The sequence below is a fragment of the Marinobacter sp. NFXS11 genome, assembly GCF_040148675.1.
GTDB lineage: Bacteria > Pseudomonadota > Gammaproteobacteria > Pseudomonadales > Oleiphilaceae > Marinobacter.
Genome location: NZ_JAGDDV010000003.1, coordinates 1 through 57,271, shown reverse-complemented (window position 1 = coordinate 57,271; position 57,271 = coordinate 1). Strand labels below are relative to the sequence as shown.

The 57,271-nt window shown below is 57.4% G+C and carries 49 protein-coding genes and 1 tRNA gene; 20 read left to right on the top strand and 30 right to left on the bottom strand.

What is annotated here, in order from left to right:
- Nucleotides 1-128 precede the first annotated feature (128 nt).
- A complete protein-coding gene (locus tag J3362_RS19825; protein ID WP_502882443.1) occupies nt 129-671 on the top strand; it encodes a fibronectin type III domain-containing protein in 543 nt (180 codons plus the stop codon).
- 31 nt (nt 672-702) lie between these two features.
- Here J3362_RS19825 and J3362_RS15960 read toward each other — a convergent pair whose 3' ends face one another.
- From J3362_RS15960 to J3362_RS15945, 4 genes are all read right to left on the bottom strand, one after another.
- Nucleotides 703-3,270 (bottom strand): CHASE2 domain-containing protein, encoded by a 2,568-nt coding sequence (locus J3362_RS15960; protein ID WP_349521050.1) that lies wholly within the window; start codon nt 3,268-3,270, stop codon nt 703-705.
- A gap of 33 nt (nt 3,271-3,303) precedes the next feature.
- A complete protein-coding gene (locus tag J3362_RS15955) occupies nt 3,304-4,941 on the bottom strand; it encodes a FecR family protein (protein WP_349521049.1) in 1,638 nt (545 codons plus the stop codon).
- Nucleotides 4,934-5,668: a response regulator transcription factor gene (locus tag J3362_RS15950; protein ID WP_349521047.1), complete on the bottom strand. Its 735-nt coding sequence runs from the start codon at nt 5,666-5,668 to the stop codon at nt 4,934-4,936. The genes J3362_RS15955 and J3362_RS15950 overlap by 8 nt, the downstream gene beginning before the upstream one ends.
- A gap of 111 nt (nt 5,669-5,779) precedes the next feature.
- Nucleotides 5,780-7,963: a DNA topoisomerase III gene (locus J3362_RS15945; RefSeq protein WP_349521046.1), complete on the bottom strand. Its 2,184-nt coding sequence runs from the start codon at nt 7,961-7,963 to the stop codon at nt 5,780-5,782.
- 277 nt (nt 7,964-8,240) lie between these two features.
- Between J3362_RS15945 and J3362_RS15940 the strand changes: the two genes are divergently transcribed.
- Nucleotides 8,241-8,597: a BolA family protein gene (locus tag J3362_RS15940; RefSeq protein ID WP_349521044.1), complete on the top strand. Its 357-nt coding sequence runs from the start codon at nt 8,241-8,243 to the stop codon at nt 8,595-8,597.
- Entirely contained in the window at nt 8,594-9,217 is a 624-nt protein-coding gene (locus J3362_RS15935) for an L-threonylcarbamoyladenylate synthase (RefSeq protein WP_008171409.1), read from the top strand. The genes J3362_RS15940 and J3362_RS15935 overlap by 4 nt, the downstream gene beginning before the upstream one ends.
- Before the next feature lie 21 nt (nt 9,218-9,238).
- On the opposite strand, the gene J3362_RS15930 is transcribed toward J3362_RS15935, so the two are convergent.
- Nucleotides 9,239-9,904: a hypothetical protein gene (locus J3362_RS15930; protein WP_349521043.1), complete on the bottom strand. Its 666-nt coding sequence runs from the start codon at nt 9,902-9,904 to the stop codon at nt 9,239-9,241.
- Nucleotides 9,905-10,188: 284 nt separating this feature from the next.
- On the opposite strand from J3362_RS15930, the gene J3362_RS15925 reads away from it, so the two are divergent.
- Nucleotides 10,189-11,814 carry a methyl-accepting chemotaxis protein gene (locus J3362_RS15925; RefSeq protein WP_349521041.1) on the top strand — a complete coding sequence of 542 codons (1,626 nt, stop codon included), beginning with the start codon at nt 10,189-10,191 and terminating at the stop codon, nt 11,812-11,814.
- Between the two features lie 27 nt (nt 11,815-11,841).
- On the opposite strand, the gene J3362_RS15920 is transcribed toward J3362_RS15925, so the two are convergent.
- The 4 genes from J3362_RS15920 to J3362_RS15905 form a co-directional block, all read right to left on the bottom strand.
- A complete protein-coding gene (locus J3362_RS15920) occupies nt 11,842-12,489 on the bottom strand; it encodes an MBL fold metallo-hydrolase (RefSeq protein WP_349521039.1) in 648 nt (215 codons plus the stop codon).
- A 36-nt stretch (nt 12,490-12,525) separates the two neighbouring features.
- Nucleotides 12,526-13,104, bottom strand: coding sequence for a Tll0287-like domain-containing protein (locus J3362_RS15915; RefSeq protein WP_349521037.1), 579 nt, complete (start codon nt 13,102-13,104; stop codon nt 12,526-12,528).
- Nucleotides 13,105-13,201: 97 nt separating this feature from the next.
- The gene (locus tag J3362_RS15910) at nt 13,202-13,876 is read right to left on the bottom strand and encodes a spermidine synthase (RefSeq protein WP_349521036.1); all 675 of its coding nucleotides are present in this window, start codon (nt 13,874-13,876) and stop codon (nt 13,202-13,204) included.
- An 89-nt stretch (nt 13,877-13,965) separates the two neighbouring features.
- Nucleotides 13,966-14,042 (bottom strand) — tRNA-Arg (locus J3362_RS15905).
- 87 nt (nt 14,043-14,129) lie between these two features.
- On the opposite strand from J3362_RS15905, the gene J3362_RS15900 reads away from it, so the two are divergent.
- Together J3362_RS15900 and J3362_RS15895 are read left to right on the top strand one after the other, a co-directional pair.
- Nucleotides 14,130-14,837 (top strand): TIGR04283 family arsenosugar biosynthesis glycosyltransferase, encoded by a 708-nt coding sequence (locus J3362_RS15900; protein WP_349521035.1) that lies wholly within the window; start codon nt 14,130-14,132, stop codon nt 14,835-14,837.
- Nucleotides 14,824-15,459, top strand: a complete 636-nt coding sequence (locus tag J3362_RS15895; protein ID WP_349521033.1) for a TIGR04282 family arsenosugar biosynthesis glycosyltransferase — start codon at nt 14,824-14,826, stop codon at nt 15,457-15,459. Before J3362_RS15900 ends, J3362_RS15895 begins: the two co-directional genes overlap by 14 nt.
- A gap of 2 nt (nt 15,460-15,461) precedes the next feature.
- On the opposite strand, the gene J3362_RS15890 is transcribed toward J3362_RS15895, so the two are convergent.
- Nucleotides 15,462-18,284, bottom strand: a complete 2,823-nt coding sequence (locus tag J3362_RS15890) for an insulinase family protein (RefSeq protein ID WP_349521032.1) — start codon at nt 18,282-18,284, stop codon at nt 15,462-15,464.
- A gap of 64 nt (nt 18,285-18,348) precedes the next feature.
- Nucleotides 18,349-18,648 (bottom strand): hypothetical protein, encoded by a 300-nt coding sequence (locus J3362_RS15885; RefSeq protein ID WP_349521030.1) that lies wholly within the window; start codon nt 18,646-18,648, stop codon nt 18,349-18,351.
- Nucleotides 18,649-19,033: 385 nt separating this feature from the next.
- Between J3362_RS15885 and J3362_RS15880 the strand changes: the two genes are divergently transcribed.
- The gene (locus J3362_RS15880) at nt 19,034-21,019 is read left to right on the top strand and encodes an SDR family oxidoreductase (RefSeq protein WP_349521729.1); all 1,986 of its coding nucleotides are present in this window, start codon (nt 19,034-19,036) and stop codon (nt 21,017-21,019) included.
- Nucleotides 21,020-21,176: 157 nt separating this feature from the next.
- A complete protein-coding gene (locus J3362_RS15875; RefSeq protein ID WP_349521028.1) occupies nt 21,177-23,423 on the top strand; it encodes a methyl-accepting chemotaxis protein in 2,247 nt (748 codons plus the stop codon).
- A 74-nt stretch (nt 23,424-23,497) separates the two neighbouring features.
- Here J3362_RS15875 and rnt read toward each other — a convergent pair whose 3' ends face one another.
- Nucleotides 23,498-24,154 (bottom strand): ribonuclease T, encoded by a 657-nt coding sequence (gene rnt, locus J3362_RS15870; protein ID WP_349521027.1) that lies wholly within the window; start codon nt 24,152-24,154, stop codon nt 23,498-23,500.
- Nucleotides 24,155-24,198: 44 nt separating this feature from the next.
- Complete coding sequence (gene pyrC / locus J3362_RS15865; protein ID WP_349521025.1) at nt 24,199-25,230, bottom strand: dihydroorotase; 1,032 nt, start codon at nt 25,228-25,230, stop codon at nt 24,199-24,201.
- Nucleotides 25,231-25,413: 183 nt separating this feature from the next.
- Between pyrC and J3362_RS15860 the strand changes: the two genes are divergently transcribed.
- Nucleotides 25,414-26,331, top strand: a complete 918-nt coding sequence (locus J3362_RS15860; protein WP_349521728.1) for a flagellar protein MotY — start codon at nt 25,414-25,416, stop codon at nt 26,329-26,331.
- A 6-nt stretch (nt 26,332-26,337) separates the two neighbouring features.
- Here the strand turns inward: J3362_RS15860 and J3362_RS15855 are convergent, their stop codons facing one another.
- Entirely contained in the window at nt 26,338-27,264 is a 927-nt protein-coding gene (locus J3362_RS15855; RefSeq protein ID WP_349521023.1) for a histone deacetylase family protein, read from the bottom strand.
- 209 nt (nt 27,265-27,473) lie between these two features.
- Between J3362_RS15855 and J3362_RS15850 the strand changes: the two genes are divergently transcribed.
- Nucleotides 27,474-30,218, top strand: a complete 2,745-nt coding sequence (locus J3362_RS15850; protein WP_349521022.1) for a bifunctional acetate--CoA ligase family protein/GNAT family N-acetyltransferase — start codon at nt 27,474-27,476, stop codon at nt 30,216-30,218.
- Nucleotides 30,219-30,274: 56 nt separating this feature from the next.
- Here the strand turns inward: J3362_RS15850 and rdgC are convergent, their stop codons facing one another.
- From rdgC to J3362_RS15810, 8 genes are read right to left on the bottom strand one after another with little or no spacing between them, the layout of a single operon-like run.
- Nucleotides 30,275-31,201 (bottom strand): recombination-associated protein RdgC, encoded by a 927-nt coding sequence (gene rdgC / locus J3362_RS15845; RefSeq protein ID WP_349521021.1) that lies wholly within the window; start codon nt 31,199-31,201, stop codon nt 30,275-30,277.
- Between the two features lie 19 nt (nt 31,202-31,220).
- Nucleotides 31,221-31,421, bottom strand: coding sequence for a DUF2788 domain-containing protein (locus J3362_RS15840; protein WP_064227465.1), 201 nt, complete (start codon nt 31,419-31,421; stop codon nt 31,221-31,223).
- A gap of 24 nt (nt 31,422-31,445) precedes the next feature.
- Nucleotides 31,446-32,216, bottom strand: a complete 771-nt coding sequence (gene yaaA / locus J3362_RS15835; protein WP_008171447.1) for a peroxide stress protein YaaA — start codon at nt 32,214-32,216, stop codon at nt 31,446-31,448.
- Nucleotides 32,217-32,228: 12 nt separating this feature from the next.
- Complete coding sequence (locus tag J3362_RS15830) at nt 32,229-32,462, bottom strand: glutaredoxin family protein (RefSeq protein ID WP_349521019.1); 234 nt, start codon at nt 32,460-32,462, stop codon at nt 32,229-32,231.
- Nucleotides 32,462-33,211: a YciK family oxidoreductase gene (locus J3362_RS15825; RefSeq protein WP_349521017.1), complete on the bottom strand. Its 750-nt coding sequence runs from the start codon at nt 33,209-33,211 to the stop codon at nt 32,462-32,464. The genes J3362_RS15830 and J3362_RS15825 overlap by 1 nt, the downstream gene beginning before the upstream one ends.
- Nucleotides 33,212-33,268: 57 nt before the next feature.
- Nucleotides 33,269-33,955, bottom strand: a complete 687-nt coding sequence (gene gph, locus J3362_RS15820; protein WP_349521015.1) for a phosphoglycolate phosphatase — start codon at nt 33,953-33,955, stop codon at nt 33,269-33,271.
- Nucleotides 33,930-34,646, bottom strand: coding sequence for a bifunctional 2-polyprenyl-6-hydroxyphenol methylase/3-demethylubiquinol 3-O-methyltransferase UbiG (gene ubiG / locus J3362_RS15815; protein ID WP_349521013.1), 717 nt, complete (start codon nt 34,644-34,646; stop codon nt 33,930-33,932). The genes gph and ubiG overlap by 26 nt, the downstream gene beginning before the upstream one ends.
- A 35-nt stretch (nt 34,647-34,681) precedes the next feature.
- Nucleotides 34,682-36,019, bottom strand: a complete 1,338-nt coding sequence (locus tag J3362_RS15810; protein WP_349521012.1) for a TRZ/ATZ family hydrolase — start codon at nt 36,017-36,019, stop codon at nt 34,682-34,684.
- Nucleotides 36,020-36,131: 112 nt separating this feature from the next.
- On the opposite strand from J3362_RS15810, the gene mtnA reads away from it, so the two are divergent.
- Nucleotides 36,132-37,196 (top strand): S-methyl-5-thioribose-1-phosphate isomerase, encoded by a 1,065-nt coding sequence (mtnA, locus tag J3362_RS15805; protein ID WP_349521010.1) that lies wholly within the window; start codon nt 36,132-36,134, stop codon nt 37,194-37,196.
- On the opposite strand, the gene J3362_RS15800 is transcribed toward mtnA, so the two are convergent.
- The 4 genes from J3362_RS15800 to J3362_RS15785 all read right to left on the bottom strand — a co-directional run bounded on the left by J3362_RS15800 (nt 37,185) and on the right by J3362_RS15785 (nt 43,823).
- Nucleotides 37,185-37,985, bottom strand: coding sequence for a helix-turn-helix domain-containing protein (locus tag J3362_RS15800; protein ID WP_349521009.1), 801 nt, complete (start codon nt 37,983-37,985; stop codon nt 37,185-37,187). The genes mtnA and J3362_RS15800 overlap by 12 nt on opposite strands.
- Before the next feature lie 19 nt (nt 37,986-38,004).
- Nucleotides 38,005-40,188, bottom strand: coding sequence for a carboxy terminal-processing peptidase (locus J3362_RS15795; RefSeq protein ID WP_349521007.1), 2,184 nt, complete (start codon nt 40,186-40,188; stop codon nt 38,005-38,007).
- A 246-nt stretch (nt 40,189-40,434) separates the two neighbouring features.
- Nucleotides 40,435-42,585 carry a 3-hydroxyacyl-CoA dehydrogenase NAD-binding domain-containing protein gene (locus tag J3362_RS15790; RefSeq protein ID WP_349521005.1) on the bottom strand — a complete coding sequence of 717 codons (2,151 nt, stop codon included), beginning with the start codon at nt 42,583-42,585 and terminating at the stop codon, nt 40,435-40,437.
- Between the two features lie 29 nt (nt 42,586-42,614).
- Nucleotides 42,615-43,823, bottom strand: a complete 1,209-nt coding sequence (locus J3362_RS15785) for an acetyl-CoA C-acetyltransferase (RefSeq protein WP_349521003.1) — start codon at nt 43,821-43,823, stop codon at nt 42,615-42,617.
- Between the two features lie 188 nt (nt 43,824-44,011).
- Here J3362_RS15785 and J3362_RS15780 point away from each other — a divergent pair, with 188 nt between their 5' ends.
- Nucleotides 44,012-44,275 carry a late competence development ComFB family protein gene (locus J3362_RS15780; protein WP_014576682.1) on the top strand — a complete coding sequence of 88 codons (264 nt, stop codon included), beginning with the start codon at nt 44,012-44,014 and terminating at the stop codon, nt 44,273-44,275.
- A 13-nt stretch (nt 44,276-44,288) separates the two neighbouring features.
- On the opposite strand, the gene J3362_RS15775 is transcribed toward J3362_RS15780, so the two are convergent.
- Complete coding sequence (locus J3362_RS15775; protein WP_349521002.1) at nt 44,289-46,754, bottom strand: DUF349 domain-containing protein; 2,466 nt, start codon at nt 46,752-46,754, stop codon at nt 44,289-44,291.
- A gap of 178 nt (nt 46,755-46,932) precedes the next feature.
- On the opposite strand from J3362_RS15775, the gene J3362_RS15770 reads away from it, so the two are divergent.
- A complete protein-coding gene (locus J3362_RS15770; protein WP_349521001.1) occupies nt 46,933-47,403 on the top strand; it encodes a regulatory protein RecX in 471 nt (156 codons plus the stop codon).
- Between the two features lie 19 nt (nt 47,404-47,422).
- Here the strand turns inward: J3362_RS15770 and mltF are convergent, their stop codons facing one another.
- Complete coding sequence (mltF, locus tag J3362_RS15765) at nt 47,423-48,943, bottom strand: membrane-bound lytic murein transglycosylase MltF (RefSeq protein WP_349521000.1); 1,521 nt, start codon at nt 48,941-48,943, stop codon at nt 47,423-47,425.
- Between the two features lie 275 nt (nt 48,944-49,218).
- On the opposite strand from mltF, the gene purL reads away from it, so the two are divergent.
- The 3 genes from purL to J3362_RS15750 all read left to right on the top strand — a co-directional run bounded on the left by purL (nt 49,219) and on the right by J3362_RS15750 (nt 53,852).
- Nucleotides 49,219-53,124 (top strand): phosphoribosylformylglycinamidine synthase, encoded by a 3,906-nt coding sequence (gene purL / locus J3362_RS15760; protein WP_349520999.1) that lies wholly within the window; start codon nt 49,219-49,221, stop codon nt 53,122-53,124.
- A 41-nt stretch (nt 53,125-53,165) separates the two neighbouring features.
- On the top strand, nt 53,166-53,363 hold the full coding sequence (locus tag J3362_RS15755; RefSeq protein ID WP_349520998.1) for a hypothetical protein: 198 nt from the start codon (nt 53,166-53,168) through the stop codon (nt 53,361-53,363).
- A 177-nt stretch (nt 53,364-53,540) separates the two neighbouring features.
- Nucleotides 53,541-53,852, top strand: a complete 312-nt coding sequence (locus J3362_RS15750; protein ID WP_349520996.1) for a YqfO family protein — start codon at nt 53,541-53,543, stop codon at nt 53,850-53,852.
- Between the two features lie 9 nt (nt 53,853-53,861).
- Here the strand turns inward: J3362_RS15750 and J3362_RS15745 are convergent, their stop codons facing one another.
- Complete coding sequence (locus J3362_RS15745; RefSeq protein ID WP_008171471.1) at nt 53,862-54,413, bottom strand: NUDIX hydrolase; 552 nt, start codon at nt 54,411-54,413, stop codon at nt 53,862-53,864.
- Nucleotides 54,414-54,510: 97 nt separating this feature from the next.
- Here J3362_RS15745 and J3362_RS15740 point away from each other — a divergent pair, with 97 nt between their 5' ends.
- The 4 genes from J3362_RS15740 to purT are packed head-to-tail and all read left to right on the top strand — an operon-like array spanning nt 54,511 to nt 57,028.
- Entirely contained in the window at nt 54,511-55,098 is a 588-nt protein-coding gene (locus J3362_RS15740; protein ID WP_349520993.1) for an NUDIX hydrolase, read from the top strand.
- A 2-nt stretch (nt 55,099-55,100) separates the two neighbouring features.
- On the top strand, nt 55,101-55,634 hold the full coding sequence (locus J3362_RS15735) for a gamma carbonic anhydrase family protein (RefSeq protein ID WP_349520991.1): 534 nt from the start codon (nt 55,101-55,103) through the stop codon (nt 55,632-55,634).
- Nucleotides 55,631-55,819: a DUF1289 domain-containing protein gene (locus tag J3362_RS15730; protein ID WP_349520989.1), complete on the top strand. Its 189-nt coding sequence runs from the start codon at nt 55,631-55,633 to the stop codon at nt 55,817-55,819. Before J3362_RS15735 ends, J3362_RS15730 begins: the two co-directional genes overlap by 4 nt.
- Nucleotides 55,820-55,837: 18 nt before the next feature.
- Nucleotides 55,838-57,028 (top strand): formate-dependent phosphoribosylglycinamide formyltransferase, encoded by a 1,191-nt coding sequence (purT, locus tag J3362_RS15725; protein ID WP_349520987.1) that lies wholly within the window; start codon nt 55,838-55,840, stop codon nt 57,026-57,028.
- A 33-nt stretch (nt 57,029-57,061) separates the two neighbouring features.
- On the opposite strand, the gene J3362_RS15720 is transcribed toward purT, so the two are convergent.
- A partial coding sequence (locus J3362_RS15720) for a hypothetical protein (RefSeq protein ID WP_349520985.1) occupies nt 57,062-57,271 on the bottom strand: 210 nt, incomplete at its 5' end.

The following is a 57,271-nucleotide window of genomic DNA, read 5'->3' as shown; positions in this document are numbered from 1 at the left end:
CCAGACTTTTTTGTAAAGTTGTGTATGGAGCATGATTCCGGTGAGCAAAAATTTGCCCGCCTGATCAATTACTTCCCCGCTTTATTACCAATCCCTGACGGGAAATTGACATTTTCGTAATTAGGAAAATGACCACCGTCACACCGATAATCGTCCTCGTTTTATACAATTTAACAAAGTCGACGATTTATTGGTGCCTAATGCATATGAAACGCGTCATCAAAGTGTCACAGGCATGGATCGCCGCGTTTATTTTTGGAGCACTTCTCACAGGCTGTGGGGGTGGATCATCGGGTAACGCTAGCGTCGGGTCGCCAGGCGATTCAGGAGGTTCCGCTGGCTCAGGCAGTCAAGTTGATTCCGGGGGCACAGGCGGTCAAGAGCCGTCTCCCGAGCGTTCCGCAGTATTGAGCTGGAGTGCTCCCCTGACTCGCGTCAACGGCGAGAGTATCCCGATGGGTGAGCTCGACCGATATGTGATCCGTTACGGCCAGGATGCCGGCGAGCTGAGCGAAGAGGTCGTCGTAACGAATGCTCAGGCCGAAGCGGAAATGTCTTACGAAGTAAGTGGTCTGGATGCAGGGACTTGGTATTTCACCATCCAGGTTCAGGATACCAACGGGCTGATCAGTGAACCCTCCGATGTTGTAAGCAAATCCATCCGTTCTTGATGGGATCACCCCGGGCCTGGAGTATGAAGTCTCAGGCCATCGGGTCGGCAATCGGTAGTTTGAGGGTAAACGCAGAACCCTCGCCTGGTTGCGACGACACCGAAATTTCTCCCCTATGCTTTTCAACAACCGTCTTGACGAAGGATAGTCCGAGCCCCGTACCACGGACTCCGGCGAGCTCAGTGCTTTTTTGACGCCGGTAACGGTCAAACAGGTGCGGTAGTTCCTCCGGATCGATACCAGTACCTTCATCGGCAATCGTCAAACAGGCCTGATGGCCAGCGCGGAAGACCTGAATGCTGACGTCTGATCCACCCGGGCTGTATTGAACAGCATTGGTCAGCAGATTGATAACGGCGCGCTCCAGAAGCTCTGCATTGCCTTTCAGCCACAGGTCCTCGGTACCCTGTAACTGGAGCTGTATCTTTTTCTCTACAGCCTGCTCGCTGACGCTGTCACGGGCGTTTTCTACGATGGCCAGGAATTCGCACTCGTAGAAACGGGTTTCTGTTAACTGTTCTGCCCGGGCCAGCTGAACGAATTCCTCGGCCAGGTGATAGCTTCTGCGGGCCAGTTTTCCCAGCTGTTCCAGTTGTTCCTGTTCAATGTGGCTGGGGTCCCGTTTCAATTGTTCAATCAGAGCAAGCTGGGAAACCAGCGGAGAACGCACGTCATGGGAAATAAAGTCGATAGCCTCGCGGTGCTGTCGCTGCTGCTCCCGCAATTCCGAAATATCCGAAATATTGGCGATGATGCCTTGCTGGTCGCTGTCCGGCAGCGAAAACGGTGCAAAATGGATCAGGAAATCCTTGTCGCGAATCCTGAGGTCTACGGTGCGGCTCTGTAATAGGGTCAGGGTGTCTGAAACGGTTTCATGCCAAGGTGGCGTCTCCCGCGGATCATGTCCCTCCAGCAGTCTTACGAGGGGAAGGCCGGCCAGGCTCGGCATGGGCTCGCGAAACCACTCTTCTATGTGACCGTTGGCAAAACGGATAACCCCCAGTTCGTCCGTCACGATGATACCGTCGGGCATGCGCTCAAAACTTCGTCGGATGAACTGCTGCATATGGTTCAACCGGTCCGTGGCAATGCGGACCCGCTCGATTCGTGCAGAAATGTTTTCACTGGGTCTGGCGACAGAATCTGCCGGTACCGGTTGCTCAAGATGCAGCCTGCGCAGATAGCGCTGGATGGCCTCGCGCCCGAGATCATTAGGCAACAGCAGCCCCAGGTGATAGCGAGTGCCGGCTCGCAATAGCGGAATCCAGCTGCGATTGCTGTCATGGAACCAGTGACCCGGAGTCAGGCCATCCGGAATATCGCTCCGTGAGAGTCCACGTGCGGAGAGGATGTCGTTCTCCTCCATCAAAAGCCATCCTGTGGGACGGAACAGGGCCTGGAAGTGCTCCAGAAGTTGTGTCGGGTTTCTTCCAGAGGGTGCGGGCAGGGCGACCTGGGGGCTTCGGGCCAGTTCGTCCAGTTGCCGGTTCAAAAAGCGGTTGGTCATAGCCAGTCGAAGGCCGCTGGATACAGGAAAGGCCAATAGTGGGACCAGCAATGCGTTTGCGAGAGGTATCCACCATCGCATCGTAAGCAGCATGAACAGATAGATTCCGACCAGCCCCACCAGAACCGTCGTACAGGCAAGAAGGGTTCGTGCCGGGCGCATGGGTGGCAGGGCGAGGGCGAGTATCAGGATGGTTGTCATCGCCAACAGGGCAGACGCCCACTCCGGCGCCGGTCTAATCAACAATCCCTTCATGTATGCCGACAATACGTTGGCGTGGAACTCAACGCCAGACATCGGACGGCTCAGCCCCGAGAAGGGCGTGGGCAGTATGTCGCCAAAACCGGCGGCTGTGGCGCCCACAAAGACCGTTTTGCCACTGAAGTGTTCAGGTGCGGCCGGCTGAGTGAGTACCTGAGAGAAAGAATACGACTGCAGAGAGCCGGCTCCACCGATCAGGGGCACGGCACGGTATTGATCCCGAATATTGACATAGGGAGGCGTATCCCCGGCCTCTGGACCTTGTGGTCCAACACCGCTTGCGGCCAGCGCAAGGCTTGGCCAGAGCTGGTTCCCAAGGCCATTAAACAGATAAAGACCTCTGGCAACGCCGTCGCTGTCCAGTTCCACGTGAGCATGGCCCAGACCGGCGGCCGCTGAAGAGAGCTTCGCAACCGGCAATTGTTCGCTTAACAGGTACTCGGAGGTGGGCGGCGACAGATAGACTGGCAGGATGACGTTGCCATGGCTTCGCATCTGTTCCGCCAGTTGCTGGTCGTCTGGCGACGGTTCGGCGAACAGGATATCGAAAACAACGGTTTTTGCGCCTGCCTCATTGAGCTTGGCAATGAGCTCTGCGTGCAGGTTACGGGGCCAGGGCCAGCGGCCCAGGCGATTCAGACTGAGCTCGTCGATCGTCACCAGAACCACCTCGTCTGAGGCTTCCAGAGGATTCGAGGTGATGATCTGGTCGTATAGCCAGTAATCCAGGCGTTGAGGAAGTTCGGTTGTCTGGATAAGTAGGAGCAGTGCCAGCAGTATCAGGCCCAGAGTCCAGGGGGTCGTTTTAATTGGCAGCCAATCCCGGTTCATGAGCCCTGCTGTGTGTTTCGGTCGATCAACGGATTATTCCAGGTACAGTTCCCTCCCTGGTCCCCAACGGCTTTGCAGAGGACCATCAGAAAGAGCTTTCAGGCGCACAAAATAACGCCTTCCGGGAATAAGACGCAAGGCTGCCGTGGTATCAGGGAGTGTTGCTTCCTTGATGATATTGTTGAAGCCTGGCTCCTCCGAGAGTTGCAATCGGTATTCTGCCGCCGTGTCTACCTTCTCCCAGAACACCCTTACCTGGCTGTCGATGTAGTTCACGCTGATAATCCGAACCGGAGGCAGGCTGCCATTAACCACCATCTCCCGCGGCTGCGTTGTAGCGACTGAATTGCCGCCTGCTTCGGTCACCACGCGCCAGTAATATTTGCCAGGCCCAAGCGGGCGTGAGGGCAAGGCAGCCGTTTCGGGTGCCCACTCGCTGGTGGCGATCAGGTTCCGGAAATCCTGGTCCTCGGCTATTTCTACGCGAGCCACTTCATTTTCGCCGTTAAGCTGCCAGCGAAACTCGGGCATATCGTCGTTGACGGTGCCACCATCCTCCGGAGAAACCAGACTGGCGGTCCTGGCCTGAAGATCGACTTCCAGCGGGACAACGCGGGGCATTCCCGCCGTGCCGCGAGTATCGAGTGCCGCGAGGTGAACCTCATAGCTGCCATTATCCAGTTGCCCGATATCAAAGCTGTTGCCTGTCAGTTTTCGGCTTTCTACCCAGCGACCTGTGTCGCTTTCGAAGATGTCCACCCGGTGCATGGGGGCGCGACTTTCCTGCCAGGTCATGGTGGTGGGCAGTTGGGTCAGTCTCGGTGGCAGTGGATTGAGCGCCGGCGCTGGCGGCAGGCGACGAATGCTCAGGCCGTCGTTGTCTGTGGTGGACAGGCTGGCACCGAAACCCGCAGGAATGCGGCGGGTTTTGCCAGGCGCGCCGAAGTCTACGTTGCCCTCGGTTACCTGCAGGTGAGTGCCCTCCGCGGATGCCTGGAGTGCAAATGCGGTTCCGCGCACGGCTGCAACAGCCGATGGCGTTTCAATCTCGAATCGGGCGCCACCTTCCATCACCGGCTTGACCCGGGTGTGGATCTCCCCCCTGTCGAGTCGGAGTCTGGTATCGACCATGCCGGCTTTACCGTATTGGGTCAGGCGATTGAAAATGAGCCGCGAATTCGGAGAAATCCTCACCTCCGAGCCGTCCGCCAGTTCAATGGTGGCGGTCCCGGACGCAGACAGAATTTCATCACCAACGCGGATGAGGGTGTCTTCGCTCAGGGGTGTTTTCCGACCGGTATTTCCGGAAATCAGCTGCACGGTTCCGGTGACTGAGGTCGCCCGCGCCGGCTGAGGTTGGCGCTTTAGCCAGGCAAGGGGAATTCGCACACTGTCGCCGGCACCCAGAATTGCGCCGTTGCCAATATTGTTGTATTGCAGAAGGCGACTCGCGGGATAATTGGAGGCGAGCAGGTCGTTAGACACTTCCGAAAAACTTTCTCCCGGCCGCAACGTGTAGATCCACTCGGGCATCGGGTTGGCCGGCGAAACGTCGGAATGCCCGGCTGAACCGCGTGTTACGGACAGTTCCGCAGCTGAGGGCGCTGCCCAGACAAGCAGCGAAAGAATCAGAAGCAGTGCCGGTAATCGCGGAGCCGGGCTGTCAGTCATTGGCTGCCCTGGCGGGTTCGTCGACGTCAAAGGCCTGGTCCTGGGCCTTCATGGCCTCCAGGCGGTATCCCCGCTGGTAAATCGTCTTGATGCGGAAGCCGTTTTCCGGGTTCAGGCCGAGACGACGGCGGAGGCGGCTCATGTGGGTGTCTACAGTGCGGGTATTAATGTCCCTCGCCAGACCCCAGACGCGCTCAAGCAGCATTTCCCGAGTCAGTAAGCGGCCCTGGTTCTGGAAAAGGAACAGGGTCAGGTCGAAATCCTTATCGGTCAGGGTCAGTTCCTCGCCGTGCAGTGCAATGACTCGTTGCTGGGTGTTGATTTCGAACGGCCCATAGCGAAGCACTTCCTTCTCGCTGTCGGGGTTGGAGCGTCTTGCCAGGGCGTTGATACGCGCGACCAGTTCCGCTGCCCGGGCGGGTTTTGCCAGGTAATCGTCAGCGCCGGCGTCCAGCGCGCGAACAATGTCTGCCTCGCTGTCCCGCTGGGTAAGGAAAACCACTGGAATTGGCCAGTTCAGCTGGGCTCGAACGCTCTCGAGAACATCTATGCCGGTCATGTCTGGAATCTGCCAGTCCAGAATAAAGAGGTCGTAGCTGCGATGCAGCGCCGCGCTCAAGAAATTTTGGCCGGTAGGGAAGCTGTCGCAGTGATGCCCGCGCTCAGACAGAATTGACTGGATGTGCTGTGCCTGTTCGGTTTCATCTTCAAGCAAAGCAATACGCATTAAGCCTCTCCCGGAGTGTTGCTCTCTTGCCTGTTATGGAGCAGAGCTTTCGACGGACTACTCTGCTATATCAAACAATTATCACAAAATGTGGATCTGCGTTCAGTATCGTTATGTAGACTTGCGTAAACGGACTGCAGGCTTTCCGTTGTCGTCGTCCAGTGTTTGTCGGCAGCCGGGGAAATTACTACAGCCCCAGAACCAGCCTTTTTTGCCTTTTCGCCGCACCAGGGGCGAGAAACAGTGGGGGCATGGAATGGGTTTCTGGCCAGTACCATCCTGAGGCGTAGCTTCTTCCAGCGGTCGGGTGCCCCGGCAATCCGGATAGCGGGTGCAGGCAAAAAAGCGGCCGAATTTGCCCTCTCGCTCCAGCATCGGGGCGCGACATTTGGGGCAGTGGGGCTGTGCCTCTTGCGAGGTCGTGCCGATACTCTCCGAATCGACGGTTGGACGGCCCTGGGGCCTGTCCAGAAAGCCGCGGATCTCCTCTTTGAGGGTATCCAGAAACTTCCTGGGATCACCCTCGCCACGGCGAATGCTCTCCAGATTGGCTTCCCAGACGGCCGTGCGATCCGGTTTGCTGACCGATTCGGGCAGAGCACTGATCAACGCCTTGGCTTTGTCGGTGGCGCGGATATGTCGACTGTCGCGGTAAAGATAATCCCGTTTGAACAGGGTGTCGATAATGGCCGCCCGGGTCGCCTCGGTGCCCAGTCCATCGGTTTCACGCAGGGTTTTTCGCAGCTCGGTATCGGTTACAAATCGGGCAATGTTGGTCATTGCCGAGAGCAGGGTCGCGTCGGTGAAATGCTGGGGCGGCTGGGTTTTGCGCTCGCTAAGGCTACTATCGTCGCAGAATACCGGTTCGCCTTTTTCCAGTCTGGGAAGGGGTGCCTTCTCCGGTTCCTTGCGACCTTCTCGCAGTTTCAGCTCCAGCGTTTTCCAGCCGGGCACCAGGATGGCGGTTTCCGTCGCGCGGAATTCGTGCTCTGACACTCGTACCGTTAGCTTACCCTCTCTGTGCACGGCATCGGGCGCGAACTGCATCAGATAATAACGGCTTATCAGTCCGTAGATTTTTTCTTCCGCGTCACTGAGTTTGCCGTTCGGCGTCGGGCGGCTGGTTGGAATAATAGCGTGGTGGGCGTCGACCTGTTTGTCGTTCCAGGCGGTAGTCCTGCGGCCAAGGTCTGCGCCGTTGAAGGCTTCCTCCAGATCCGGTGCCACTCGGGCAATGGCCCTTACCACCTGTTCCCGCTGGCTGTAATGGCCTTCGGGTAAGTACCGACAGTCGGATCGCGGGTAGGTGATGAGCTGGTGGCGCTCGTAAAGATTCTGGGCGGTATCCAATACTTCTTTGGCGCCCATCCGGAACAGCCGGCCTGCTTCAATCTGCAGTGCTGACAGGGAAAAAGGCAGTGGCGGAGCTTCCGGCCGATCCCGAAACCGGGACTCAGTGATGGTGCCGGGTCGGTTTCGAACGCTTTCGGCAATCTGTTCAGCGACTTCCCGGTTCAGCAGGCGGTTCTCTTCATCCAGGTAATCCTGAAACTGCTCGTTGGGCTGCCAGCGGGCGGTGAAGGTGTGCTGGTCGGCCTCTTCTTCCTGGGCCTTGAACCGGGCTTCAATGCGGTAATAGGGCTTGGGCTGGAAGTGTTCGATGGTGTTGTCCCGCTCAACCACAAGGCCGAGCACCGGGGTTTGTACCCGGCCAACTGAATAGACGCCTTGCTCCCCCTGCTGCTGGTAGCTGAGGGTATAGAATCGGGTCAGGTTGATGCCATACAGCCAGTCCGCCCGTTGCCTAGCCAATGCCGAATGGGACAGCCGACGGAATTCCCGGTTGTCCCTCGGGCTTTGGATGGCCCGGGCCACCGCCGCTGGCGTCAGGTCGTTGACCAGAATGCGTTGCACTGGTGCGCTGGCGGCGAAATAGCGGATAACCTCGTCCACCAGCAACTGGCCTTCACGGTCCGGGTCGCCGGCATGAATAATGGTCTGGGCCTGACGGATCAGGGATTCCAGCACCTTGAGCTGTTGCCGCACGCTGTCCTTGGGCATGACTTCCCATTTTTCGGGAAACATGGGCAGGTCTTCCTGGCGCCATTTTTTCCACGCCGGGTTGTAACGTGCGGGCTCTGCCGGTTCGAGAAGGTGGCCGATGCACCAGCTTACGGTGGCAGCGTTTTCGCCATTGCCACAGCGTATCCAGCCCTGGCCTTTCTGGTGAGGGCCGGGGAGGGCAGCGGCGATGGCGCGGCCGAGGCTTGGTTTTTCGGCGATGTACAGGTGCATGGGATTTGGGTGTTTTGGAATCGGGATGGGAATGTGGCGCTTTGGCTTTATGGTGTCAAGGCTCTCGGGTGTGTCCTGTATGTGTAGTAGACTGGGTGTGTTGGTGGAGGCGGCTGTGAAGATGGCTTTCCCAAAAGACGCCGTGAACCCATCCATGGGGGCTTGGTGTTGCCATCCTTGGCAACACACACTTTTGGGAAAGCCATCTCCACACCCGCTTCTGACCGTTCGCCATTCGCCCTCTTCCATCAGGGTTGAGCAGTAGGAGTCTCGAAACATGAAAATCCAAAACGCAATTGAAACGAAACTGAACGACGCCTTCGAGGCGCGTGTGCTTCAGGTGGAGAACGAGAGCCACAAGCACAGTGTGCCGCCTAATTCTGAAACTCATTTCAAGGTGACCCTGGTGTCGCCGGAATTTGAGGGACAGATGAGGGTGCGGAGGCATCAGGCGATTTACAAGGTGCTCGCCGAAGAGCTGGCGGGGCCGGTTCATGCGCTGGCGTTGCATCTATACTCACCGGAAGAGTGGGAGGCCACTGGTCAGTCGGCGCCGGAGTCTCCGAATTGTATGGGCGGGTCTAAGAAAGACCCGGCGATGGCGACGCGGACCGCACAGGGAGAGGGTTCATGAGTCAGTTTTTCCAGATTCATCCGGAGACACCGCAGAAGCGTCTGATCAATCAGGCGGTGGATATTCTTCGTCGTGGCGGGGTGATCGTGTATCCCACGGATTCAGCCTATGCCATTGGCTGTCACCTGGGTGACAAGCAGGCAGCGGATCGGATCAAGCGGATTCGCCGTCTGGATGACAAGCATAACTTCACCCTGGTGTGCCGGGATCTTTCGGACATCGGGGTCTATGCCAAGGTGGATAACACGCAGTATCGGTTGCTGAAGAATTTCACGCCCGGGCCCTACACTTTCATTCTGGATGCCACCAGTGAAGTGCCCCGGCGGCTGCTTCATCCCAAGCGCCGGTCAGTGGGCGTCCGTGTGCCGGACAATGCCATTGTTCAGGAGCTGTTGGGCGAGCTTGGTGAGCCAATCATGAGTAGCACCCTGATTCTGCCGGGCGAAACCGATCCGATGACAGACCCCTATGAAATCCGGGAAACCCTGGAGCATGAGCTGGATCTGATTATCGACGGGGGATTCTGCGGTATGGAAGCGACCACGGTCGTGGACTTTACCGGCGAGGCTCCGGTGGTTACCCGTGTTGGTAAGGGAGATCCGGCGCCTTTCGAGGTCTGATCATCCTGATCCGTCTTTCCGTTATGCCCGGGCGTTCAGATTAAAGGCGTACGCCCGGCTATTCCCCGCAGCTTCGATTTGCTCGGCACTCACTGAGCGGCGCATGGTGTCGTAACGGTGCACAAGGTCCTGCAGGCCGTTAAATTGCTGGTTCTCGCTGATCAGTGTGTCCAATAGCGGGTTATTCACCCCGTACGCCTGATTCAGCTTGAGCGCATTGTCCATGAAATGCAGCGTTGGCTCGTTAACGCTGAGGCGATTGAACGCTTCCTTGAAGTTTTTGTTTACGTTCAGGTCTTTTTCAATCTGGATGCGTGTGTTGTCTGCGATTTTCCCTTCCACCGCAACGCTGCCATTCTCCGTTTTGCTCACGTTCAATGCGGTTGCCGGGTGCAGGTTGTATTCGGCAAGTTTGTGCCGCAGGGTTTCCCGTACAAAGGCAAGATCCTGCCCCACGGTCTGTTTGTAGTCAGCCATGACCAGCCTTCGGGCTTTCAGGCGGGCGAGGTCGGCCTGACTGCTATCCGAGGGCGTAAAGCGGTCATCGCCAGGTGTCGGCTCGGTTTCCATGGCCTTTGCCTGTGCTTTGCCAGGCGCGGCTTCCGGCGCTGTTGAGGGCGTCTGGCGCCTTTCCATGGCCTGCTGGAACTGGGTGCTCGCCCGGATCAGAGAGGTCAGTAGGGACATGGATGGGTTTCCTCCTTCGGTCAACCGGAGTGCGGTTTCCGAACAGTCAGCGTTGGGAATCACGAATGCTTGTCATCATGCTCTGCAGCTTTCAGGCCAACTCGATGAAGTCCCGGGCTGAGGGCTCCCTCCTTCCTTCATGTGTAAACGACTTTTCCCGGATCTGATCTGGGTCAGGAAATAATTGACGCATATCTATAAAGTTTGGCGACAGTTAGTTGTCATCACGAAACGTCAAAACAACGTCCTGGCCGCATGCCGCGCGGTCTCTGTGTCGGGTTACCATGAAAAAACAGTATTCTATCCGCTTTCTCTTACTTGCCGCTCTGGCGGCTGCCTTCTCCCTGGTGCTCGTGTTTACCGTAATCTACAGTGCAGACTCGCAGCGTGATCATCTTGAAGAGTTCAGCCACAAATACGTGGATGGACTGGCAAAATCCTATTTCGATGGGCTGAATACCATGATGGTCACCGGCACCATCGGTAACCGGGATGTCCTCCGGAAAAAGGTGATGGCGTCTGAAGACGTGCTGGACGTGCGGGTGATTCGCAGTGACCATTTGAACCGGATCTTCGGCAACGGCAACGCGTCGGAACAGAAGCGGGAACCACTGGATAAGAAAGCGCTTACCGGTGAGCGGGTGGAGTCCTATTCCAGCAATGAGGACGGGCGAGTCTACACACTGATCGAGCCCGTGATCGCGATGGAAAACTATCAGGGCGTCAACTGTCTTGGCTGTCATCAGGCCAGTGAGGGTGACGTTCTTGGAGCCATTCGGGTGGACTATTCCATGGCTGACAGCGATGCCCGTTTGCAGCAGCAACTGCTGACCAGTGGCGGTATTCAGGTAGCCATCTTTGCTGCGGTGTTTTTTCTGACCGCCGCCGCTTTGAGTCGACTGGTGTTTTCCCGTTTGCGGCGACTCCACGACCGCATGGACGAGATCTCCAGAAACTCTGACCTGACCCTTGAGCTTGAGGTTACCCGCAACGACGAGATCGGTTCCGTCTCCAGGGCGTTCAACCGGATGATGGCGAAGATACGGGAGAGCATGAATACCGTCATGGACAACGCCGAACAGGTTGAACAGGCGGCCAGAAGCATTGCGGGGAAGGCTGACACGACAGAGAGGGAAGTGCTTGCCCAACGTGACAACACGGATCAGGTGGCCAGCGCCACTACCGAGATGGCCGCATCTGCGGTTCAGGTCCGGGAAAATGCCATTCATACCACCCGAAAATCCGCAGATACTGCGGAATCAGCGAGCAAGGGTGAGAGCCTTGCCCGGAATGCAGTAAAAGGCATCGAGGCATTGAACACCGAGGTTCAGAGTGGCGCAAAACGCATTGAGCAGCTGGATCAACGTACCAGCCAGATGTCGGATATGCTGGAGGTAATCTCCAATATCGCTGACCAGACCAACCTGCTGGCGCTCAATGCCGCCATCGAGGCGGCCCGTGCCGGAGAGCAGGGGCGCGGTTTTTCTGTGGTGGCCGATGAGGTGCGTGCGCTGGCGTCGAGAACCCAGGATTCAACGGAGGAAATCCGGAACACCATAAACGGACTGAAGGGAGAGGTTGTCGATTGTGTGGCCACCATGCGCCACGCCTCTGAGATGGCAGAGCATCAGGTTTCAGCGATTCTGACCGTAGAGTCTGAGTTGCAAACCATCGCCTCTGCTGTGCGGGAGATCACCAACCTCAATCAGGAAATGGAGAGCGCTGCCAACGAGCAGAGCGATGTCTCCGAATCCATTAATCACAACGTGATCGAAATCAGTCGCTCGGCAGAGCAGACCTCCGGGGATGCCAAGGAGACAGCGAGAATTGCCGGAGACCTTCTGGCCATGGCTGAGAATCTCAGGAAAACCATCGAACAGTTCCGGCTGAGTCAGGAAAGCCGCCCTTAAAAGAGCGGCGCGAGGCTGGCGACAGGCTCAGCCCCGATGGTCGGAAACAAAGGGGTTGGTGGCTCGCTCCCGGCCAAAGGTGGACATCGGACCGTGTCCGGGAATGAACGTAACCTCATCGCCGAGCGGGAACAGCTGTTCCCTGATAGAGCGAATCAGTGTCGTGTGGTCGCCCTTTGGAAAATCCGTGCGTCCGATGGAGCCATGGAAAAGGACGTCACCCACCAGCGCCAAACCGGATTCCTTGTGGTAAAAAACCACATGCCCCGGTGTGTGGCCGGGGCAGTGAAGGACTTCCAGGGTCTGGTTACCCACGGTGACCTGCTGCCCATCTTCCAGCCAGCGATCCGGGGTGAAAACTTCCGGGGCCGGAAACCCGAACATCTGCGCCTGTTGGGGCAGGCCAACAATCCAGAAATTGTCTTCCTTCTGCGGCCCCTCAATGGGAATACCCAGCTCTTTGGAAAGCTCCGCAGTTCCGCCGGCATGGTCAATGTGGGCATGGGTAAGCAGAATTTTTTCGACCGTCACGCCTTCCTCAGCCACAGCGGCGCGAATCTTCTCCAGATCCCCGCCCGGATCGACTACGGCTGCCCGGCGCGTCTTTTCGCTCCAGATCAGTGAGCAGTTCTGCTGGAAAGGTGTGACCGGAATGATTCTGTAGTTCAGTGACATACCTGTTCTCAATCGCTGAAGAATTGGCTAGTGCCATCAGTTTACTGGAACTTCCCGCGTAACAACGAACGCGCCCCGCAAATCGCCCTCGGAGAAGCCGGTCGCCTTGTCTTCAGGATAGAGTTCAGCCAGTTTTGCCTTCACCTCCGGGGCAATGGACTTACCGTGACAGCCAAGGCAAAGCTTCTGTGTCGGGATGGCGCTCATATATTGGAACGCCGGCTGTCCGGACGCATCGGAGACCTGCCAGACCTCCACCGGTTTTCCGTTCTTCACGGGCTGTCTGTCCATGGCCAGCAGCTGGATCTCCTGCCAGTCGGTGGGGGCGTTTTCCGGGTTCCGGACTTTCAGACTGGTTCGACTGATGACCCAACCGCCGCCGCTGTTGTTCCTGGCGATTTCCGGTGCCACAGTCTTGCAAACACCCATACCGTTTGTGAGGCCGCCTTCTTTGATGGCAGCCTGGAGCGCCTGCTTCAATGAGCCGCCGAAGCTTTTTACCAGGGAACGTGCTTCGGCAACCATTGCTTCCGGGCTATCTGCTTGGGGTTGCGCGAGCAGCGGCATGGAAAGCAAGGAGTATAGCAAGGCTGTTGTGATGATCGGTTTGGTCATTGAATCTCTCCCGGGTTTCTTGGCTTTGGAATAAGTATATAACAAAATAATAATCCCAAATTGAGCCAGGACAGATTCCGGTAGAGCCGATTAATGATTACCACGCCAGCCAGATAACGTGGCGGGCACCCTTGCCGGGTCGCAAGGCCCTCACTGTGACGGGCTCAACAGAAAATCCTGCCCGTCGCAGCCTCTCGGTGAAGGAATGCTCCTGGCCGGCAGACCAGTAGGCAAGGATGCCATCAGGTCGCAGCGCTTTCTGGGCGGCCGCAATGCCATCCGGTGAGTAGATCCAGTTGTTTTCTTTGCGGGTCAGTCCTTCCGGACCGTTGTCGACATCGAGAAGAATGGCATCCCATTCGCCGTCGCTGTTTCTGAGTAATTCTGCTACATCACCAATGTGAACCCGGGCTCTCGGGTCGTTCAGCGGGTTGCCCGCCGCAGAGCCCAGCGGCCCGCGATTCCAGGCTTCTACTTCGGGAACCAGCTCGGCTACCGTCACCTGCGCATCGTCGCCCAGAGCGGCCAGCGCTGCTGCCAGCGTGAACCCCATGCCCAGGCCGCCGATAAGAACTCGGGGAGCAGGCTGATCGGCAATCCGTTCGCACGCCAGGGTGGCAAGAGCATCCTCCGAGCCGTGGATCCTGCTGTTCATCAATTCTCCGGTGGTGCCGGCAATTTTGATGGAAAATTCATCATTTCGCTGTAAAAGACGTAATCGGGTTCCCTTGCCGGGGATCGTTGCGGTTCCGATTTCGGTAAAGCGGGCCATTGAAAAGTCCTGATGTCGGTAAGGAGGGGCAGTTTAGCCCGCCTGGAGCCGGGTGAATATCACAGACCGAGGATAGGAATTGAGGGAAGTGGTACCCCCGGCAGGACTCGAACCTGCTACCTTCCCCTTAGGAGGGGGACGCTCTATCCAGATGAGCTACGGGGGCATTATCGCGAGAAGGGCGGTATGATAGCGGGCTAAGCCCTGAGGCTCAAGGTTCGGCCCGGTTTCAGAGAATGCCACGGAGTGTGTTTTGCCAGATCCTTTCTCGCTAAGCGTGATTGTTCCTGTGTGGATGGAAGCGGCAGGTGTAACAGACACCCTGCGCGCCCTGCAACCGATTCGTAACCGGGGGCATGAAGTGGTTCTCGTTGATGGCGGCAGCACCGATAGAACCGTTGAGCTGGCCCGGCCGCTTTGCGACAGGGTGGTTGTGTCAGAGAAGGGCCGGGCGCTTCAGATGAACGCCGGCGCGGCAGTTGCAAAGGGCGATATACTGTTGTTTCTGCACGCAGATACGCGCCTGCCGGAAGAAGCCCCGGTGCATTTAGCAAGTTTCGTCCATTCCCGTCGCGCCTGGGGGCGGTTCGATGTGCGGCTAAGTGGTGAGCGGCCGCTGTTCCGGGTTATTGCCTGGTTCATGAACCAGCGCTCGCGTCTGTCAGGCATCTGTACCGGTGATCAGGGCATCTTCGTGCGGCGAGGGGCTTTCGAGGCCCTGGGTGGTTTTCACCCGATGCCGCTCATGGAAGATGTCGAATTCTCACGCCGTCTTTGCCTGGTGTCCCGTCCTTTCTGTATAAAAGAGCCAGTCGTTACCGATAGCCGCCGTTGGCAGAAATACGGTGCCTGGCGAACAATTTTTCTGATGTGGCAGCTGCGCTGGCGGTATTGGCGTGGTGAATCGCCGGAGTCTCTGGCCCAAATTTACCGATCGGATGTGCGAAATGCCTCAAAGTAATCCTCCTTCGGCGGTTTTTCTCCAGTTTGCCAAATGGCCGGAAGCCGGACGGGTTAAAACCCGGTTGATGCCCGAGTTGGGTGCGGTAGGGGCTCTCGAAGCCCATGTTCGGCTCACGTTGGCTGTGCTGGATAACCTGTGTGCGACCGGCTATCCGGTGGAATTCTGGTGGGATAGACCGGTGGATGACCGGCCCGGCGAGGCGGCCTCTATCATTGAAGAGCTTGATGCCGCCGGCCTGATGCAAGGCGTTCAGGAGGGCAGCACACTGGGCCAGCGGATGTATCGTGCGTTGAGCCTGTCTCTTCAGGACTATGACCGGGCCTTGGTGGTGGGCAGTGATTGCCCCTCGGTCGATCCGGATTACGCCCGTAACGCCGTCGCGCGCCTGAAAGACTACGACGTTGTGCTTGGGCCCTCAGACGATGGCGGCTATGTCCTGATTGGAGCCTCCCGAGTGGCTGAGGGAATGTTGGATGACATTGCCTGGGGCACGCCGGAGGTTCTGGCCCAGACCTGTGAGCGCCTGAAAGCATCGGGGCTCAGCTATTATTTGCTGGAGCCCCGCTGGGATGTCGACGAGCCCGAAGACTGGGCGCGCTTTCTGCGCACTCTTCGATGACTCTAGCTGGCGGGCACCGGCGGCAGCTCGGTGAGCCTGCCAAGCGCCCGGTTTGCCTCCAGGCCATTCCCACCTGTAACCACTTCTAATGACTGCTTGCGCTCCAGGACGGCCTTTCTGAAGGTTTCCAGCAATTGTGGTTTCCCGACCTGCTTGATCGCATTGGCCAACTGCTGGCGGGAATCAAACGTGTCCATGCCCCGATCAATCTCACGCCAGTAGCGGCTGGAAATCTCGCCGAGTTGCCGGTCCCGCTCGAGTAGCTTGCTGATAACGGCCTGTTTCTCCCGATCAAGGCGTTCCGCTGTCAAAGCGGAGAGGGTTTCCTCAAAGCTGTTGGAGAATTCCTGAACCGCCTGGTCAATCTCTGCCTGGGAAGCGGAAGGTGACTGAACAACAAACCCCAGGGCCGGTGTTTCAAGCATTTCAAAAGGCGTCGCGTAAACGATGTAGCCCATCTGGCGGTTGGTTCGGATCTCTTCGTAGAACGGGCTGCTGATAATCTGGGCCAGCAGCCGGAAACGGGCCCGTTCCTCAAAGCTGGTGTTGTCTCCCTGCATGTAGAGGGTATAGCCCGTGTCCGGATGGTCCACGTCGATGGAGACGAGGGTTTCATTACCTGGCAGCTGGCGCACCTGGCTTCGTGCTACTCGGACCAGCTCGCTGTTGCCCAGAACAATGGCGTCAATTTGCCGTGCGAGGTTAAGAGTCGAAGCCTCGGTGAGGTTTCCGTGCGCCATCATAACCGGGTCAACCTGTGACAGCAGGGCTTCAGAGAAGGATTGCAGTTCTTCGAAGCTAACTTCCCGGGCGGCTCTCAGCTTGGCGTTGGTGGGCCAGGCGCCTTCGATGAGGGACGTCTGGATAAATTCAGAGGTCTGTTCGACGGGGCGATCCTTGGCCTTGTTCTGCAGGCCATCAATCAGCTGCTGCCGGGCGATCTCGAAACGTTGCTCGGTCAGCTCCGGGGCAGCGACCTGCAGCAGAATCCGGTTCATCAGGGTATGGAGTTTGTCGTTGTAACCGCCAACCCGGACCGTGATACCCCTGAGATGCGGATAGACGCTGTAATCCAGGCCCGCAAGACTGGCGGAGTAAGCCCAGGCGTTCAGATTGGTATTGATGGCGTCCACCAGCAGCTGAGTGAGCACGTAGCTGCGTGCCGACGCTCGGGTGGCAGGCGTACGAAGGCCCACAAACACGTTGGCTTTCGGGGTATCAAACCGGGTATCCCGCGCGAACCAGACATCCATTCCCTCGATGGTTGCCAGTTGTGTTGGCTGCGCCATGGTTTTTCCGGGCACCATCGCCAGATCTTCCGGCACAAATGGGTTCTCCGGCGGCAGACGCAACTGGGCAGCGAGTTCTGGCAGGCTCTGGGTTTTCAGCGTTGCCGGGTCGAGCGCTTCCCGGGTCCAGGCTGCTTCGTACCAGTCGGTTCGGTTCGGATTTTCAAGTTCAGGCTCCGGTGCCAGAACAAAGGCAAGGAGGTTGTCCGGCGTCAGCCTGTCCAGAATGTCGCGGTACTGTTCCGGCGCGAAGCGCTCAACCAGCCATGGCGCCCGCAAAACGTCTTCAGCGGGATAGTCCTGGAGGTAGCGAGAAAGGCGCATGGCCTCGTGCAGGGGGTTACCCTGCTCGCGGAATCGAAAATCGATGCGAGCCAGGTTCTGCATTTCCAGGAAACGCTGCTCGCTGATACCTTTCTGTCGAATCTTCTCGATGTAATCGAATACCAGCGGCAGGATGTCCTCGTGGCGAGCCAGTCCTTCCGGCGTCAGGGAAATGCTGATTTCGAGGGTGGCGTTCTCGCCGGTATCCATGCCCAGGCCTGCGGAGAGGCTTTCCGCCAGACCGGCCCGTTTCAGAACATCGAACAGGCTGCCCGGGCCCTCGTGGCCGAGCAAGTTGGCCACGTAGCTGGCGGGCTTGGTGCGGTAGTTCTCTTCCTGGGACGCAATGGGGAAGGTGAGTGACAGGCTTCGAACGTCCTTCAGTGCTTCTGCTGTTACCTTGGCTGGCAGCTCATCTGAGCGGTACAGGCTGGCCACGTGACGCTTGGTCTCAAGGTTGCGGTTTTCAATGGCATCAAACCGCCCTCGCACCATGGATTCCAGCTCGTCCAGGTTTTGGGGCCCGTAAACCGCCAGGCTCATGATGTTCGAGGAGTAATGCTGTTGCCAGAACCCGATCAGGTCCGGCCGAAGGGGATTTGCCTCCGTATTCTCAAGGGTGGTCAGATTTCCGACGGCAAAGTGACTGAAGGCGTGATCCGGATTGCTGACGGCCTTCTGGACGGAATAGAAGCGTCGACCATCGTCTTTTTGTTTGGCGCTGAACTCCGAGTGCACAGCGTTGCGCTCACGATCCACCAGCTCAGCGGTAAACAGGGGCGCGGAAAATTGCTGGGCGAACCGATCCAGTGCCGGTTCCAGAAATTCGGCCTGAACATCGAAGAAGTAGTTCGTGTCTTGGAACGCTGTGAAGGCATTGTGCTGGCCACCGTGGCTCTTGATGAACTGCTGGTACTCGCCCGGATCGGGGTATTTCTCGGTCCCGAGGAACAGCATGTGCTCGAGGAAGTGGGAGAGGCCTTCGCGCTCCGCCGGATCATCTCCGCTACCAACAGCAACGTTCATTGAGGCCGCTGCTTTGTCTGCATCCTCATCAGACACCAGAATGACCTTCAGGCCGTTGTCCAGTTCGATGAACCGGTACTGGTTGTCGTCATTGGGGCTCTTCTCCGGAATCTGCGCTGCAAGAGCAAGGGTGCTGAACAGCAAAAGTATGAGCAGGGAAAACAGGCGTGAGATCGGGTTCTGCATGGAGTTCTTCCTGACGGTACGTGTGTTCATAGGCCCTCTGGGATCCGGAGAAGACGTTTGCGAATCAGTGCATCAGCGCGTTGCGGGTGCTTTCAGGCTGCTGGTCAAGTGTTTTACGTGCCAGGTCGGCGGCTTTCTCACTGTCCAGCTGGCCCGAGGCAATACGCTCGAGAACCGTGGCCATGATGGCGACGGACTGGCGATAATCTGCGAACTCGGCCTGGAAGGCCTTGTCGATGGCCTCGTAGACCGCCTGAATTTTCTGCTCCCGTGAACCAGCGTTATCGGCTGTGTCGTTGATGGCCTTCAGGCAGGCCCGGGCAATCGAAATGTAGCGTTCCGCGTTGGGATTGTCTTTCTGCATAGTAGGGATTCCGGAGGTCGGTGTTCCTGTGAAAACAAGAGATGCCAAAAGGCGCAATAAGTTCCCGATTATGTCATTGCTGGCGGGCGCTTTCATTGCATTGTGGTAATCCGGAAATTGAGCATGCACGGGGCAATTCCTGTGCTAGTCTCAAAAACATTGTGTCGACGAACCGGACAGGCATGTCCCGCTTGTCGGGTCAAAAATTTAGAGTAATAGCTCTATACAAAACAAAGGCTTACAGAGTAAAAGCTCTAAAAAAGTTCGATACATGAAGGTTGCAATTAAGTACAATGCCGGCGTTTCCGGAAAACTCTAAGACTTTAGTCGTATGGGTGCCGGCATGGATAGACAACAACAGAGCAACAGGCAGGGTGGAAGATTGATGAATTATTTCCTGACGGGTGGCACCGGATTTATTGGCCGTTTCCTGGTGGAGAAGCTTCTGGCACGTGGTGGCACTGTCCACGTACTGGTGCGTGAACAATCCCAGGACAAACTGGACAAATTGCGTGAGCGCTGGGGCGCGGATGAAACGCAGGTGAAGGCTGTCATAGGCGACCTGACCAGCAAGAATCTGGGTATCGACGCCAAGACAATGAAAGCCCTGAAGGGGAAAATCGACCACTTCTTTCACCTCGCCGCCGTTTACGATATGGGCGCAGATGAAGAAGCCCAGCAGGCGACCAACATCGAGGGCACCCGGGCTGCGGTGAATGCTGCGGAGGCGATGGGCGCCAAGCACTTCCATCACGTTTCTTCCATTGCGGCTGCCGGTCTGTTCAAGGGAATCTTCCGCGAAGACATGTTCGAGGAAGCCGAGAAGCTGGACCACCCGTACCTGCGGACCAAGCACGAATCTGAAAAGGTCGTTCGTGAGGAATGCAAGGTTCCCTTCCGCATCTACCGCCCGGGCATGGTGATTGGGCATACCGCTACCGGTGAAATGGACAAGGTGGATGGCCCCTACTATTTCTTCAAGATGATTCAGAAAATCCGCCACGCGCTGCCCCAGTGGGTGCCGACCATTGGTGTCGAGGGCGGGCGTCTGAACATTGTGCCGGTGGATTTCGTGGTTAACGCCATGGATCACATTGCCCACCTCGAAGGTGAAGACGGCAAGTGCTTCCACCTGGTGGATACCGATCCGTACAAGGTTGGCGAAATTCTCAACATCTTCAGCGAGGCTGGTCACGCACCCCGGATGGGGATGCGGATCGATTCCCGCATGTTCGGCTTTATTCCGCCATTCATTCGCCAGAGCTTGAAGAACCTGCCACCGGTGAAGCGTCTGACGTCGGCACTTCTTGATGACATGGGCATTCCGCCGTCCGTGATGTCGTTCATCAATTACCCGACCCGTTTTGACGCCCGTGAAACCGAGCGCGTTCTGAAAGGCACCGGCATTGAAGTGCCCCGCCTGCCGGACTACGCGCCGGTGATCTGGGACTACTGGGAGCGTAATCTGGACCCCGACCTGTTCAAGGACCGCACCCTCAAGGGCACGGTTGAAGGTCGCGTCTGCGTGGTGACCGGTGCTACGTCCGGTATTGGTCTTGCAACCGCCCAGAAACTGGCAGACGCCGGCGCGATCCTTGTGATCGGTGCGCGCAAACTCGAGCGCCTGAAAGAAGTGGCCGCAGAGCTGGAGTCCCGAGGCGCAAGCGTGCATGCCTATCCCTGTGATTTTTCCGATATGAATGCCTGCGACGAGTTCGTGAAGACCGTGTTGGATAACCATGGCCAGGTCGACGTGCTGGTCAACAACGCCGGGCGCTCGATTCGCCGCTCACTGGATCTGTCGTTCGACCGCTTCCACGATTTCGAGCGGACCATGCAGCTGAACTATTTCGGTTCCGTTCGTCTGATCATGGGCTTTGCGCCCAAGATGCTGGAGAATCGCCGCGGTCATGTGGTCAACATCTCGTCCATCGGTGTGTTGACCAACGCTCCCAGGTTCTCGGCTTACGTGGCCTCAAAGTCCGCGCTTGATGCCTTCAGCCGCTGCGCCGCTTCGGAATGGTCGGACCGCAATGTCACTTTCACCACCATTAACATGCCGCTGGTGAAAACGCCGATGATTGCGCCAACCAAAATCTACGATTCTGTTCCTACGCTAACGCCTGACGAGGCTGCGACCATGGTTGCCGATGCCATCGTCTATCGGCCGAAGCGAATCGCTACCCGCTTGGGTATCTTTGCCCAGGTGCTTCATGCCCTGGCGCCCAAGATGGCAGAGATCGTCATGAACACCGGCTACCGGATGTTCCCGGATTCACCGTCCGCCGCCGGCAGCCGTTCCGGGGAGAAGCCGAAGGTGTCCAGCGAGCAGGTGGCTTTCGCCGCCATCATGCGGGGCATCTACTGGTAACGCAGTTGCCCCCGAATCGAGTGGGAGGGGGAGTTACTTCCCCTCCCATATTAATGGGTTAAACGAGATTCGCCTCTTTTATGAAGTGTTCTGGGCTAAAGAAAACCAGCCGATAGCCGATGGTTAACATAAGAACAACATAAAAGAAGGGCTATTGATGACTCTCAAGAAACGTCTTTTGCTGACCTTGCTGCTGGTTGGCCTGCTTCCCGTCATTGCCATCTCATTTTTTAACGCCGAAATTGCCCGACAGAGCCTGACGGAACAGGCGTTGCAACAACTCTCTATTGCGGCTACCAATAAGCAGCATAGTGTTGAAGATTATCTCAGCACTATTGCCCGGCAGCTGAAAGCCATGGCCAATAATCGCGGGACCCGAACGGCGGCCCAGGGGTTTGGTTTGGCATTCCAGAATTATGAAAAACTGGTACAAGAGGAGCAGTCGACCTTACGAGAAAAGGTCGAGGCTTATTATCAGCAGAATTTTTTGCCACCCTTGCAGCAAAATGGTGGTGCTAACGGACGTTCAGCCTCGGACTTCGTTGCATCCCTCAGCAAAAACAGCCTGGCTCTGCAGATGGGTTACATCGTGGACAACCCGAATCCTGTGGGGAAGAAAGACGAATTGGTATCGGCTGACGTCCATATCGCGCAGTTTTATAACACGCTTCACAAACAGTGGCACACCTCGTTCAAGGAGTTTCAGGAGGCGTTTGGCTACTACGATATTTATCTCATTGATGCCGATACAGGCCACGTTATCTATTCCGTAGCCAAAGAGGTGGATTTCGCTACCTCCCTGAAAGACGGTCCCTACGCGGATTCTGGCCTGGCGGCAGCTTATCGTCAGGCGATGTCTGACGGACAGGATACTGCTCCGACTTTTGTTGATTTTACTCGGTATGTACCGTCCTACGGTGCGCCCGCCGGATTTGTGGCAACCCCCATATATTCCGAAAAAGATGAGCGGCTGGCCGTGCTGGCCTTCCAGTTCCCCATTGACAGCCTGAACAACATCATGATGGAGCGAGATGGCATGGGCGAAACCGGGGATGCCTATCTGGTGGGCCCGGATAACCTGATGCGGTCAGACTCATACCTGGATCCGGAAAATCGCAGTGTTGTCGCTTCTTTTGCCGACCCGGAGAATGGACGCATTAGTTCGACATCGGTGGATGAGGCCCTGGTCGGAAATTCCGGTGAAGGCGTGGTTACGTCCTACCGTGGCGAGCCAGTGTTTTCCGCCCACAGGCCAGTTACCGTAGGCGGGCTGAACTGGGCGCTTGTGGCGGAGATCAGCGAAGACGAGGCCCTGGCGCCGGTGCGTGAAATGTGGACGCTGACGGCGATAGCCATTGCTATTGTGCTCCTGGCTGTGGTGGCCGTGGCAGTCTGGACCGCGGCGCGGATCATGAAACCCCTTGGCAAAGACCCGGCCGAATTGCAGGCACTGGCGGAACAGGTGGCTGCGGGTAACCTGGTCATTGATTCGTCCGACAGTGACAGGGCCACGGGCGTATACGGCTCCATGCTCAAGATGGTGTCGGACCTGAAAGAAGTGATCTTCAAGGTTGAAGAGGCTTCCCAGCGCCAGGCCAGTGCATCTGAACAGTTGTCCGGCACCACCTCGCAGACTCTGGACAGTGTGAATCAGCAGGCAGAGCAGACTGAGCAGGTGGCGTCGGCCATTGAAGAAATGTCCTCTGCCATCAGCGAGGTGTCCCAGAATACCTCGGAATCGGCAGCCGCCGCCCGGCGCACTGATGAGGCGGTCAGCCGCAGCGCCACCGAGGTGGAATCCTCCGCTGCGGACACCCGTGCTATGGCCAGGGAACTGGAGGAAGCAGAAGCCGGCATAGAGGACTTGCGAAAGAATATGGAATCCATCACCAGGGTTCTGGATTCGATAAAGTCCATCGCCGACCAGACTAACTTGCTGGCTCTGAATGCCGCTATTGAAGCGGCCCGGGCCGGTGAACAGGGCAGGGGCTTCGCGGTGGTCGCGGATGAGGTGCGCAGCCTGGCCCAGAACAGCCAGAAGGCGACCGAGGAGATCAGTAGTTCCATCGAAACTCTGGTCAATTCGTCGGAGCGTGCTTCAAAGGTCGTTACCCGTTGCAGCACCCAGGCCAGAGGTATTTCTGAGCGGGCCGGAACCGTAGTGTTGCAGCTTCGCGAGGCAGTGGAAGAGGTCACCCGGATGTCCGGTATGGCCGAGCAGATTGCTACGGCTTCCGAAGAGCAATCAGCCACGGCCGAAGAAGTAACGCGCAACGTATCCACAATTGCTGAAAAGTCCTTGGAGACCAAACAGGCCATGGTCCAGATCTCCGAAGCCAGTGGTGACTTGGCGGAGTTGTCTCATCAGCTCAAGGATTCGCTGTCCCGGTTTAAAGTCAGCTGAGTACGAGGCGTGCCTTCCACAATTATGCCTGGCACACAGAAAAAAACCCGCTTCAGCGGGTTTTTTTATGGCGGTTACTCGGTCTCTTCGGGGATCACCGGAGGCGGAAAGCCGCCCAGTTCTTTCCAGCGATTCACAATGCCGCAGAACAGGTCTGCGGTTTTTTCCGCGTCATAGGCGGCGGAATGGGCTTCCTTGTTGCTGAACGGAATGCCCGCGAGTTTGCAGGCCTGGGCCAGAACCGTGTGGCCATAGGCCAGGCCAGCCAGCGTGGCGGTATCGAAGGTTGAGAAAGGATGGAACGGGTTACGACGGATGTCGGCCCGCAGCGCGGCTGCAAAAATGAAGTTATGGTCGAAGGTGGCATTGTGGCCCACCAGGACGGCTCGCTTGCAATCGTGGTTCTTTACCGCCTTGCGAATGGGGCTGAAGATCTCGCTGAGTCCTTCCCGCTCGGGTACCGCTTCTCGCTCCGGATTCCACGGATCAATACCGGTGAAATCAAGGGCGGACTGCTCCAGATTCGCGCCTTCGAAAGGATCGATCTGCTGAACGTGGGTCTCAGCGCGCCGCACCCAGCCGTCCTCGTCCATGGTCAGTATCACTGCCGCCACTTCCAGCAGGGCGTCCCGCTCGGGATTGAAGCCAGCGGTTTCCACGTCGACTACAACAGGCAGAAACCCGCGAAAGCGGCGGGACATAGGATGCGGTGGTTTGTTTTCGTCAGTCACTCAAGCTCCGGTCTTGGCCGTGTGTGAGAAGGAATAAGTCAGGTTTACGCCAGTTTCCAGTGAACGGTTTCACCAGCCTTGAGGGGCACGATGGTTCCGTCGGCCAGCGGCAGCTCTGCCGGCATGGTCCAGGGGGCACGAATCAGGGTGATGGTATCGGTATTCCGCGGTAGGCCATAGAAATCCGGCCCGTTGAAACTGGCGAATGCTTCAAGTTTATCCAGGATGCCAAGCTCTTCGAAAATGTCCGCATACAGGCCGATTGCGCCGTAAGCCGAGTAACAGCCAGCGCAACCGCAGGCTGCCTCTTTGCGATCCTTCGAATGAGGGGCGGAATCCGTGCCCAGGAAAAAGCGTTTGTCGCCGCTGGCCACCGCGTCCCTGAGCGCCTGTTGATGGCGGTTACGCTTCAGGATTGGCAGGCAATAGAGATGCGGTCGAATGCCGCCTACCAGCATGTGGTTGCGGTTATACATCAGGTGCTGGGGCGTCAGAGTCGCACCGAGGTTTTCTCCGGCGTGCTGCCGGACAAACTCTGCGGAATCGGCCGTGGTGATATGTTCCAGTACAACCTTGAGGTTCGGGAAAGCCTCGAGAGTGGGTGCCAGGACACGCTCCAGAAACACCTTTTCCCGGTCGAAAATGTCGATATCGGCATCGGTTACCTCGCCGTGTACCAGCAGCAGCATGCCACAATCGGCCATGGCCTCCAGAACCGGGTAGATGTTGCGGATATCCTTCACGCCGGAGTCGGAATTGGTCGTTGCGCCGGCCGGGTAAAGTTTGGCGGCCACAACGCCGGCAGCCTTGGCATCCCGGATAGTCTGCGCCGTCATGCTCTCGGTCAAATACAGCGTCATCAACGGCTCGAATGCAGCGCCATTGGCAGCCGCCAGAATGCGTTCCCGGTAGGCTGTGGCATCGGCTGCGGTTGTCACCGGCGGTACCAGGTTGGGCATGATGATGGCGCGACCGAAGCAGGCAGCCGTAGCCGGTACCACGTCCGTGAGAATGTCGCCGTCCCGTACGTGCAGGTGCCAGTCGTCGGGGCGTGTGAGCGTGAGCTTGTCTGTCATGGCGGTTGTCCGAAATACCTTTGGCGGGGCGAGCTTGTGCCCGATTCTCTGGGAGCCTGAAAAATTTGGCGAATTATACCAGAAGGCGCGGGTGATTGTTTTCCGGTTAGTGGCTAAAGAACTTCCGGCTCAGGCCGATAAACAGTCTGACTCTGCTAACTCCGGACACTGATGGCTAGCTCTATGGGATTTCGCCCCGGACAACTCCTGAATACTCTGCTGGTTGCCACGTTGCCCGTGTTGCTTCTGCGGGCAACTGCGCAGGCTGCCAGCTATGGCGCCGGAATCGAGAACAGCCAGTGGTATCTCGCCGAGTCGGTATTCGAATGCCGCCTGGTGCACGAAGTTCCCGGCTACGGTCGGGCTGTGTTCAATCATCGCGCCGGCGAAAGTCTCAGCTTTTTCCTGGAGTCCGATGCTGCCTTGATGCGACCAGGGCGCGGCAGCCTTGTGGTCGAGGCACCGGCCTGGCGTCCGGGTGTGGCGCCGAAGCCCCTGGGAACGGTCAATGTATCGGATGATCGCCGTCAGGTCTCGCTGGATACCCGTCAGGCCTTCGTGGTCGCCCATGGCCTGCTGGACGGGATGCGTCCGACGGTAACCAGGGAGTCGTGGTTTGATGGCCGCCCGGTGCGGGTTCAGGTCTCCAACATCAACTTCGCCGGCGAGTACCAGCGTTATCAGCGCTGTACGTCCAATCTTCTGCCGGTAAACTTTGATCAGATCCAGCGCTCGAGGGTGCCCTTTGCGAGCGGCAGCACGCAATTGTCCGATGCCGACAGGCAACTACTGGATAACATCGTGGTTTATGTGAATGCCGATTCCACGGTTGAGCGGATTTTCGTGGATGGTCATAGTGACAGTATTGGCAGCCGGATCGACAACCGTGCGCTGTCCGAGGATCGCGCCAATGTGGTGGCTGACTACCTCAAGGCGAGCGGTATTGATGAAAACATGATTACGGTTCGGGCTCACGGCGACCAGTACCCGGTATCCAACCGGCCCGCAGATAACCGCCGCACCAATATCCGCCTGCAACGGGCCGGTGACCGCCCGGAACTGCAGCAGGCTAACGGCTATGGCGGCGAACCCAGGGGCTGATTGGCGTCAGTAAACCGAATCCAGAACTTCCAGGTGGGCATTGACACTTTCCGCCAGGGCCCGCAGGTGGTAACCGCCTTCCAGGGTTGAAATGATCCGGTCATTGCTGTGCTCACTGGCGACACTCACAATCATTTCTGTTAGCCAGCGATAATCTTCCGTATCCAGATTCAGTTCTGCCATCGGATCGAGCCGGTGGGCATCAAAACCCGCCGAAATCAGGATCAACTGCGGTTTGAATTCATTCAGGCGCTTCAGCCATCCCGCCTCCACCTGCTTCCGGTACTCTTCAGACGAACAGTTTGCCTCGATCGGAATATTCACGATGTTGTCGGCCTGCCGGTGCACGTGGGAGTGCGGGTAGAAAGGGTGCTGGAAGCTTGAGCACATCAGGATACGTTCGTCGCCACCGACAATGTCTACGGTGCCATTGCCCTGGTGCACGTCGAAATCGATGATCGCGACTCGCTCCAAATGATGAAAGGTGAGGGCGCGCATGGCGGCGAGGGCAACGTTGTTGTAAAAACAGAACCCCATGGATTTCGCCCGCTCGGCATGGTGCCCGGGCGGTCGGGCACAAACAAACGCGTTGGTAACCTGGCTGCTCATAACCATATCCACGGCCTGGACATTGGCACCAGCTGCGAGACGGGCGGCTCGAAGGGTGTCGGGCATCATGGCCGTGTCCGGGTCGGTAAACACGCGGCCGCGGGTCGGTTGCATCAGGTCCAGTTGATGGAGATATTTTTCCGGATGCACCATCAGAAGCTGATCACGGGTGATTTCTTCCGGTCGAACCCAGTCCAGCTTCTGGTCCAGGCCGGTATCAGCAAGGTAGCTGATGATGGCCGCCAGCCGCTCCGGGCTTTCCGGATGTTCCGGCCCCATGTTGTGTTTCATGAAGTCATCGTGGGAAAAGAATGCCGTGGTCATACGTCTCGGACTGCCTTCGATATGCTTATATTTTCTTCAAGCTTATCAGGGAAAAGTGCACGTTGCCGTGTTTCTTTGGTCTTATAGGGGCGATAGTCATTTCACATCGGCGGATCAAGGCCTAAGATAAGAGATACACTCATAAGTAACCTGTTTTATTACATTTATTTCCCCAACGGCCTGCCGGCCGCATACGAAGGAGAGTCAGCTTGAGCACCCGGTATCTGGAGAGCCTGTTCAATCCCGCATCCATTGCGGTGATCGGTGCGTCGGAGCGGGCAGACAACCTTGGTGGTATGGTATTGCGGAATCTTATGGGGGGCGGTTATCCGGGCCGGTTACTGGTGGTGAACCAGAACGATTACGACAACGTGCACGGGGTTCCCTGCGTCAAGAAAGTCTCAAAAATGGAATTTACCCCGGACCTGGGAATCATCTGTACGCCGCCGGATACCGTGGCCAAGACCATCAAGCGGCTGGGGGAAGCCGGGGTGCGCACCGCGATCGTTATGACCGGCGGCATGTCACGTACTCACAGCAAAACCGGCCAGCCCCTGATGTATTCGGTTCGAGAAGCGGCCCGGGAAACCGGAATCCGGGTACTGGGCCCCAACACCATTGGCCTGATGGTCCCCGCCCGCAGCCTGAACGCTACCTACGCCCATATGGGCGCTATCCCTGGCCGGGTTGCCTTCGTTGGCCAGTCCGGCACCATCGCCAGTTCGGTCATAGACTGGGCGTTCGCCCGTGGTGTGGGGTTTTCCTACTTTCTGACCCTGGGCGATGGCATGGATATCGATCACGACGACTTGATTGATTATCTGGCTCAGGACACCCAGACCCGTGCGATTCTTCTGCACATCGAAAACATTCCCAATGCCCGGCGTTTTATGTCGGCGGTTCGGGTGGCGTCCCGCACAAAGCCTGTGATTGCGGTGAAGTCCGGGCGGGTACCGGAGTCGGAGTGGTTTTCCCATGACCTTCCTGATGGCCTGAAACGCAGCGATCCAATCTACGACGCCATGCTTCAGAGGGCAGGTGTGCTCCGGGTGGATGGCCTTGGCCAGATGTTTGATGCGCTCGAGACATTGACGCGGATGCGTCCCTTGCGCCGCGAAACCTTGGCGATCATGGCCAATGGGGTCGGACCCGGGGTGTTGGCCGTGGATCGGTTGGCGGATCTTGGTGGTGAACTGGCAGAGCTGTCGAAATCCAGCATTGAGAACCTGGCCGAGCTGCTGCCACCTTACTGGACCCGTAAAAACCCCATTGACCTTAACTACGATGCCTCGCCGGAGCTGTATGGCCAGGCCATCAAGATCCTGGCAAAGGATCCGGAAGTGGCAAACGTTCTGGTGATGTATGCCCCGAGTCTGACGGAGGACAGCCTGCAGATTGCGGACGCCGTTGTGCAGGCGTCCAAGGGCACACGTCTGAATGTGTTCACCTGCTGGCTCGGCCAAAGTACGGTCATGGATGCGCGGGAAGAGTTTTACCGGGCCGGGCTGCCGTCGTTCTTCAATCCCGAAAAAGCGGTGATGGCATTCATGCAGCATGTTCGTCACCAGCGGGTTCAGCGGCTGCTTACGGAAACGCCGGAATCCTTTACCGACCACTTTGCAGACCGCACCCACACCCGTCATGTGGTCAACAGGGCACTGCGAGCAGGTCGGTATCACCTGTCGAACCGGGAAGCCCGGGATCTGGTGCGGGATTACGGGATCAACACCATCGAAACCATGTACTGCGACGATATGGAAGAGGTGCTGGAGGTGTTTGCGGTTGAGCGGCGCCCCATCGATATCACCATCATTCATGAGCAGGCGTGCCATCCTTTCCTGGACCTGAGTCCCACCCAGCGTCGTTACAAGGGCACGGTCCAGAAACTGAACAGCGAGGCGGCCATCATGGATTCCTGCCGCTACCTGATGGAGGAGTACAAGAGCCATTTCCCGGACAGTGGTTTTCTCGGGTTTGCGGTTCAGCGTTCCTACCAGCACGTGGGTGGGATCGAGTTCAGTGTTGGCATTACCCGGGACGCATTGTTTGGGCCCCTGGTGGTTTGTGGTGCAGCTGGCGCCCAGATAAACGTGATGACCGATCGTCAGATCGCACTGCCGCCATTGAACATGGTGTTGGCCCGTGAGCTTCTGCGCCGTACCTACATGTACAAGCTGCTGAAAGAGCACAGCCTGAAGCCGGAGGAGGATATCCGCGCGGTGTCCGAGACCCTGGTCACCCTCTCACAGATCGTTATCGACATTCCGGAAATCAAGGGGCTTGAGATCTCGCCGTTGCTGTTCAACGAGCAGGGGGCCGTGGCTGTCAATATTGCCATCAATCTGGCCGACAAGCCGGGGCGGCCGATTATTCAGCCTTACCCGCGGGAACTGGAGGAATGGATTGTTTTGCCCAAATCGGGGCGCCGGGTCATCATTCGACCGGTACTGGCGGAAGATGAGCCTGCCCACCGGGCGTTCCATGAGTTGCAGTCGCCGGAATCCATTCGTTACCGGTTCTTCCAGTATCGCAAGCATTTCTCTCGCGAAGACGTAGCCCAGATGGTGCAAATCGATTACGACCGGGAGATGGTTTTTATTGCCAACGCGCCCAGGGAAGACGGGGAAGGCGAGGAAACCCTGGGAACCGTGCGCACCTGGACCGATGCCGATAACCTGCAATGCGAGTTCGCGGTCATGGTGCACGATAAAATGAAGGGCGAAGGCCTCGGCGTTGCCCTGATGCAGAAGATGATCGATTACTGTCGGGCCAGGGGCACCGTGGAAATGGTGGGCAATGTGCTGCCGGATAATCGTCCCATGCTGCAGCTGGCGGAACATCTGGGCTTTGAAATCAAGTTCAATACCGAAGAGGAAGTGATGGATCTGCGGCTGGTCCTGAACGAACCGGAAAAAGACTGGCAGAGAGAGCGGCTGGGAAAGAGCGCCCACTGAAGAGCGCAAGGGAGGCCGGGTCAGATAAGGCGGGTATCTGGCCCGGATTTACGGCACTACTCTTCGACAATCGCAGACCGATCTTCGCCGCCGAGCGCTTCCAGGAGCCCTGGAATCAGCCGGGACAGCTCAAGGGTCATGAGCGTGAAAGCCGCATCAAACTTGGCAGCGTGGTCGTCCACGTCGACATCGTCCAGTTGATCCTGAAGTGTTTCGCCGAACTTGAGGCGACGGATGCCCAGTTCTTCATCCAGCACAAAGGAGACGTTGTCGTCCCAGGTCAGGGACAGCTTGGTCACCTGCATGCCCGCATCCAGATGGTTGCGGATTTCATCGGCTTTCAGGTCCAGGCCTTTGCAACGCACCACCCCGCCATCTTCAGACGGATCCTTGAGTTCGCATTCAGTGCCCAGAACCACCTTGCCGGGCAGGTCGATGGATTCGTTCAGCCAACCGGTAAAGGTGAAAGCCGGTGCCTGTTCCACCGCGGGTGGACGAACCGGCAGCGATCCGATGCTCTTGCGCAGAGTCGAGGCCAGATCTTCCGCCTGCTTGGCCGAACCCGCGTCCACCACCAGAACACCGTCCTGGGGGGCGAGGTAGGCAAAGGAGCGGCGGTTCTTGGAGAAGGCCTGGGGCAGCATCTCCAGCATTACCTGTTCCTTGATTTCGTCCTTTTCTTTGCGTCGGACCTTCCGGCCCTGCTCGAACTCTATGGCTTCGGCCTTCTCCTCAACGGCTTCTTTCACCACTGGGCCGGGAAGAATCTTTTCCTCCTTGCGCAGGGCAATCAAGTGATAGCCGTTGGCACTGTGAACCAGCTGTTCGCCATGCTTGCCCAGCGGCGGAACCCAGCCCTGCCGGCTGGTTTCCTGAGGTCCGCAGGGCTTGAAGGCGTCGGCCTGGAGCTTTTCTTCCAGCTCTTCGGCAGAGATGTCAAAGGGTTTGGTAATTCGGAATACGCGGGCGTTGCGAAACCACATCAGAGCTGGTCCTTGTCTTTCATATTTGCATGATCTCTACGAGTACGGTTTTAACGATAAAGCCCACAACGCCGGCGCCCAGCACCGTAAACAGTGCGATGGTGCCGAACTTGCCGGCCTGGGATTTCTTGGCCAGATCCCAGACGATGAAACCCATCCAGACAATAAGGCCTGTCAGAAACACCAGCATGGCGATCTGGGAAAACATTGCTTCGTTCATTGCTGACTCCGATTTCAACGTGGATTACTGTTCATCCCGCAGGAAAACCCAGTTGTTCTTATCGGATTGGTCTTCGCTGAAGTAATAGCCTTCGAGGTTGAATCCCTTGAGGTCGTCGGCCTGGGTAATGCGGTTCTGAATGGCAAACCGACACATCAGCCCTCGGGCTTTCTTGGCATAAAAGCTGATCATCTTGTACTGACCATTCTTCCAGTCCTTGAATTGGGGGGTAATCAGCCGGCCTTCAAGGTCTTTCTTCTTTACGCTTTTGAAATACTCGTTGGAGGCGAGGTTGACCAGCACGCCGTCGTCATCCGCAAGCAGCCGGTTGATCTCCTCTGTGATCTTGCTGCCCCAGAAGGCATACAGATCCTTGCCACGGTTATTCTCGAACCGGGTACCCATTTCCAGGCGGTAGGGCTGCATCAGGTCCAGCGGTTTCAGGACGCCATAAAGACCGGAAAGCATGCGTAGATGCTGTTGAGCAAAGTCGAAGTCCTGTTCACTGAAGCTCTCGGCGTCCAGGCCGGTGTACACGTCACCTTTGAAAGCCAGCACAGCCTGCCGGGCATTCTCGGGGGTAAAAGGTGTGTGCCAGTTCTGGAAGCGCTCGGCGTTCAGCTGCCCAAGCTTGTCGCTGATGCTCATCAGATTGCTGATCTGGTGCGGCTCCAGCGTTTTAAGCTGGTCGACCAGCTCGCAGGCATCCTCAAGGAATTCCGGCTGAGTATAGGTACTGGTCGCCAGCGGACTCTCGTAATCCAGCGTTTTGGCAGGGGAAATAACCATCAACATGTCAGGCAATCCTCATTGCAGGAATGTAAGTAAGTTATCCCTGGTAAAAGGCCAGTCCAGTTCCACACCGGTATCGTTGCGTCGGAGCACCGGTATCCGGGTACCGTAGCGTTCTACCAGTTCTTCGGACTGGGCAATGTCCACCACCTCTACCGGGATCGGCTCCGGCATGGGCGTGCTTACAAGCAGGGCTTCGGCCAGTTCGCACAGGTGGCACTGAGAGGTTGTGTAAAAAAGCAGTTCCATTATTTCGGTTGTGCGTCCAGTTTCTGGCCGTTGACACCCTGGCTGTCCTTGCCCATGAGGTACAGGTAAATCGGCATCAGGTCCTCTGGTGCCGGATTTTGCTGTGGATTCTCCGCCGGATAGGCGTGGGCTCTCATGTTGGTACGGGTCGCGCCGGGGTTCAGACTGTTTACCCGGACATTGTGACGCTCGTCGTCCAGCTCTTCGGACAGCAACTGGCTCAGACCCTCCACGGCAAACTTGGAGACGGCATAGGCGCCCCAGTAGGCTTTTGCCTTGCGGCCGACACCAGAGGAGGTGAAGATCACCGAGGCGTCGTCGGATTTGCGAAGCAGGGGAATCATTGCCCGGCTTAGCAGGAACGGCGCCGTTGCGTTCACGTGCATGACCTTGTTCCAGGTTTCCGGGTCATAAAGCTCCACGGGACTGCGGTCGCCCAGAATTGCCGCGTTGTGCAGCAAACCATCCAACTGCCCGAAGTTATCTTCCAGGGTCATAGCCAATTCTTCGTAGTCTTTCACCGCGGCGCCCTCGAAGTTCATGGGCACGATGGCAGGCTTGGGGTGGCCCGCTGCCTCAATTTCATCGTAAACCGTTTCGAGTTTGCGGACCGTGCGGCCTACCAATACCACGGTGGCGCCATGGGCGGCGTAGGCCTTGGCTGCAGCCCGGCCAATGCCGCTGCCGGCACCCGTAACCATCACGATGCGGTCTTTCAGAAGATCGGCGGGTGCTTGGTAATCATGCATAACCTGTCTCCGTGTCAGGCTTTTACCGGCTGAACACCGGATCCTAAATTTGATGCGCTATTGTAACAGCTTTGCCAGGTCCGTGACGGTGTCGGCGATGAGGTCCGCTTGCCACAGGTCAATGGCTTCCGGCTCCTCGATGTAACCGTAGCGGACGGCGATGGTTTTCATGCCCGCGTTACGCCCGGCTTCGATGTCCCGTTCGTGGTCGCCCACATAAATGCCGGTGGCGGGATCGGCGCCGATCTGCTGGCAGGCCAGAAAGAGGGCCTCCGGATGAGGTTTGCGCTGGGCAACGTGATCGGGGCAAACCAGCGCTGCGCACCGGTCAGCCAGGTTAAGGGCCTCGATCAGTGGAACCGCGAACCTGGCAGGCTTATTGGTCACAATGCCCCAGGGAATACCTTGCTCCTCGAGGGCTTTGAGAAGCTCGTCCATCCCCTCGAACAGGCTGGTCTCCACTGCCACGCCCGCCTCGTAGAGGTCGAGGAACGCGGTGTGTTTTTCCAGGTATTCCGGATGTTCCGGTTCCAGGCCGAAGCCGACCCGGATCATGGCGCGCGCGCCGTTCGAGACCGAGCGTCGGATATGCTCGTGGGGAAGGGTGGGGAGCCCGTGCTGTTCCCGTAACTCATTCAGGCACCGGATAAAGTCCGGTGCGGTGTCAATCAGCGTTCCATCCAGATCAAACAGGACCGTGGAGGCTCGATGCGTGGTTTCAGGCTTCACGAATATCCCTGGCATGCATCAGATAGTTGACGTCCACGTCCCGTCCGAGCTTGTACACCTTGGTGACGGGGTTATAGGTCATGCCCGTAAGCTCACGGACTTCCAGCCCTGCGTGGCGAAGATGGTCGGACATTTCCGATGGCCGGATAAATTTCTTCCATTCGTGGGTGCCTTTGGGTAGCAACCTGAGCACGTACTCCGCCCCCACAATCGCAAAAAGAAACGATTTCGGGTTCCGGTTGATGGTTGATACAAACAGATGGCCGCCCGGTTTCAGCATGGCGGCACAGGACCTCACCACCGATGCGGGATTCGGCACATGCTCAAGCATTTCCAGGCAGGTAACCACGTCGTACTGGCCCGCATGTTCGCTGTCCTCGGCCAGTTCTTCGATGGTGATCTGGCGATAATCCACGTTCACGCCGCTCTCCATGCCATGCAGCCGCGCGACGGCCAGCGGAGCCTCGCCCATGTCGATACCGGTAACGTGGGCGCCGCGCTGGGCCATGCCCTCCGACAGCAGGCCACCACCGCAGCCGACATCCAGAGCGCGCTTACCGGCCAGGGAAACCCGCTCGTCGATGTAGTTCAGCCGCAGGGGATTAATATCATGCAGTGGCTTGAATTCGCTCGAGGGGTCCCACCAGCGGCTGGCCAGGGCTTCGAACTTGGCGATCTCGTTCCGGTCTACATTCTGGTTTGTCATGATTGGTTCTGCCTGGTGAATCAATAGGAAATCGGTTAGTCAGCCTTGGTTCGGATTCGCCCGGCCCAGTCCTCAACCCGAAGCATGAGATCGGCCACGTCAATGCGGGTAAGCCGGCCATCCTGTACTTGTGGTACGCCGTTAATCCAGCTGTGGCTTACTGATCGACCATGGTTGCTGTAGACGAGGTGCGAAGCCGGGTCGTAGACCGGCTGCAAAAACGGGTCGCTCAGGTCAATGGCAATGATGTCCGCCAGTTTGCCCTCGGCCAGAGAACCCAGTTCATGGTCCCGCCCCAGAGCCCTTGCTCCGTTGATGGTGGCCATCTGCAGGGCCTTGTGCGCCGATAGCGCCGAGGCATCATTGGCCACAACTTTGGCCATCATGGCGGCAGTCCGGAGTTCCCCGAACAGATCGAGGTCGTTGTTGCTGGCGGCGCCGTCGGTGCCTATGGCGACGTTAATCCCGCTATCGAGGAGCTCCTGCACCGGACAAAGGCCGCTGGCCAGCTTCAGATTCGATTCGGGGCAGTGGATGACATGGGCGCCCGTTTGTTTAAGCAAGCTGATATCGCTGGCATCAATCTGGGTCATATGTACGCACTGGGTCTCTGGGCGGAGCAGGCCGAGATCCGCCAGTCTGGCTGTCGGCCGTTGACCCAGCTTTTCAGTAGCCTCGGCCACTTCGAATGCCGTTTCGTGCAGGTGTATCTGGATGGCTGCGCCGGTCTTTTCCGAGAGCCGGACGGCTTCAGTCATCGGGCCGTCGGATACGGTGTAGGGTGCATGGGGGCCAATGGCCGGCATGATATAACCATCGTTTTTCCAGCTGTCGATGAAGTCGGCGCCCTTGCTCAGGTATTCCTCGGGGCCGGCACCCCACGGTGTCGGGAAGTCGAGCAGCGGAAAACAGACTTGCGCACGAATGCCCGTATCGTGCGCCATCTGAGCGGCAATTTCCGGGAAGAAATACATGTCAGAAAACGTGGTGGTTCCCGTACGCAGCATCTCGGCCATGGCCAGTTGGGTGCCATCGGCAATAAACTGCTCGCTGATAAAGCGACCTTCGGCCGGCCAGATATGGTCATTCAGCCAGGTCATCAGCGGAAGATCGTCCGCCATGCCCCTGAACAGGCTCATGGCCGCGTGGCCGTGCATATTGATCAGGCCGGGCATGACGACGTGGTTTGGAAGATCGACGGTTTCCCGGGTTCTGAACAATCTGTCCGCCTGTTCCTGGGGAATGACTGCGGCAAGGCGGTCACCCTGGATAATGACTGCATAATGCTCAAGCACTGTGCCTGCCGGCTCAATTGGTATCAGCCAGCGGGCGTTGATGCGAATATCGGCTGCGGTGATGGTGTCTGCCGTCATTTATCCTGCCTTACAGCGCATGGCGCGGAGCTTCCACGCCTTGAAAATGTAGCCCGGAAGTATAACCGTTATACTGGCAGTTTTCAGCGCTGAAAAACCGGAGCAGTCTTCTATGGCAACAAACCCGAAACCCTCCCAAGAACGGGCCATTGGCACCGTTGCAATTCGCTGGCACGGCAGCAGTCTTGAGCTGCTGGATCAACGCCTGCTGCCGGGAGAGGAACATTGGATAACGCTGGAAGGCGCTGCCGGTGTATCGCAGAGTATCCGGGATATGGTGGTTCGGGGCGCTCCTGCAATCGGCATCAGTGCAGCCTATGGGGTGGCCCTTGCGGCCAGGCATGCCGGTGGTGGGGACTGGAAGGCGGAAATCAAACAGGCCATTCGCGAGCTTGCAGCTTCACGTCCCACCGCAGTAAACCTGTTCTGGGCGCTGCAGCGCATGGAAGGGATTTTCCACGCGTGCCATTCGCTGGACGAAGCGGTAAAACGCCTAGCCTCGGAGGCCCGGGCCATACATGAGGAAGACCTGGCCGCCAACTTTGCCATGGCGGACCATGCCCTTGAGTTCATCGGAGCAGAGGCACCGTTTTCGGTGCTGACCCATTGCAATACCGGTGCATTGGCCACCGGGGGCTACGGTACGGCACTGGGCGTTGTTCGTCGTCTCCATGAGGAAAAGCTGCTGGCAGACGTCTATGCCGACGAGACTCGCCCCTGGCTTCAGGGTGGCCGGTTGACGGCCTGGGAACTTTCACGCGACGGCATTCCAGTCACGCTGAATGCCGATGGTGCCGCTGCGGCCATCATGGCCCGGAAAGACGTACGCTGGGTGATCGTCGGCGCGGATCGAATAACTGCCAATGGTGATGTGGTCAACAAGATCGGCACCTACAGCCTGGCGGTTCTGGCCCGCCATCACAAAGTGGGCTTCATGGTGGTCGCGCCTTCAAGCACGGTGGACATGGCCACGGCGTCAGGGGCCGATGTGGCCATTGAGGAGCGCGACGGCATTGAGATTCGTGAGATACGAGGTATTGGGCTGGCGCCGGAAGGCATCAACGTGTTCAACCCGGTCTTTGACGTGACACCGGCAAGCCTGATCGACGCCATCGTTACTGAAAAGGGTGTCGTGCATAACCCGAATATCACCGGTATGCAGGCGTTATTTGGTTGACGGTGGGGTGCGCTCCGGGCGTTTCTTTTTGGCGGCAGGTTTGTCAGGTGACCTTTTCACTTCGGGGTGCTTTTCCTCATAGGTAGCCCGGAGTTCGGCCACTTGCCGTTCCTGCTCCTCGATAAAGTGCAGGGACATTTCAAAGCTTTGACGGGTGAACTCCAGCACTTTTTGGAAACCTTCATCCGAGAGCGTGCGAGCGTCGTCATGCCGGCGGAAGATGTTGATAAACTCCCGCTCCCGCTCAAATTGCAGGGGGAGTCTCGCCACGCCCCAGTCGTTCAGAATCTGCCAGACTTCAGGGTTGTAGTTGCGCGTGGTGCGCATGATAAACGGAATGGGATCGTTTCTGGCAATGAGGGCAGCCAGACGTAGTATCAGTTCGAAGGACAGGGTGGTGGTGCCGTTCTCGATGGCCTCCAGGACGGACTTGTCCCGCAGGTTAAGGGCCTCGCTCATTTCCGACACGGTGAGGCCGGCCACTTCGCGGATGTCTTTGAGAGACTGGCCTGCTGTGAGCATTGCCCGCAGCTGATCCTGGGAATTGATCAGCGCCCGGCCCACCCGAAGAGAGGTATCCGTAGCCTTGACCCCGAAGCGGAGCGCAGACCCGGTAAGGCTGGCCAGGCGGTCGATCAGGCCTTCCGGCGTTCGTTCCTGAGCCGCCGGTTTCTCCAATCCTTCCACTTCCTCCAGGGAACGCATGGCATGTAGCGCGTCCAGCAGCATGTCTTGCAACATCCGTGCTTTCTGGTGGCTATCCTGTCCGCCTGCGTCCTTCTCAGTCATGAGACCCGGAGCTGCCTGTTCAACGTGTCACTGCGGCGGCCGGAGACTGTGCCGCAAATTGCTGAGGATCCAGGATCGATGCCATGCGGTTATCAAGGTCCAGCATGTCGGCCATGATATGTCCGCCTTCCCGGATCACGAAATCCAGCTCCTCGTCGGTGGAATTCAGGTCCGCCGCCTGCTGGTCTTGCCAGTCTTCAAGATCTTCCAGGGACTCGAACGGTGTCTGGCCTTTCAGTTCACGACGGGCATTTGCGATGGTGAGCCGTGTGCGTTCAATCTGTTCGTGCTCAGCGCGGCGTTCTTCCAGGTTGAGGCTGACGCTGTCGGTGGCACGCTGTTTGGTCAGGAAGTTGATCTCCTGCTGTAGCAGGCTGAATTCAGGGTTGGTTGAGAACCGCTCTTCGTGCCGCTTGCGAAGCTCATCGATAATGCCGCTGAAATCGAAGTAGCGTGTATGCGGCACGGCCTCGATCTGGTCCCAGGGCAGGGCATGATCCAGGGCGTCCTCACCGATGCGGGTCTTGTCGATACGAGAAGGGATCTCGATGTCCGGGATAACCCCTTTGTGTTGGGTGGAGCCGCCGGATACCCGGTAGAACTTGGACTGGGTGATCTTGAGTTGCCCATGGTTCAGAGGACGTACAGCCTGAACGGTGCCCTTGCCAAAGGTCTGGGAACCGACAACCAGTCCGCGGCCATAGTCCTGGATAGCGCCGGCGAAAATTTCGGACGCTGACGCACTCATGCGGTTGGTGAGCACCACCAGAGGCCCGTCGTAGGCCACGGAAGGATCCTCGTCATTGAGTACCTGCACGTCGTTATTGGCGTTGCGAATCTGAACGGTGGGGCCCTTATCGATAAACAGGCCAACCAGATCATTGGCTTCGTGCAGCGCACCACCGCCGTTGTTTCGCAAATCCATCACCAGGCCGTCGACGCCGTCGGCTTCGAGCTCCGCAATCAGGTTGCGGACATCGCGGGTCGTGCTCTTGTAATTCGGGTCACCAGCCTGCATGGCCTGGAAATCCGCATAGAACGTGGGGATGGTAATGACGCCAATCGTATATTCCTTGCCGCCACGTTCAAGACGTATGGTGTCCTTGCTGGCGCTCTGCTCTTCCAGCTTTACTTCATCGCGTTTGATGGCGATGGTCTCGGTAATGGTCTCGTCGGAGGCATTGGCCGGAATCACTTCCAGTGTGACGGTCGAATTGCGCGGCCCACGAATCAGATCCACCACTTCGTCCAGACGCCAACCGATCACATTCACCGGTTTTTCGTCTTCCTGTGCGACAGAAACAATGCGATCTGCGGGCTCAAGCTGACCCTGCTTGGAGGCGGGCCCGCCGGGTACCAGTCTCACCACCTTGGTGTATTCGTTGTCCGACTGAAGCACAGCACCGATGCCTTCCAGTGAAAGGCTCATGTTGATATTGAAGTTTTCAGAGGTGCGCGGCGAAAAGTAGGACGTGTGCGGGTCCCACATGCCGGTAAACGCATTCATATAGGCCTGGAAGGCATCTTCACTGCGGGCCTGGTACGCGCGCTTCAACTGGCCTTCGTAGCGGCGGCGCAGGGTTTCAACGATGGCCTCGTCTTCTGCTCCGTTCAGGCGCTGAGCCAGCACCGCATTTTTGATGCGCTTGACCCAGAGATCGTCCAGGGCCTTGGCGTTCGATTCCCAGTCAGCTTTTGAGCGGTCGACCAGAATGCTCTCGTTGGCCGAGAAATCCAGCGTGTCAATGCCCTTGTCGATTGTTTCCAGAGCAAACTGGAGGCGCTCGATAATCCGTTGCTGAACCAGATTGTAAATATCGAACCCGGGCTGAAGCTGACCTGTTTTCAGGGCAGAACCAAGTTGAGTGCGGATTTTGTCGAACTTCGCAATGTCGTCCTGCGACAGATAGATTCTCTGCCCGTCGAGATAATCCAGGTAGGCATCAAACACATCTCCGGAGAGTTCATCGCTGATTCCGAGGTCCCGGAAGTGGGTAAACTGCAGCTGACGGGCGATCAGGATATTGGCTCGCGCCTGATCAATCGTCGGTGCAACTGGCTCGTACACGTCTGGAGTTTCAACGTTGGCATAAAGCCCCAGTGGCGCAGACAGCAGCAATGCTACAGTCATTGCCTTGCACACCCCGAACCGAACAGATCCGGCCGAAGAGTGACGAGCCATAATTCTTTCCGCGATGGTCATAAATGCTTACCTGACGGTGTTGGGAGACCCTCGGTTTGTGAGGGAGTGTCTACCCGTGACTTATTAAATTTATTGTAGGCAAGCACTACACCCGATGCCATAGGCAGGGCGTATCGGATCGTGACAATCTGTCCATGAAGACGCCACGTTCGTAACCGAGTGAACATCGGGGTTGGGGCGTGTTGCGCACCTCTACTGCCGGGAGAATCGGTAAATCCTCCCGGCAGTAGACGTGCAAAGGCTGAATCAGCCGAACGGTGTGTTCGTTTCCGCCTTTTCCTTCAACAGCCTTGGTGGTGCAAAGCGTTCACCATAGGTCTCGGCGAGCGCAGATGCCCGCTCCGTAAATGCTCTCACGCCATACTGATTGATGAATTGAATCGCGCCACCGGTCCACGGCGCATAGCCGATGCCAAAGATACTGCCGATATTCGCATCCTCTACCGTTCGCAATACGCCTTCCTCCAGACAACGAACCGTTTCGATGGCCTGAATGAAGAGGATCCGGTCTTTCAGCTCCTGCAGTTTGACCGTTCTTGCCTTCTCCGGATTCACGAACTGAGTTTCCAGCTCCGGCCACAGGTGTTTCTTGCCGTTGGCAGGGTACTCGTAAAAGCCCGCGCCCGCAGCCTTGCCCTTGCGGCCATGCTGGTTGACCATCGTATCGATGACGGCCTCCGCGGGGTGGGGATTCCAGGTGCCGCCAGAGGCTTCGGTATCCTTTTTACTCTGGTCCCGGATGTGTTGCATCAGGGTCATGCTGACTTCGTCGGAAATAGCCAGTGGCCCGACGGGCATACCGGCCAGCACTCCCGCGTTTTCAATGCTCGCTGGATGAATACCTTCACCAAGCATGCAGATGCCCTCGTTGACGAAGGTCCCAAAGACCCTGGAGGTGAAGAACCCTCGACTGTCGTTGACCACCACCGGAATCTTTCCGATCTGCTGAACGTAGTCAAACGAGCGCGCCAGCGTTTCGTCCGAGGTTTTTTCGCCAACGATGATTTCCACCAGCTGCATCTTGTCTACCGGTGAAAAGAAATGCAGACCAATGAAGTTCTCGGCGTTCGCAGAGGCCCCGGCGAGCTGGGTAATGGGGATGGTTGAGGTGTTGGACGCAAAAATCCCGTTTGCCACCAGTTTGGGCTCTGCTTCCTGGGTCACTTTTGCCTTCAGTCCACTGTCCTCGAAGACCGCCTCGATCACCAGATCACAGCCTTGCAGATCGTCTGCGGAATCGGTGGCCTTGATGCGGCTCAGGATGTCCGCTTTCTGTTCTTCGGTCATTCGGCCACGGCTGACCTTCTTGGCGAGCAGGTTCTCCGAGTAGCTTTTGCCTTTTTCGGCATTTTCAACGGAGACGTCTTTCAGCACCACATCGATACCCCGTGTGGCCGTCGAATAGGCGATACCTGCGCCCATCATGCCTGCACCGAGAACACCCACCTTGCGGAAGGTTTCTTTCTCAACGCCCTCGGGGCGGCTGCCGCCGGCCTTGATGGCGTTCAACTGGAACCAGAAGGTCCCGGTCATATTCTTGGCGACCTGGCCGATCACCAGTTCCGCAAAATACCGGGTCTCGATCAGGCTGCCGTTATCGAAATCGACCTGAGCGCCTTCAACGGCAGCCGAAAGGATACGCTCCGGGGCCGGGTAGCAGCCTTTGGTCTTCTGCTTCAGCATGGCCGGAGCGATGGCCAGCTTCTGCGCCATGGCAGGATGGTGGGGCGCGCCACCCGGGAACCTGAAGCCTTTCTGGTCCCACGGCTGCTGACATTTCGGGTTGGCCTCAATGAACGCCCGGGCTTTAGTGATCATATCGTCGGCGGAATCTGCCAGTTCGTTGATAATGCCAGCCTTGAGCGCAGCTTTCGGATTCACCTTTTTGCCTTCCATCAGGAACGGGAAGGCAGCCTCAAGGCCGATCATTCGAGGCAGTCGCTGGGTACCGCCGCCACCTGGCAGCAGGCCCAGAGTCACTTCCGGCAGTCCCAGTTGAATGCTGTCGTCATTGATGGCGACGCGGTAATGACAGGCAAGGGCAATCTCGAGGCCGCCACCCAGGGCCGAGCCGTTGATGGCGGCCACCATGGGTTTTCCGGTGGTTTCCAGAAACCGCATGTGGGATTTCAGGCCGTTGACCATATCCTCGAAAGTCCTGGCGTCTTCGCGGGTGACCTTATGCAGTTCTTTCAGGTCGCCGCCGGCAAAAAACGTCTTTTTGGCCGAGGCAATGATGATGCCGCGAATGTTATCCAGGTCTTCCTTCACTTTTTCGGCGGTTTCCGAGAGGGCGTCCCGGAAAGTAGCGTTCATGGTGTTGGCGGACTGGCCGGGCATATCGATGGTGAGGGTCAGGATCTGGTCTGAACCCAGTTCGTAACGAATAGCACTCATAATTGGTTCTCCTGGAAAAGTGGACGGGTTCAGACGCGCTCGATGATGGTGGCAATGCCCATGCCGCCACCGACGCACAGTGTGGCTAGGCCGTAGCGCAGCTCGCGCCGCTCCAGCTCATCCAGCAGGGTGCCAAGGATCATGGCGCCGGTGGCACCCAGCGGGTGGCCCATGGCGATAGCCCCGCCGTTCACGTTCACTTTTTCGTCGGGAACCGATAGTTCCCGCTGGAAGCGCATAACCACAGAGGCGAAGGCCTCGTTCACTTCAAACAGATCGATCTGATCGGCAGTCATGCCCGCCTTTTCCAGTGCCTTACGCGCTGCCGGGGCAGGGCCGGTAAGCATGATGGTAGGGTCTGTACTGGTCACGGCCGTGGCGATGATGCGGGCACGCGGCGTCAGCCCCATGGCTTTGCCCTTGGCTTCACTGCCGATGAGCATGGCGGTGGCACCGTCGACGATACCTGAGGAGTTACCGGCATGATGAACGTGGTTAATCTTCTCGACGTAATGGTATTTCTCCCGGGCGACACCGTCGAAGCCCATCTCGCCCATCATCTGGAAGGATGGTTTCAGGCCGGAAAGGCTTTCCAGGGAAGTGTTGCCACGCACATGCTCATCGCGATCAAGGATCACCACGCCATTCTGGTCAGTGATCGGAATGATAGACTTCGCAAAGTAGCCGTTCTGCCAGGCATTGGCCGCTTTCTGCTGGGATTTCACGGCAAAGCCATCAACGTCTTCACGGCTGAAGCCCTCGAGGGTGGCAATCAGGTCTGCGCCGATGCCCTGGGGCATGAAACCGGTATGAAGGTTGGTATCCGGGTCTGTGGCCCAGGCCCCGCCGTCGGAGCCCATGGGCACGCGGGACATGGCCTCCACACCGCCGGCAACCACCATGTCTTCCCAGCCAGAGCGAACTTTCATGGCCGCCAGATTCACGGCTTCCAATCCGGAGGCGCAGAAGCGGTTCAGGGTGACGCCCGCCACTTTCTCATCCCAGTCAGCGGCCAGTGCTGCTGTCTTGGCGATATCCGCACCCTGGTCACCCACGGCGGTTACGCAGCCCATGACAATGTCATCCACCTGGGCGGTATCCAGGCTGTTCCTCTCCTGCAGCGCATGGAGCACCGTGGTCAACAGCGAGATGGGTTTAACGCTGTGAAGTGATCCGTCTTTTTTTCCGCGCCCCCTGGGGGTGCGGACTGCATCGAAGATATAAGCCTCGGTGGTCATTGCTTGTCCTCTGGTCATATTGTTTTCGGGTTTGATTTACCGATGACACAACCATAGCCGGTTGCGGTTGCAGGGGGTAATGACGCGGGCTGCCAATCGCATTGGCGAAATTGCTCATGAACCATGACAAGGAGGGGGCTGGCTTCTATGGTGTTAGAAACCGCAGACGAATTCGGGAGGCGAAAGCCATGTCTCTGCGAGATGCAATCGACAATTTCTACGAGCGGCTGGTGGTGGATGCCATCGAGGCAACGCGGGAGGAGTCTGACACAGCGGACTATCTGACCGATGTTATGTGCGTGGCTCTCAACCGACTGCCCACACGGTATTACCGGCATTCAATCGATATGATGTTTTATCTGGCGGACGAGGAGCTCAAGGGAATGAAACAGAAATCCCTGGCCGCCGTAAAGGAAGCCAGGGAATTCGTCAGGGAACATCAGCGGGAGTAGACCGCTGGGCGCCTCAGGCCTCGTTCAGATTGGCGATGGCCTTGTTCAGTCGCTCAGCGAGATCCGTGTCTGCGTTTTTGCCAGTGCCACCCAGGCACCAGGCTGCCAGCAGTTTTTCTACATCCTGCATTTGATCCGTGCTGTTGTCGGCGGAACCCATGCCATTGGCAAGGCGCTGAACCTGGATTTCCATGCGGCGCTGCTGATCGGCTTCTGGCGAGGGCACACCGCATAGGATTTCTGCGCGAATCACCAGTTCGACCGGATCGCTGGCGTCTGACGTTTCGGCCAGCGCAGCCCAGTGCTGAGGCGCTGATTCAATGCCGGATTCGTCCGCTATGGCCGCCATCACCAGAGACTGCCAGGAAGCCATTTTTGCCTGCAGTCTCAAGCTCGAGAGAATCTTGCTCAGCCGCTGTTTTTCTTGCTGGACCTGGTCTCTGACGCCTTTCGAGAGCGCGGCAGCATCAATATCCTTGAGCGTTGCCAGGGCCCCAGTGACTGCCAGTTCTTCACTTTCAGAGGATATTCCCGAAACCTGATTCAGGCCTGCTTGCGCTGTCTCGTCGGCCGCCCGTGATGCCTGCTGCTGTTCCGAGCGCTCGGCATCGCGGCGGGCAAAAATCTGGTCACAGGCCTTTCGGAACGCCTGCCATAGTTTGCGGTCTTCGCGATGGCGGGTGATTCCGATGGCCTGCCAGTCTCCCTGGAGGGCCTTGGCCTGGTTCATGGCCTCCTGGAGCGGCTCGTGTTCGACCAGGGCCCGGGCCTTGTCCACGATCGCCTGTTTCAGGCCTTCGTTTTTGCGCCGTTCCTCGTCAAGAGGTGCTTCCAGCCTCTTGAGCAGTTCATCGAAGCGCTTTTGAACGGCCCGATTGTCGCGGAATTCCACTGGCCAGGCCTCTTTCCACTCCTGGCGGGCGGTCTGGTGGATTCGTTCTGCGGCTTTCCAATCGATTGAAGACCAGTCGGCATTATCCAGGAAGCTTTCGAGCTGCTCGCAAATGGCGGACCGTTTTTCCAGATTTGCCTGTTTGAGGCCGGACTTGGCAGAGAAGTAGGCTTTGCAGGGCTCGTAAGCCTTGTCTGAGGCAGCTTTGAACCGTGACCACAGCGAGCGATCTGAAGAGCCGCCAAGATCGCGCCACTCATTCTGCAACTCCTTGATTCGCTCCGCCTTTGCTTCAGGGTCCATTGGCTGCTCGGCCAGGTATTCCATTTGCTCGCACAGGGCAATTTGCTTGGGTTCTGTGGCGAAGCCCTGCCAGTCCGAGAGTTCACGCAATTGCCCGGTAAGCAGCTGCATACGCGCCTGGTAGGGTTTTGCGTGGCGTTGGTCCAGATCCCGGAAGTGCTGTTGGGCTGTTTTGAAGAGCTGTTTGGATTCTTTCAGCTGCTTGGCCTCCAGAGCTTCCTCCAGTTGCCTGATTTCGGCCTCGAGGCGAGTCGTCAGAGCTTTCTGCTGCTCCTGGTCAACTCGGGGCTCTGCCGGTTTCTTCCGTTTGCCGGCGAGCTTCCGCAATGGCTCCAGTATTGCCGGGATGGGATAGCCTTCCGGCCAGTTGATCTCTGCAACCAAGGTTTTTGCCTGAGCACGCTGCTCGTCGGTGGCATCGTCTGCGCTCTCAAGCAGCGCGCCAAGTTCGACGATGTTTTCCCGTTCCTGGGTAATCCGACGGACTGAACTCAGGTAATTGCGCAGTGCAAGCATGGCGGTTTCATAGGCTTTCTGTTCCTGCTTTTCCACTGCCGTGTCCCGGGTTGCTTCCAGCCAGCGGTTCTCCTGGGTTTTCTGGAGTGCATCCAGAGACGCCAGTGAGGGCAGTGTCTCAGGCGGTTGAGCCTTGAGCTCCTCCAGTGTGCAGGTCAGCAGATCCAGGGTTTCCTGACGTTGTAGCCTCTGCTCGCGTTGGCGCTTTTCATCTTCCGCCGCCGATTGCAGGGCCACAATGCGCTCTTTGCACAGGTGTACTGCTTCGAGAAATGCCTGGGCCTGTTCCGGGGTGGCGTGTGTTTCCACCTCTGACCATTGCTTCAGCAGGGCATCGAGCCGGGCCTCATAAAGCTTGGTATCGTCACTTTTAGCCTGGTCCTGCGCGTGGCGGATAAGGGTAGCGATGGTCTGCCTGATGCTGTCCAACCGGGCCTGTTCTTCGCGCCGCTGCTGGAGTGCCAGTTTAACGATCTGGTAGACCCCTTTATCACGGCCTTTGGCCCGTTTCTGCGCTTCCTGCAGGCTGGCTTCGTCGGTCAGTCTGCCTGCAGCGGACTGCCGGATATCCGCCGTAACGCCCTCTATGGCAAGCTTGGCGAGAACATCCTGGGATGGTCCGCTCTCCAGTGTTTTGAGCTGTTCTTCCCTCCGGTCAGTCCGGGTATCTTCCTGTTCGACAGGCTCTGGCTGGGTGGCTTTCCGCTGTTTTGGCGTTGCCTCGGTTGTCTTGCGGGATTTGAACAGTTTCTGGATGAACGCGGCCATAAGAGTATCCTTGGGTGTTGAAACCAGTTCACGGTGTCGGGCAAAGTTGGGCCGCCACCGGCCGTCGGCATCCGGTCAGGGGTGCCGGGTAGTTTGACTGGTCAGCTTCAGGTGCTGGCCAGTAGGAGAAATTCGCGGCTAGTCTAGCGTTTTGTATGCGTGTGCGGAAAGGGTCTGTATGGCAAAACAGGAAAATGACAACGATCAGGATTACAAGGCCCGGGCAACGGCACTCAGGTTGCTTGCCAGACGCGAGCACAGTCGCGTCGAGTTAAGCCTGAAACTCCGTCAAAGAAAGGTGCCGGGCGACATTATTAACGCTGTTCTAGATGATTACGAGAAAGAGGGTTGGCTTGACGATGATCGGTTTGCTGACGTCTACGCCCGACAAAGAATGGATCTTGGTTACGGACCGCTACGGATTCTCGGCGAACTTCAGCAGCGGGGGGTTCATAAGACTCCTGAGTGTGTTGACGAGATGACGGAGGAGGATTGGTGTCGGCGAGCTATCGGTATCCGCGATAAGCGGTTTGGCCTGGCGGATCTGAGTGAAGATTGGGACGAAAAAGTGCGTCAGGCGCGTTTCCTGAATCGTAGGGGCTTTTCCGCCAGTCAGGTAGAGCGCGCGCTCGAGGCTCGTAGCGAATAGCCTGCGGAAGTTCGCTGCTTCACAGGGTCGGCGGTATCATGCCCAGTTCTGGGGGCAGGCCGGCCCTGAGCTTTCCATCCGTTTGCAGCCCGGCTGATGGGCCTTCCGGCTCCCGGCTTTCCTCCATCTGTACGATCTTTTCCTCTGCCTCGGTCGCCGGGATGGCCGGCTGGTTAAGTCGGGCGAGGACATCGTAATAGCGCCGGATATTCTGGACGTATATCACCGGTTCGTGGCCCCGGGCGTAGCCAAAGCGGGTCTTGGTGTACCATTCCTTCTCGGCCAGTAACGGCAGGAATTCTTTAACATCCATCCACCGGTCAGGGTCTTGTCCCGCGCCTTCTGTAAGCCGACGGGCGTCCTCCAGATGCCCAAAGCCCACGTTGTAGGAGGCGAGGGCGAACCAGGTGCGGTCTGGCTCCGGGATCCGTTCCGGGATTTTTTCGTGCACGATCCGGAAATACTTGGCGCCGCCCTGGATGCTTTCTTCGGCGTCGAGGCGGTTGTTGATGCCGATATGACTGGCGGTGTTCCGGGTTAGCATCATCAGTCCACGGACCCCGGTGGGTGATACGGCATTGGGGCGCCAGTGGGATTCCTGGTAACCAATGGCTGCGAGCAGTCGCCAGTCCATATTGAAGTCGCGGGCATAGTCGCGAAACAGCGACTCGTATTTGGGCAACCGGTTTTCTACGTGATGCATGAAGGTTCGGGCACCCACGTAATTGAGTCGATCAAGGTGGCCATAGAAGCGCTCGGCAATCTGGGCCAATGTTCCGTTGGTCTCGAGAGTTTCCAGGAACTGACGGGCCGCTTTTGCCAGGGAATCATCTTGCGCTGACGGGAAAAACCAGGCCAGTTCAGCGGGCTCTCCAACCGAAAAGGCCTCCTTCACCATTGGGTAGAATACGTGGTTAAGGTCGAGCTCGTTCGAAGAAACCATCGCGTAGGGGAATTCGCCGCTTTCAACGCGGGACAGAACGCCCGCGGCGTCCAGTCCGGGATGCACCTGCCATTCAAGCTCTGCGTTTTCCTGGCGGGCTTCATTCAGGCGGTGCTCGTGGTTGCTGTCGGATACCACGTGCACCGTTTTCCCGATCAGGTCTTGCAATGATTCGGGCCGCTCGACATCGCGGTTATAAACCAGGATCGACTGGGCGGTGATGCCGGTCGCTACGGTGCGATACTGATTGGCAGTATGGGGCTGTCTGGAAAGCCCGAGCATCCCGAAGTGGGCGTAGTTCTTTTCCAGAACGGACAGGATGTCTGTGTTGTTATCGGCAACGCGGACCCGGAGCTTTACGCCGAGTTCATCGGCGAACAGTTTTGCCAGTTCGTAGTCATAGCCAGTGGGGCCGTCTTCACTTTCCACATAGATAGACGGCGCCGTTCGGGTAATCACATGCAGCACTCCCTCATCACGGATTTCCTGGAGAGTGCTGGGCTGTGAGCATCCGGTCAGTATCAGGGCAGTGCCGAGGAAGAAAACAATCCCGGCGGATGCGCTTTTGAAAGCAGCAAATATCTTTGGCAAGTCCATGGACTCCGTCACGGCTGGATCATCTGGTTTTAGCGTCGCTAGAAGCCACGCAACCTTGTCTATCCTGAGCGTGGAATTCCTTTCCACGTAGTCAATGATCCTTGGTGTCGGAGGCCTGGTCAATAAACCTGGTTAATTAATATGCAAAACAATGTCAATTGTAAGGCCCGGGATTAACGCTTCAAGCGCTGTATCCTGACCCCGCTTTCGAGTATCATGTCGGCCTTTCAAATTGCACCCAGACTTCCCCGTTTCGCGCGATACAGGTTGATATCATGCTTGAACTTCGCGGCGCTCCCGCGCTCTCGCCATTCCGCTCCCGCAAATTGCATTCCCGAATTCAGGATATCGTGCCTGAAATCGAGCATGTTTATGCTGAGTTCATGCACTTTGTTGACCTGGAGGCAGACCTCTCGGACTCTGAGCAAGCCATTCTGGACCGGCTCCTGACCTACGGCCCGAGTGTGCCGGTGGAAGAGCCTGACGGAGTGCTTTTCCTGGTGGTGCCTCGCCCCGGCACGCTCTCGCCCTGGTCCAGCAAGGCAACGGACATCGCCCGAAACTGTGGTCTGAGGCAGATCCACCGGATTGAGCGAGGCACGGCCTATTACATTCGTTCGGGGCGCAAGCTTGGCCTGGAACAGCGCGAGAAGATCGCAGCGCTGCTGCATGACCGCATGACCCAGAAAGTATTTCATGAGATGGGCGGCGCAGAGCTGTTGTTCAGCCATGAAGAACCTCGGCTCCTGGGAAGGGTGCCAGTTCTCGCCGGTGGCCGGGATGCCCTGGTTGAGGCCAACTCGCGCCTGGGGCTGGCGCTTGCTGAAGATGAAATTGACTACCTGGTGAAGTCCTTCACGGATCTTGAGCGGGATCCGACTGACGTGGAACTCATGATGTTCGCCCAGGCGAACTCCGAGCATTGTCGACACAAGATATTCAACGCGTCCTGGGATATCGACGGTGAGGGTCAGGAAAAATCCCTGTTCGCCATGATCCGCAATACCTTTGAAATGAACAGCGACGGCGTGCTTTCGGCATACAAGGACAATGCCTCGGTTATTCGGGGCAGTCGTGGTGGCCGCTTCTTCCCGGACCCCGAGACGGGCGTCTACGGATATAACGAAGAAGACATCCATATCCTTATGAAGGTGGAAACGCACAACCACCCAACGGCGATTGCCCCTGCAGCCGGCGCCGCTACGGGCTCCGGCGGCGAAATTCGCGACGAAGGTGCAACCGGCCGAGGCTCCAAGCCCAAGGCGGGTCTGACTGGTTTCACAGTGTCCAACCTGAACCTGCCGGACGATCCCCAGCCATGGGAAATCAATTACGGCAAACCTGAGCGCATCGCTTCACCGCTCGACATCATGATTGAAGGGCCTATCGGCGGCGCGGCATTCAATAACGAATTCGGACGTCCCAACCTGGCCGGCTACTTCCGGACCTTTGAAGAAAAAGTGCCCGGAGCCGCTGGCGAAGAAGTCCGTGGTTACCACAAGCCGATCATGATTGCCGGTGGTCTTGGCAACATTCGTGAAGAGCATGTTGAGAAGGGCAATATCTCGGTGGGCGCGAAACTGATCGTGTTGGGTGGGCCCTCCATGCTGATCGGTCTGGGCGGTGGCGCGGCTTCGTCAATGGATTCGGGCTCCAGTAACGAAAATCTGGACTTTGCGTCAGTACAGCGGGACAACCCCGAGATGGAGCGTCGGTGCCAGGAAGTTATCGACCGCTGCTGGCAGATGGGCGACAAGAACCCGATCGCTTTCATCCACGATGTGGGCGCCGGTGGTCTGTCCAACGCTATGCCGGAGCTTGTCAAAGATGGCGGACGCGGCGGCAAATTCGAGCTTCGCGACATTCCCAGTGACGAGCCGGGAATGTCTCCGCTGGAAATCTGGTGTAACGAATCCCAGGAACGGTATGTGATGGCAGTGGCTCCGGAAAACCTGGAGCAATTTGACGCCCTGTGTCGCCGTGAGCGCTGCCCCTATGCAGTGATTGGTGAGGCGACAGAAGCTCATCATCTGGAACTGGGCGATTCCTACTTTGATGACAAACCGGTTGATTTGCCGATGGAAGTGCTGTTCGGCAAACCGCCGCGCATGCACCGGAGTGTCAGCCGAGCTTCCTTCACGAAGCCCATTTTCGACTCCACCAAAATCGATCTGGATGACGCCATTCGGCGCGTTCTGCGTCTGCCGTCCGTTGGCTCCAAGAGCTTTCTGATCACCATTGGTGACCGGACCATTACCGGCCTGGTTGCGCGGGATCAGATGGTTGGGCCCTGGCAGGTCCCGGTTGCTGATGTGGCTGTGACGGCCACCTCCTTCGATGTTCGCACCGGTGAAGCGATGGCCATGGGCGAGCGCACGCCGGTCGCCACGATTGATGCGCCCGCGTCCGGTCGCATGGCCGTGGGTGAAGTGATTACCAATATGGCCGCGGCGCCGATCGGCAAGTTGTCCGATATCCGGCTCTCTGCAAACTGGATGGCCGCTGCTGGCCACCCGGGTGAAGATGAGAATCTCTATGAGACCGTTCGCGCCGTAGGCATGGAATTGTGCCCGGAGCTTGGAATCACGATCCCCGTGGGCAAGGATTCCATGTCCATGAAGACCATGTGGGAAGAAGACAGTGGCGAACAGAAAAGCGTAACTGCACCGCTTTCATTGATTGTCAGTGGCTTTGCACCGGTTATTGATGTTGCCAGAACGTTGACTCCCCAGTTGGTCAAAGATGCTGGCGAGACAGACTTGATCCTTGTGGATCTTGCTGCTGGCCAGAACCGCCTCGGGGGCTCCGCTCTGGCTCAGGTTTATCGTCAGGTCGGTGCAGTTGCACCGGATCTGGATGACCCGGAGGACATCAAGGCTTTCTTTGCGGTTATTCAGGGTCTGAACAGCGACGGCAAGCTCCTGGCCTATCACGATCGCTCGGATGGTGGCCTGTTCGTCACTCTGGCCGAAATGTGTTTCGCCGGCCGGTGTGGGGTTGATATCAAGCTGGATGGCCTCGCCGAGGATCGCAGTCAGTTTGCCCGGGAACTGTTTAATGAAGAGCTGGGTGCTGTCATCCAGGTGCGCAGGGAAGACACCGGTTTTGTCCTGCAGCAGTTCTCTGCTGCGGGTCTTGGGGACTACATCAGTGTTATCGGTAGCCCGAATGATACTGACAACCTTCGCCTGACCTTCGAAGGTAGCACTGTGGTGGATGAATCCCGGGTGGAACTCCAGCGCCTGTGGTCCGAGACCAGTTACCGTGTTCAGTCGCTCCGGGATAACGCCGATTGCGCTCGTGAAGAATTCGATAACCTGCTTGACGCAGAGGATCCCGGTCTTAACGCCGAACTCTCCTATGATATCAACGACGACGTGGCTGCCCCGTATATCAACAAGGGAGCCCGTCCAAAAGTTGCGGTTCTGCGGGAGCAGGGTGTCAATGGTCAGGTTGAGATGGCAGCCGCATTCGACCGTGCCGGCTTCGATTCTGTCGATGTGCATATGAGCGATCTGCTCTCCGGCCGGGTTACGCTGGAGGGCTTTAACAGCCTTGTTGCCTGTGGCGGTTTCTCCTACGGTGACGTTCTGGGCGCTGGCGAGGGCTGGGCCAAATCGATTCTGTTCAGCGATCGCGTCAGGGACCAGTTTGCGGCGTTCTTTAATCGCCAGGACACGCTGGCGCTGGGTGTGTGCAATGGCTGTCAGATGCTCTCCAACCTGCACGAACTGATTCCAGGCAGCGAAGGCTGGCCCCGTTTCGTGCGTAACCAGTCCGAGCAGTTCGAAGCGCGCCTGGTCATGGCTGAAGTGATGCCGTCACCGTCTGCGTTCATGGATGGCATGGTCGGGTCTCGTATGCCGATTGCCGTCGCCCACGGCGAGGGCCGGGTTGAATTTGCCAGCGGCACGTCGGCAGAAGCGCTCTCCGAAAGCGAGCTGGTGGCTCTGCGCTATGTGGATAATCGTGGGCAGGCGACCGTACGCTACCCCTATAACCCGAATGGTTCCGAAGCCGGAATTACTGGTGTGACGACGCGCGACGGCAGGGTGACCATCATGATGCCGCATCCGGAGCGAGTGTTCCGGGCTGTTCAGCATTCCTGGCGCCCCTCAGAGTGGCAGGAAGACGGTTCCTGGATTCGCATGTTCCGAAATGCGAGACGCTGGTTCGGCTAATTTTCCGCTCCAGCAACAAGCCGGTTTTGGGTGCGCTCAACATGAGTGTTTATTCCAAAGCCGGCTTTTTTATTGGTCGCCCTGTTTTTGGGCGTTTTTCAAGGGAAAAAATCGGCAAAAATGGCAAAAATTCCCTTGACTCAGTATTTTTATGCACATTGCTGGTGCCTCCCTGTTTGTTCTGTGCACAAAGAGCAGGAATTTGGTTCAACTTTTGCTCAAAACTCATAACCGTTTGAAAAATATAGAATAAATTAATCAGGTGATTTTGTCGCCAATTTAACGGAAGTGCAGTGATTACGGGGTTTGGAGGCGTGTTCCCAAAAACTTTCCCCAGAGTTATCCACAGATTCTGTGGGTAAGTATCTAAGCTATTAATCTGTACAAAAAATATCCGATCTGAAGGAGGGGTTTCTATGTACAAGATGTGTTATTTCGTTCCGGAAACTCACGTCGAGCAAACCAAACAGGCATTGTTCGATGCCGGCGCCGGTCGAATCGGTGATTACGATTCCTGTGCCTGGCAATGTCTTGGAAGAGGGCAGTTTCGTCCGCTTGAAGGAAGCGATCCGTTTCTCGGCCATGCCGGGGAGATTGAAGCGGTGGATGAATACAAGGTCGAGCTGGTTTGTGCCGACGAGCTCATAAAGGATGCCCTCGCGGCACTTAAGCAGGCCCACCCATACGAGGAGCCCGCTTACGAAATCTATCGAATGGAAGAATTGTAGTCGCCCGCGCTACTTGCGGTCTTTCGCCATGGGGTGGCGGATATCACTCACGTGAACCCCGAAGGATTCGCGACTGTAGTCAGACAGGAAAAGTTCCAGGGTTCGCTTGACGGTCGGGAACGAGATTTCTTCCCAGGGAATCTCGTCCAGGCCGAACAGTCTGGATTCGAGGGACTCCTCACCTGCACCAAACTGACCGTCTTTCAGGGTGGCCCGGTAGAACATGTGAACCTGATTGATGTGCGGGACGTCGATGATGGAATAGAGGCCTTCAATGTTTACCTCCGCAAGCGCTTCTTCCATCGTCTCCCGCTCGGCGGCCTCGATGGTGGTTTCTGCGTTCTCCATGAATCCCGCGGGCAGCGTCCAGTAACCATAGCGAGGTTCGATAGCCCGGCGACAGAGCAGTATCTGACCCTCCCAGACGGGCACAGTGCCGGCGACAATCCGTGGGTTCTGGTAGTGTATGGTATCGCAGCTGACACAGACATAGCGGTGACGGTTATCGCCTTCGGGGATGCGTTGTTCAACCGGATGGCCGCATGTGCTGCAGTACTTCATGATTTTCCCCGTATACTGAAATTGGTTTGGTAGTCAGTTTAACGATCCCGGCTGCCTCTGTCTCATTCAACCTCCGGATGTACCGTGGAGATGAACTTTGCGTGATTTACTTGCCGAGCGCCTGGCCGGCTATGCACCGCGCCAGTTGGCCCTGGATTATCCTGAGGCGGGCATACTGGTTCCGGTAACCGACGATCTGCAAAACCCCGAGATGATCTTTACGCTCAGGTCCGAGAATCTGAGCACCCATCGCGGGCAGGTCGCCTATCCCGGCGGCAAAAGGGATCCGGAAGATCCGTCTCTGGCAGCAACGGCGTTACGTGAAACCCATGAAGAGATCGGATTGCCGCCGGATCAAGTACAAATAATTGCGCCGCTCAGTCAGGTGATGTCCCGCTATGGAATTCTAGTTACACCTTACGTTGGTGTGATTCCCGGAGATCATCCTTTGGAGCCAAACCCCCATGAAATCGAAAGTGTATTCCGCGTGCCTCTATCATTTTTTCTGGAAGATAGACGGGAGCGCACAGATGCTCTGGATTTCCTGAACCATACGTTTTACGTACCTTGCTACCGTTGGGAACGCTACGAGATCTGGGGCCTGTCGGCAGTGGTTCTGGTTGACTTCCTGAACGCTGTGTACGATGCCGGAATCGATCTGCTTGAACCGCCTGAAGGAGGCTGAGAATGTTTTACCAGTTGAATGACCGAGCGCCGGAACTGGAAGGTGAGGGTCACTTTGTGGCCGAGAACGCGTCGGTGATAGGCCGTGTCCGGCTGATGGATAAGGCCAGCGTCTGGTTCAATGCCGTTCTACGTGGTGATAACGAGTGGATCACCATAGGGCCTGAAACAAATGTTCAGGACGGTTCTGTGCTGCATACAGACCCGGGGATGCCTCTCACTCTGGGTAAGGGTGTAACGGTTGGGCACAAGGTCATGCTCCATGGGTGCGAGATTGGTGATTACTCTTTAATTGGCATAAATGCTGTGGTTCTGAACGGCGCCAAGATTGGTAAGCACTGCCTGATTGGCGCCAATGCCCTCATTCCCGAAGGAATGGAGGTCCCGGACGGTTCCATGGTTGTTGGCTCACCAGGCAAGATCAAGCGGGAGCTCAACGACAACCAGAAGAAAATGCTGGAAATGAGTGCGCAGCATTATGTTCAGAATGCTGCTCGCTACGTCGATGAGCTCAAGCCCTGCGAGCCGAAAAAATGAGTGTTGCTGACAAGGTTCGTTCGCCCTGCGTGAGCATCTGTGCGCTTGATGAAAATGACATCTGTGTGGGCTGCCATCGGAGCGGAGATGAGATCACCCTCTGGAGCAGGATGGATGACAACGAACGGCGCGAGGTGCTCCGGAAAGTGGCGGAGCGCGAAAAAGGTTCCCTGATTCACGGCTAACATAGGCTTTGGTAAATCATGACTGACTCAGTTCGAATTGGTACTCCCCTTAAAGGTAACGCCTTCAGGGTGTTGTTTTGTGGATCCGGTGAGCTTGGCAAGGAAGTTGTCATTGAGCTTCAGCGCTATGGCGTCGAAGTGATCGCTGTGGACAGATATGCGGATGCGCCTGCCATGCAGGTGGCGCATCGGAGCCATGTCATCGACATGCTGGACGGCGCCAGCCTGCGCGGTGTTATCGAACAGGAAAAGCCGGATCTGATTGTCCCGGAGATTGAGGCGATTGCCACGCCGGAGCTGGTAAAGCTCGAAGAGGAAGGCTATCGCGTCATCCCCACCGCCAGAGCCGTGAATCTCACTATGAACCGTGAAGGAATCCGGAGGCTTGCGGCTGAAGAGCTCGGGCTGCCTACCTCACCCTATCGATTCGCGGGTACGCGGGAAGAATACCTCGTCGCCGTGAACGAAATAGGCCTGCCACTTGTGGTAAAGCCGGTGATGAGCTCCTCGGGCAAGGGGCAGAGTACCGTCAAGACCGAGGATGATATTGAAGCGGCCTGGGAATATGCCCAGTCTGGTGGGCGTGCCGGTAAGGGAAGGGTGATTGTCGAAGGCTTTGTGGACTTTGACTATGAGATTACCCTGCTCACCGTTAAGCACCGTGATGGCGTGTCTTTCTGTGAGCCTATCGGGCACAGGCAGGAAGACGGAGACTATCGGGAATCCTGGCAACCACAGCCAATGACCCCCTTGGCCTACGAGCGTTCCGCCGAAGTTGCCCGCGCTGTGGTCGAAAACCTTGGTGGTTACGGCATCTACGGTGTGGAGCTTTTTGTTAAGGAAGACAATGTCTGGTTCTCCGAGGTTTCGCCGCGTCCGCACGATACCGGCCTGGTTACGTTGGTCTCACAGGACCTGTCCGAATTTGCTCTGCATGCCCGAGCCATTTTGGGTTTGCCCATTCCCGCGATACGGCAGACTGGTCCCTCGGCATCGGCCGTGATTCTTCCTGAGGGGGATTCGGCATCCGTTTCGTATTCCGGTCTTGAATCAGCGCTTTCCGAGCCGGATACTCAATTGCGTTTGTTCGGCAAGCCCGAGTTGAAGGGTCGCCGTCGAATGGGCGTTGCCCTGGCGAAGGGCGCAACGGTGGATGAAGCGCGTAAGAAAGCTCGCGACTCGGCAAATTCGATCACCGTTGAGCTGTGAGGTTTATCCAGGGCTCGCTCTGATCAGCCAGGCTTATGAAGGTTTGATGACGATTTGCGAAAAAATTCGGAACGAACCGTTGACACCTTCGGGCAGGTCTGTAGAATGCGCATCTGTTTCGAGGGGAGCACCGCTGAGGCGGCTCAGAAATCGAAAGATAACTGTTTGAAAGCGCTGAAGAAAATGAGTTTCAAGATTCTTCAGAAAGCGGTTGACAGGCAAGCGATTCACTGTAGAATGCGC

Coding starts and splice junctions, on each gene's coding strand:
- J3362_RS19825 (WP_502882443.1), top strand. CDS start 129: ATGACCACCGTCACACCGATAATCGTCCTCGTTTTATACAATTTAACA.
- J3362_RS15960 (WP_349521050.1), bottom strand. CDS start 3,270: ATGAACCGGGATTGGCTGCCAATTAAAACGACCCCCTGGACTCTGGGC.
- J3362_RS15955 (WP_349521049.1), bottom strand. CDS start 4,941: ATGACTGACAGCCCGGCTCCGCGATTACCGGCACTGCTTCTGATTCTT.
- J3362_RS15950 (WP_349521047.1), bottom strand. CDS start 5,668: ATGCGTATTGCTTTGCTTGAAGATGAAACCGAACAGGCACAGCACATC.
- J3362_RS15945 (WP_349521046.1), bottom strand. CDS start 7,963: ATGCACCTGTACATCGCCGAAAAACCAAGCCTCGGCCGCGCCATCGCC.
- J3362_RS15940 (WP_349521044.1), top strand. CDS start 8,241: ATGAAAATCCAAAACGCAATTGAAACGAAACTGAACGACGCCTTCGAG.
- J3362_RS15935 (WP_008171409.1), top strand. CDS start 8,594: ATGAGTCAGTTTTTCCAGATTCATCCGGAGACACCGCAGAAGCGTCTG.
- J3362_RS15930 (WP_349521043.1), bottom strand. CDS start 9,904: ATGTCCCTACTGACCTCTCTGATCCGGGCGAGCACCCAGTTCCAGCAG.
- J3362_RS15925 (WP_349521041.1), top strand. CDS start 10,189: ATGAAAAAACAGTATTCTATCCGCTTTCTCTTACTTGCCGCTCTGGCG.
- J3362_RS15920 (WP_349521039.1), bottom strand. CDS start 12,489: ATGTCACTGAACTACAGAATCATTCCGGTCACACCTTTCCAGCAGAAC.
- J3362_RS15915 (WP_349521037.1), bottom strand. CDS start 13,104: ATGACCAAACCGATCATCACAACAGCCTTGCTATACTCCTTGCTTTCC.
- J3362_RS15910 (WP_349521036.1), bottom strand. CDS start 13,876: ATGGCCCGCTTTACCGAAATCGGAACCGCAACGATCCCCGGCAAGGGA.
- J3362_RS15895 (WP_349521033.1), top strand. CDS start 14,824: ATGCCTCAAAGTAATCCTCCTTCGGCGGTTTTTCTCCAGTTTGCCAAA.
- J3362_RS15890 (WP_349521032.1), bottom strand. CDS start 18,284: ATGCAGAACCCGATCTCACGCCTGTTTTCCCTGCTCATACTTTTGCTG.
- J3362_RS15885 (WP_349521030.1), bottom strand. CDS start 18,648: ATGCAGAAAGACAATCCCAACGCGGAACGCTACATTTCGATTGCCCGG.
- J3362_RS15880 (WP_349521729.1), top strand. CDS start 19,034: ATGAATTATTTCCTGACGGGTGGCACCGGATTTATTGGCCGTTTCCTG.
- J3362_RS15875 (WP_349521028.1), top strand. CDS start 21,177: ATGACTCTCAAGAAACGTCTTTTGCTGACCTTGCTGCTGGTTGGCCTG.
- pyrC (WP_349521025.1), bottom strand. CDS start 25,230: ATGACAGACAAGCTCACGCTCACACGCCCCGACGACTGGCACCTGCAC.
- J3362_RS15860 (WP_349521728.1), top strand. CDS start 25,414: ATGGGATTTCGCCCCGGACAACTCCTGAATACTCTGCTGGTTGCCACG.
- J3362_RS15855 (WP_349521023.1), bottom strand. CDS start 27,264: ATGACCACGGCATTCTTTTCCCACGATGACTTCATGAAACACAACATG.
- rdgC (WP_349521021.1), bottom strand. CDS start 31,201: ATGTGGTTTCGCAACGCCCGCGTATTCCGAATTACCAAACCCTTTGAC.
- J3362_RS15840 (WP_064227465.1), bottom strand. CDS start 31,421: ATGAACGAAGCAATGTTTTCCCAGATCGCCATGCTGGTGTTTCTGACA.
- yaaA (WP_008171447.1), bottom strand. CDS start 32,216: ATGTTGATGGTTATTTCCCCTGCCAAAACGCTGGATTACGAGAGTCCG.
- J3362_RS15830 (WP_349521019.1), bottom strand. CDS start 32,462: ATGGAACTGCTTTTTTACACAACCTCTCAGTGCCACCTGTGCGAACTG.
- J3362_RS15825 (WP_349521017.1), bottom strand. CDS start 33,211: ATGCATGATTACCAAGCACCCGCCGATCTTCTGAAAGACCGCATCGTG.
- gph (WP_349521015.1), bottom strand. CDS start 33,955: ATGCCAGGGATATTCGTGAAGCCTGAAACCACGCATCGAGCCTCCACG.
- ubiG (WP_349521013.1), bottom strand. CDS start 34,646: ATGACAAACCAGAATGTAGACCGGAACGAGATCGCCAAGTTCGAAGCC.
- J3362_RS15810 (WP_349521012.1), bottom strand. CDS start 36,019: ATGACGGCAGACACCATCACCGCAGCCGATATTCGCATCAACGCCCGC.
- mtnA (WP_349521010.1), top strand. CDS start 36,132: ATGGCAACAAACCCGAAACCCTCCCAAGAACGGGCCATTGGCACCGTT.
- J3362_RS15800 (WP_349521009.1), bottom strand. CDS start 37,985: ATGACTGAGAAGGACGCAGGCGGACAGGATAGCCACCAGAAAGCACGG.
- J3362_RS15795 (WP_349521007.1), bottom strand. CDS start 40,188: ATGACCATCGCGGAAAGAATTATGGCTCGTCACTCTTCGGCCGGATCT.
- J3362_RS15790 (WP_349521005.1), bottom strand. CDS start 42,585: ATGAGTGCTATTCGTTACGAACTGGGTTCAGACCAGATCCTGACCCTC.
- J3362_RS15785 (WP_349521003.1), bottom strand. CDS start 43,823: ATGACCACCGAGGCTTATATCTTCGATGCAGTCCGCACCCCCAGGGGG.
- J3362_RS15780 (WP_014576682.1), top strand. CDS start 44,012: ATGTCTCTGCGAGATGCAATCGACAATTTCTACGAGCGGCTGGTGGTG.
- J3362_RS15775 (WP_349521002.1), bottom strand. CDS start 46,754: ATGGCCGCGTTCATCCAGAAACTGTTCAAATCCCGCAAGACAACCGAG.
- J3362_RS15770 (WP_349521001.1), top strand. CDS start 46,933: ATGGCAAAACAGGAAAATGACAACGATCAGGATTACAAGGCCCGGGCA.
- mltF (WP_349521000.1), bottom strand. CDS start 48,943: ATGGACTTGCCAAAGATATTTGCTGCTTTCAAAAGCGCATCCGCCGGG.
- purL (WP_349520999.1), top strand. CDS start 49,219: ATGCTTGAACTTCGCGGCGCTCCCGCGCTCTCGCCATTCCGCTCCCGC.
- J3362_RS15755 (WP_349520998.1), top strand. CDS start 53,166: ATGAGTGTTTATTCCAAAGCCGGCTTTTTTATTGGTCGCCCTGTTTTT.
- J3362_RS15750 (WP_349520996.1), top strand. CDS start 53,541: ATGTACAAGATGTGTTATTTCGTTCCGGAAACTCACGTCGAGCAAACC.
- J3362_RS15745 (WP_008171471.1), bottom strand. CDS start 54,413: ATGAAGTACTGCAGCACATGCGGCCATCCGGTTGAACAACGCATCCCC.
- J3362_RS15735 (WP_349520991.1), top strand. CDS start 55,101: ATGTTTTACCAGTTGAATGACCGAGCGCCGGAACTGGAAGGTGAGGGT.
- J3362_RS15730 (WP_349520989.1), top strand. CDS start 55,631: ATGAGTGTTGCTGACAAGGTTCGTTCGCCCTGCGTGAGCATCTGTGCG.
- purT (WP_349520987.1), top strand. CDS start 55,838: ATGACTGACTCAGTTCGAATTGGTACTCCCCTTAAAGGTAACGCCTTC.